This window comes from Alicyclobacillus tolerans, assembly GCF_048984885.1.
In the GTDB taxonomy this organism is placed as follows: Bacteria; Bacillota; Bacilli; order Alicyclobacillales; family Alicyclobacillaceae; genus Alicyclobacillus_I; species Alicyclobacillus_I tolerans.
The window spans coordinates 410,001-467,671 of the sequence record NZ_JBMGNK010000002.1 but is presented as its reverse complement, the minus strand read 5'-3'; the positions used below and the strand labels follow the sequence as shown (position 1 = coordinate 467,671).

62 protein-coding genes and 1 riboswitch (2 of these 63 cut by a window edge) are annotated in these 57,671 nt (G+C 44.4%); of the genes, 27 read left to right on the top strand and 35 right to left on the bottom strand.

Annotated elements, in window-relative coordinates; genetic code table 11:
- On the top strand, window positions 1–15 hold the final stretch of the coding sequence (locus tag ACOJUR_RS02460; protein WP_420949163.1) for a CBO0543 family protein. It extends 555 nt beyond the left edge of the window; only the last 15 of its 570 coding nucleotides appear in the window; its start codon lies off the left edge, out of view; the stop codon is at window positions 13–15.
- A gap of 200 nt (window positions 16–215) precedes the next feature.
- Window positions 216–1,319, top strand: coding sequence for a DUF3231 family protein (locus ACOJUR_RS02455; protein WP_420949162.1), 1,104 nt, complete (start codon window positions 216–218; stop codon window positions 1,317–1,319).
- A 191-nt stretch (window positions 1,320–1,510) separates the two neighbouring features.
- Here ACOJUR_RS02455 and tsaD read toward each other — a convergent pair whose 3' ends face one another.
- The 6 genes from tsaD to thiL are packed head-to-tail and all read right to left on the bottom strand — an operon-like array spanning window position 1,511 to window position 5,417.
- Window positions 1,511–2,527: a tRNA (adenosine(37)-N6)-threonylcarbamoyltransferase complex transferase subunit TsaD gene (gene tsaD, locus ACOJUR_RS02450; RefSeq protein WP_072874055.1), complete on the bottom strand. Its 1,017-nt coding sequence runs from the start codon at window positions 2,525–2,527 to the stop codon at window positions 1,511–1,513.
- An 11-nt stretch (window positions 2,528–2,538) separates the two neighbouring features.
- A complete protein-coding gene (gene rimI / locus ACOJUR_RS02445) occupies window positions 2,539–3,033 on the bottom strand; it encodes a ribosomal protein S18-alanine N-acetyltransferase (protein WP_255567395.1) in 495 nt (164 codons plus the stop codon).
- A complete protein-coding gene (gene tsaB, locus ACOJUR_RS02440) occupies window positions 3,011–3,757 on the bottom strand; it encodes a tRNA (adenosine(37)-N6)-threonylcarbamoyltransferase complex dimerization subunit type 1 TsaB (RefSeq protein WP_420949161.1) in 747 nt (248 codons plus the stop codon). The genes rimI and tsaB overlap by 23 nt, the downstream gene beginning before the upstream one ends.
- Window positions 3,742–4,326 (bottom strand): tRNA (adenosine(37)-N6)-threonylcarbamoyltransferase complex ATPase subunit type 1 TsaE, encoded by a 585-nt coding sequence (gene tsaE / locus ACOJUR_RS02435; RefSeq protein ID WP_420949160.1) that lies wholly within the window; start codon window positions 4,324–4,326, stop codon window positions 3,742–3,744. Before tsaE ends, tsaB begins: the two co-directional genes overlap by 16 nt.
- On the bottom strand, window positions 4,281–4,403 hold the full coding sequence (locus ACOJUR_RS02430; protein ID WP_278247852.1) for a hypothetical protein: 123 nt from the start codon (window positions 4,401–4,403) through the stop codon (window positions 4,281–4,283). The genes tsaE and ACOJUR_RS02430 overlap by 46 nt, the downstream gene beginning before the upstream one ends.
- 30 nt (window positions 4,404–4,433) lie before the next feature.
- Window positions 4,434–5,417 (bottom strand): thiamine-phosphate kinase, encoded by a 984-nt coding sequence (gene thiL / locus ACOJUR_RS02425; RefSeq protein ID WP_420949159.1) that lies wholly within the window; start codon window positions 5,415–5,417, stop codon window positions 4,434–4,436.
- A gap of 208 nt (window positions 5,418–5,625) precedes the next feature.
- On the opposite strand from thiL, the gene ACOJUR_RS02420 reads away from it, so the two are divergent.
- Together ACOJUR_RS02420 and ACOJUR_RS02415 are read left to right on the top strand one after the other, a co-directional pair.
- On the top strand, window positions 5,626–6,225 hold the full coding sequence (locus ACOJUR_RS02420) for a DedA family protein (protein ID WP_207549729.1): 600 nt from the start codon (window positions 5,626–5,628) through the stop codon (window positions 6,223–6,225).
- Window positions 6,226–6,227: 2 nt separating this feature from the next.
- Window positions 6,228–6,449 (top strand): DUF1450 domain-containing protein, encoded by a 222-nt coding sequence (locus ACOJUR_RS02415; protein ID WP_072873995.1) that lies wholly within the window; start codon window positions 6,228–6,230, stop codon window positions 6,447–6,449.
- Window positions 6,450–6,531: 82 nt separating this feature from the next.
- On the opposite strand, the gene ACOJUR_RS02410 is transcribed toward ACOJUR_RS02415, so the two are convergent.
- From ACOJUR_RS02410 to ACOJUR_RS02400, 3 genes are all read right to left on the bottom strand, one after another.
- Entirely contained in the window at window positions 6,532–6,750 is a 219-nt protein-coding gene (locus ACOJUR_RS02410) for a DUF2922 domain-containing protein (RefSeq protein ID WP_072873996.1), read from the bottom strand.
- Window positions 6,751–6,825: 75 nt separating this feature from the next.
- Window positions 6,826–7,131 (bottom strand): DUF1659 domain-containing protein, encoded by a 306-nt coding sequence (locus ACOJUR_RS02405; RefSeq protein WP_072873997.1) that lies wholly within the window; start codon window positions 7,129–7,131, stop codon window positions 6,826–6,828.
- 228 nt (window positions 7,132–7,359) lie between these two features.
- The gene (locus ACOJUR_RS02400) at window positions 7,360–7,968 is read right to left on the bottom strand and encodes an acetate uptake transporter (protein WP_420949158.1); all 609 of its coding nucleotides are present in this window, start codon (window positions 7,966–7,968) and stop codon (window positions 7,360–7,362) included.
- Window positions 7,969–8,550: 582 nt separating this feature from the next.
- Between ACOJUR_RS02400 and ACOJUR_RS02395 the strand changes: the two genes are divergently transcribed.
- Window positions 8,551–8,910 (top strand): ATP-binding cassette domain-containing protein, encoded by a 360-nt coding sequence (locus ACOJUR_RS02395; RefSeq protein WP_420949157.1) that lies wholly within the window; start codon window positions 8,551–8,553, stop codon window positions 8,908–8,910.
- On the top strand, window positions 8,892–9,419 hold the full coding sequence (locus tag ACOJUR_RS02390; RefSeq protein ID WP_420949156.1) for an ATP-binding cassette domain-containing protein: 528 nt from the start codon (window positions 8,892–8,894) through the stop codon (window positions 9,417–9,419). The genes ACOJUR_RS02395 and ACOJUR_RS02390 overlap by 19 nt, the downstream gene beginning before the upstream one ends.
- A 19-nt stretch (window positions 9,420–9,438) precedes the next feature.
- Here ACOJUR_RS02390 and ACOJUR_RS02385 read toward each other — a convergent pair whose 3' ends face one another.
- From ACOJUR_RS02385 to ACOJUR_RS02365, 5 genes are all read right to left on the bottom strand, one after another.
- Window positions 9,439–9,804, bottom strand: a complete 366-nt coding sequence (locus ACOJUR_RS02385) for a hypothetical protein (RefSeq protein ID WP_420949155.1) — start codon at window positions 9,802–9,804, stop codon at window positions 9,439–9,441.
- 173 nt (window positions 9,805–9,977) lie between these two features.
- A complete protein-coding gene (locus tag ACOJUR_RS02380) occupies window positions 9,978–10,454 on the bottom strand; it encodes a DinB family protein (protein WP_420949154.1) in 477 nt (158 codons plus the stop codon).
- Between the two features lie 133 nt (window positions 10,455–10,587).
- Entirely contained in the window at window positions 10,588–11,133 is a 546-nt protein-coding gene (locus ACOJUR_RS02375) for a GNAT family N-acetyltransferase (protein WP_420949153.1), read from the bottom strand.
- Between the two features lie 190 nt (window positions 11,134–11,323).
- Window positions 11,324–11,866 carry a GNAT family N-acetyltransferase gene (locus ACOJUR_RS02370; protein ID WP_420949152.1) on the bottom strand — a complete coding sequence of 181 codons (543 nt, stop codon included), beginning with the start codon at window positions 11,864–11,866 and terminating at the stop codon, window positions 11,324–11,326.
- Window positions 11,867–12,049: 183 nt separating this feature from the next.
- Window positions 12,050–12,418: a VOC family protein gene (locus ACOJUR_RS02365; RefSeq protein ID WP_420949151.1), complete on the bottom strand. Its 369-nt coding sequence runs from the start codon at window positions 12,416–12,418 to the stop codon at window positions 12,050–12,052.
- Between the two features lie 370 nt (window positions 12,419–12,788).
- Between ACOJUR_RS02365 and ACOJUR_RS02360 the strand changes: the two genes are divergently transcribed.
- Window positions 12,789–13,244 carry a hypothetical protein gene (locus ACOJUR_RS02360; protein ID WP_420949150.1) on the top strand — a complete coding sequence of 152 codons (456 nt, stop codon included), beginning with the start codon at window positions 12,789–12,791 and terminating at the stop codon, window positions 13,242–13,244.
- Window positions 13,245–13,512: 268 nt separating this feature from the next.
- Here the strand turns inward: ACOJUR_RS02360 and ACOJUR_RS02355 are convergent, their stop codons facing one another.
- Both ACOJUR_RS02355 and ACOJUR_RS02350 read right to left on the bottom strand, forming a co-directional pair.
- The gene (locus ACOJUR_RS02355; RefSeq protein ID WP_420949149.1) at window positions 13,513–13,977 is read right to left on the bottom strand and encodes a phage tail protein; all 465 of its coding nucleotides are present in this window, start codon (window positions 13,975–13,977) and stop codon (window positions 13,513–13,515) included.
- A gap of 226 nt (window positions 13,978–14,203) precedes the next feature.
- Window positions 14,204–14,986 (bottom strand): isocitrate lyase/phosphoenolpyruvate mutase family protein, encoded by a 783-nt coding sequence (locus ACOJUR_RS02350; protein WP_420949148.1) that lies wholly within the window; start codon window positions 14,984–14,986, stop codon window positions 14,204–14,206.
- A 241-nt stretch (window positions 14,987–15,227) separates the two neighbouring features.
- Window positions 15,228–15,329: riboswitch (purine riboswitch) on the top strand.
- 182 nt (window positions 15,330–15,511) lie between these two features.
- On the opposite strand from ACOJUR_RS02350, the gene ACOJUR_RS02345 reads away from it, so the two are divergent.
- The 4 genes from ACOJUR_RS02345 to ACOJUR_RS02330 all read left to right on the top strand — a co-directional run bounded on the left by ACOJUR_RS02345 (window position 15,512) and on the right by ACOJUR_RS02330 (window position 19,387).
- On the top strand, window positions 15,512–16,981 hold the full coding sequence (locus ACOJUR_RS02345; protein WP_072874023.1) for a purine-cytosine permease family protein: 1,470 nt from the start codon (window positions 15,512–15,514) through the stop codon (window positions 16,979–16,981).
- 170 nt (window positions 16,982–17,151) lie between these two features.
- Window positions 17,152–17,853: a M48 family metallopeptidase gene (locus tag ACOJUR_RS02340; RefSeq protein WP_420950489.1), complete on the top strand. Its 702-nt coding sequence runs from the start codon at window positions 17,152–17,154 to the stop codon at window positions 17,851–17,853.
- Between the two features lie 45 nt (window positions 17,854–17,898).
- Window positions 17,899–18,567, top strand: a complete 669-nt coding sequence (gene trmB, locus ACOJUR_RS02335; RefSeq protein WP_420949147.1) for a tRNA (guanosine(46)-N7)-methyltransferase TrmB — start codon at window positions 17,899–17,901, stop codon at window positions 18,565–18,567.
- A gap of 64 nt (window positions 18,568–18,631) precedes the next feature.
- A complete protein-coding gene (locus ACOJUR_RS02330; protein WP_203114937.1) occupies window positions 18,632–19,387 on the top strand; it encodes a Crp/Fnr family transcriptional regulator in 756 nt (251 codons plus the stop codon).
- A 3-nt stretch (window positions 19,388–19,390) separates the two neighbouring features.
- Here ACOJUR_RS02330 and ACOJUR_RS02325 read toward each other — a convergent pair whose 3' ends face one another.
- The 13 genes from ACOJUR_RS02325 to ACOJUR_RS02265 form a co-directional block, all read right to left on the bottom strand.
- Complete coding sequence (locus ACOJUR_RS02325; protein WP_420949146.1) at window positions 19,391–19,549, bottom strand: hypothetical protein; 159 nt, start codon at window positions 19,547–19,549, stop codon at window positions 19,391–19,393.
- A gap of 3 nt (window positions 19,550–19,552) precedes the next feature.
- Complete coding sequence (locus ACOJUR_RS02320) at window positions 19,553–19,978, bottom strand: hypothetical protein (RefSeq protein WP_072874027.1); 426 nt, start codon at window positions 19,976–19,978, stop codon at window positions 19,553–19,555.
- A gap of 237 nt (window positions 19,979–20,215) precedes the next feature.
- Window positions 20,216–22,246: a S53 family peptidase gene (locus ACOJUR_RS02315; RefSeq protein WP_420949145.1), complete on the bottom strand. Its 2,031-nt coding sequence runs from the start codon at window positions 22,244–22,246 to the stop codon at window positions 20,216–20,218.
- 122 nt (window positions 22,247–22,368) lie between these two features.
- Window positions 22,369–22,917 (bottom strand): chromate transporter, encoded by a 549-nt coding sequence (locus tag ACOJUR_RS02310; protein WP_420949144.1) that lies wholly within the window; start codon window positions 22,915–22,917, stop codon window positions 22,369–22,371.
- Window positions 22,914–23,519, bottom strand: a complete 606-nt coding sequence (locus ACOJUR_RS02305) for a chromate transporter (protein ID WP_420949143.1) — start codon at window positions 23,517–23,519, stop codon at window positions 22,914–22,916. The genes ACOJUR_RS02310 and ACOJUR_RS02305 overlap by 4 nt, the downstream gene beginning before the upstream one ends.
- Window positions 23,513–25,120: a gamma-glutamyltransferase family protein gene (locus ACOJUR_RS02300; protein ID WP_420949142.1), complete on the bottom strand. Its 1,608-nt coding sequence runs from the start codon at window positions 25,118–25,120 to the stop codon at window positions 23,513–23,515. Before ACOJUR_RS02300 ends, ACOJUR_RS02305 begins: the two co-directional genes overlap by 7 nt.
- Window positions 25,121–25,150: 30 nt before the next feature.
- Window positions 25,151–26,041 carry an ABC transporter permease gene (locus ACOJUR_RS02295; RefSeq protein ID WP_083574187.1) on the bottom strand — a complete coding sequence of 297 codons (891 nt, stop codon included), beginning with the start codon at window positions 26,039–26,041 and terminating at the stop codon, window positions 25,151–25,153.
- Window positions 26,042–26,043: 2 nt separating this feature from the next.
- On the bottom strand, window positions 26,044–26,997 hold the full coding sequence (locus tag ACOJUR_RS02290; RefSeq protein WP_072874032.1) for an ABC transporter permease: 954 nt from the start codon (window positions 26,995–26,997) through the stop codon (window positions 26,044–26,046).
- A 76-nt stretch (window positions 26,998–27,073) separates the two neighbouring features.
- Window positions 27,074–28,639: an ABC transporter substrate-binding protein gene (locus ACOJUR_RS02285; RefSeq protein WP_420949141.1), complete on the bottom strand. Its 1,566-nt coding sequence runs from the start codon at window positions 28,637–28,639 to the stop codon at window positions 27,074–27,076.
- A 36-nt stretch (window positions 28,640–28,675) separates the two neighbouring features.
- Window positions 28,676–29,335 carry a GntR family transcriptional regulator gene (locus ACOJUR_RS02280; RefSeq protein ID WP_255567420.1) on the bottom strand — a complete coding sequence of 220 codons (660 nt, stop codon included), beginning with the start codon at window positions 29,333–29,335 and terminating at the stop codon, window positions 28,676–28,678.
- 158 nt (window positions 29,336–29,493) lie between these two features.
- The gene (locus ACOJUR_RS02275) at window positions 29,494–30,882 is read right to left on the bottom strand and encodes an APC family permease (RefSeq protein WP_420949140.1); all 1,389 of its coding nucleotides are present in this window, start codon (window positions 30,880–30,882) and stop codon (window positions 29,494–29,496) included.
- 12 nt (window positions 30,883–30,894) lie between these two features.
- Window positions 30,895–31,809 carry an acetamidase/formamidase family protein gene (locus ACOJUR_RS02270; protein WP_072874036.1) on the bottom strand — a complete coding sequence of 305 codons (915 nt, stop codon included), beginning with the start codon at window positions 31,807–31,809 and terminating at the stop codon, window positions 30,895–30,897.
- A 198-nt stretch (window positions 31,810–32,007) separates the two neighbouring features.
- On the bottom strand, window positions 32,008–33,288 hold the full coding sequence (locus ACOJUR_RS02265; RefSeq protein WP_420949139.1) for an MFS transporter: 1,281 nt from the start codon (window positions 33,286–33,288) through the stop codon (window positions 32,008–32,010).
- A gap of 61 nt (window positions 33,289–33,349) precedes the next feature.
- Here ACOJUR_RS02265 and ACOJUR_RS02260 point away from each other — a divergent pair, with 61 nt between their 5' ends.
- The 4 genes from ACOJUR_RS02260 (at window position 33,350) to ACOJUR_RS02245 (ending at window position 37,474) form a co-directional block, all read left to right on the top strand.
- On the top strand, window positions 33,350–34,717 hold the full coding sequence (locus ACOJUR_RS02260) for an FAD-binding oxidoreductase (protein WP_420950488.1): 1,368 nt from the start codon (window positions 33,350–33,352) through the stop codon (window positions 34,715–34,717).
- Between the two features lie 183 nt (window positions 34,718–34,900).
- Entirely contained in the window at window positions 34,901–35,398 is a 498-nt protein-coding gene (locus ACOJUR_RS02255) for a MarR family winged helix-turn-helix transcriptional regulator (protein WP_420949138.1), read from the top strand.
- A 16-nt stretch (window positions 35,399–35,414) separates the two neighbouring features.
- The gene (locus ACOJUR_RS02250; RefSeq protein WP_420949137.1) at window positions 35,415–37,013 is read left to right on the top strand and encodes an MDR family MFS transporter; all 1,599 of its coding nucleotides are present in this window, start codon (window positions 35,415–35,417) and stop codon (window positions 37,011–37,013) included.
- A 218-nt stretch (window positions 37,014–37,231) separates the two neighbouring features.
- A complete protein-coding gene (locus tag ACOJUR_RS02245; protein WP_203114935.1) occupies window positions 37,232–37,474 on the top strand; it encodes a hypothetical protein in 243 nt (80 codons plus the stop codon).
- 32 nt (window positions 37,475–37,506) lie between these two features.
- Here the strand turns inward: ACOJUR_RS02245 and ACOJUR_RS02240 are convergent, their stop codons facing one another.
- The 4 genes from ACOJUR_RS02240 to ACOJUR_RS02225 all read right to left on the bottom strand — a co-directional run bounded on the left by ACOJUR_RS02240 (window position 37,507) and on the right by ACOJUR_RS02225 (window position 40,681).
- A complete protein-coding gene (locus ACOJUR_RS02240; RefSeq protein WP_072874061.1) occupies window positions 37,507–38,676 on the bottom strand; it encodes an acyl-CoA dehydrogenase family protein in 1,170 nt (389 codons plus the stop codon).
- Window positions 38,677–38,862: 186 nt separating this feature from the next.
- Entirely contained in the window at window positions 38,863–39,393 is a 531-nt protein-coding gene (locus ACOJUR_RS02235) for a DUF421 domain-containing protein (protein ID WP_165611976.1), read from the bottom strand.
- A gap of 78 nt (window positions 39,394–39,471) precedes the next feature.
- Window positions 39,472–40,101 (bottom strand): SpoIID/LytB domain-containing protein, encoded by a 630-nt coding sequence (locus ACOJUR_RS02230; protein WP_420949136.1) that lies wholly within the window; start codon window positions 40,099–40,101, stop codon window positions 39,472–39,474.
- A gap of 16 nt (window positions 40,102–40,117) precedes the next feature.
- Window positions 40,118–40,681: a hypothetical protein gene (locus ACOJUR_RS02225; RefSeq protein WP_072874042.1), complete on the bottom strand. Its 564-nt coding sequence runs from the start codon at window positions 40,679–40,681 to the stop codon at window positions 40,118–40,120.
- A 130-nt stretch (window positions 40,682–40,811) separates the two neighbouring features.
- On the opposite strand from ACOJUR_RS02225, the gene ACOJUR_RS02220 reads away from it, so the two are divergent.
- The 4 genes from ACOJUR_RS02220 (at window position 40,812) to ACOJUR_RS02205 (ending at window position 45,800) form a co-directional block, all read left to right on the top strand.
- Entirely contained in the window at window positions 40,812–42,128 is a 1,317-nt protein-coding gene (locus ACOJUR_RS02220) for an O-antigen ligase family protein (RefSeq protein WP_072874043.1), read from the top strand.
- 9 nt (window positions 42,129–42,137) lie between these two features.
- Window positions 42,138–43,385, top strand: coding sequence for a glycosyltransferase family 2 protein (locus tag ACOJUR_RS02215; protein WP_306955247.1), 1,248 nt, complete (start codon window positions 42,138–42,140; stop codon window positions 43,383–43,385).
- 141 nt (window positions 43,386–43,526) lie between these two features.
- Window positions 43,527–44,318: a PIG-L deacetylase family protein gene (locus ACOJUR_RS02210; RefSeq protein WP_306955246.1), complete on the top strand. Its 792-nt coding sequence runs from the start codon at window positions 43,527–43,529 to the stop codon at window positions 44,316–44,318.
- A 114-nt stretch (window positions 44,319–44,432) separates the two neighbouring features.
- The gene (locus ACOJUR_RS02205; RefSeq protein WP_420949135.1) at window positions 44,433–45,800 is read left to right on the top strand and encodes an MFS transporter; all 1,368 of its coding nucleotides are present in this window, start codon (window positions 44,433–44,435) and stop codon (window positions 45,798–45,800) included.
- A 78-nt stretch (window positions 45,801–45,878) separates the two neighbouring features.
- On the opposite strand, the gene ACOJUR_RS02200 is transcribed toward ACOJUR_RS02205, so the two are convergent.
- Window positions 45,879–47,918 (bottom strand): molybdopterin-containing oxidoreductase family protein, encoded by a 2,040-nt coding sequence (locus tag ACOJUR_RS02200; protein ID WP_420949134.1) that lies wholly within the window; start codon window positions 47,916–47,918, stop codon window positions 45,879–45,881.
- 333 nt (window positions 47,919–48,251) lie between these two features.
- Between ACOJUR_RS02200 and ACOJUR_RS02195 the strand changes: the two genes are divergently transcribed.
- The 6 genes from ACOJUR_RS02195 to ACOJUR_RS02170 all read left to right on the top strand — a co-directional run bounded on the left by ACOJUR_RS02195 (window position 48,252) and on the right by ACOJUR_RS02170 (window position 54,196).
- Window positions 48,252–48,575, top strand: coding sequence for a transposase (locus ACOJUR_RS02195; protein ID WP_420949133.1), 324 nt, complete (start codon window positions 48,252–48,254; stop codon window positions 48,573–48,575).
- Window positions 48,576–48,812: 237 nt separating this feature from the next.
- The gene (locus tag ACOJUR_RS02190) at window positions 48,813–49,766 is read left to right on the top strand and encodes an IS110 family RNA-guided transposase (RefSeq protein WP_420949053.1); all 954 of its coding nucleotides are present in this window, start codon (window positions 48,813–48,815) and stop codon (window positions 49,764–49,766) included.
- Window positions 49,767–49,852: 86 nt separating this feature from the next.
- On the top strand, window positions 49,853–50,050 hold the full coding sequence (locus ACOJUR_RS02185) for a hypothetical protein (protein ID WP_306955528.1): 198 nt from the start codon (window positions 49,853–49,855) through the stop codon (window positions 50,048–50,050).
- Window positions 50,051–50,191: 141 nt separating this feature from the next.
- On the top strand, window positions 50,192–51,115 hold the full coding sequence (locus ACOJUR_RS02180; protein ID WP_420950487.1) for an IS3 family transposase: 924 nt from the start codon (window positions 50,192–50,194) through the stop codon (window positions 51,113–51,115).
- Between the two features lie 218 nt (window positions 51,116–51,333).
- Window positions 51,334–52,437, top strand: a complete 1,104-nt coding sequence (locus ACOJUR_RS02175) for a glycosyltransferase family 4 protein (RefSeq protein WP_420949132.1) — start codon at window positions 51,334–51,336, stop codon at window positions 52,435–52,437.
- Window positions 52,438–52,468: 31 nt separating this feature from the next.
- Window positions 52,469–54,196, top strand: coding sequence for a glycosyltransferase (locus ACOJUR_RS02170; RefSeq protein ID WP_420949131.1), 1,728 nt, complete (start codon window positions 52,469–52,471; stop codon window positions 54,194–54,196).
- Between the two features lie 143 nt (window positions 54,197–54,339).
- Here ACOJUR_RS02170 and ACOJUR_RS02165 read toward each other — a convergent pair whose 3' ends face one another.
- Entirely contained in the window at window positions 54,340–55,515 is a 1,176-nt protein-coding gene (locus tag ACOJUR_RS02165; protein WP_420949130.1) for an IS110 family RNA-guided transposase, read from the bottom strand.
- Between the two features lie 249 nt (window positions 55,516–55,764).
- On the opposite strand from ACOJUR_RS02165, the gene ACOJUR_RS02160 reads away from it, so the two are divergent.
- Both ACOJUR_RS02160 and ACOJUR_RS02155 read left to right on the top strand, forming a co-directional pair.
- Window positions 55,765–56,070 carry a hypothetical protein gene (locus ACOJUR_RS02160; RefSeq protein ID WP_420949129.1) on the top strand — a complete coding sequence of 102 codons (306 nt, stop codon included), beginning with the start codon at window positions 55,765–55,767 and terminating at the stop codon, window positions 56,068–56,070.
- A 419-nt stretch (window positions 56,071–56,489) separates the two neighbouring features.
- On the top strand, window positions 56,490–57,671 hold the 5' portion of the coding sequence (locus ACOJUR_RS02155) for a hypothetical protein (protein WP_420949128.1). 273 nt of this gene lie beyond the right edge of the window; only the first 1,182 of its 1,455 coding nucleotides appear in the window; the start codon lies at window positions 56,490–56,492; the stop codon falls past the right edge of the window.

Genomic DNA, 57,671 nt, shown 5'->3' with positions numbered 1-57,671 from the left:
TCAAGAACAATCTAAAGGTGAAATTTCTTCATCATTAGCGTACATCACTTTTCCTCATCCCCATAAACCATACACACATAAAAAAAGATGAATTGGATATCTTGTGACAGAACAAGCGAAACTTAGAAATTTTCTCTCTATAGCGTTCTTCCTTAACCATGGGTTCTGTGGAAAGCAGAATTTCAGATTTGTGTCTATTCAGAGAGGTGAATGGTGTGGCAGAAACAAGTGGAGCAACAATAACTTCAGCAAGTACCAAACTAACCGATGGCACTCCTCAACCGACTACTTACCCAAATAAGAATAACCATTCAACTCCCCCTACACCTGGAGTTGCCAAAGCTGGGACCTTGGTTTCTTCGGAAGTGGCCAGCCTTTGGAGCACCTATATGAACGACAGCATGTCTCTCTGCATAATGGCTCATTTTGCGGCGTCTTCCTTACCACAGGATTTTCAGCCTATACTCCAAAAAGCGCAAAACTTTGCCAATCAACATCTGGAGTGGATCCGTCAATCTTTTCAAAATACGGGCTATCCTATACCCATTGGTTTTCCGGTCTCAGATATCAACCGTCTAGCCCAGCCACTCTTTCTCCATCCATTTCCTGCCCATTATTTGTACTCCATGGCTAGAATAGGTCTCGTTTCTTATGCAGGCAGTCTCTCCTCTTCCTACACGCAAGAAGTGCGGGATTTTTTCAGCATCTGTCTGCAAGAATCGAGTGAACTAACCAACCAATTATGCAATTATCTCGACCAGCTTGGCTTATTGGAGCGTGCACCCTACAGCCAGTCTTCCAATCACGTTTACCACGTCAACGACAGATCTTTTCTCGGTTCGCCTTTTCATCGAACACGTCCATTGACTGTCTTGGAAATTACTCATTTGCACATGAACTTGGTACGAAGCGCCTTTACAAAAGCGTTGCTGCTTGGCTTTGCTCAAACCGCCAACGACCCTGCAGTTCAGAAAATTTTAACGGACGGTGTACACTTGTTCCAAAAGCACTTTGATACCTTACACCACAAGTTAAGCGAAGATTTCCTCCCCGCTCCAGGACTTTTGGACGACTATGTATCTCCTAGCGACACGTTTACATTTGCGTTGCCACTGATGCTTTTCCACACTTCCGAACTACTCGCTGGAGCGATTGGCAACTACGGTTTGGCGCTTGGCGCATCGCCGCGCCAAGATATTGCTGTAATGTACGGAAAGCTTATGATATCAATGGGTAAATACGCCAAACACTGCATTAAATTCGTCATTGATAGAGGTTGGATGGAAGAACCTCCTATGGTTCCAAAAAGGTTGGAGTAAAACGGATCGACCAACTTATCCACAACTTATCCACTTTATGCACAACGTTATCCACAACCCTAAGAGGTCGTACAGATAGAAGTCTAATCGTTTTAGAGAGACTTATTCAACCTGTCCACATATTGTGGACAATCTTTTATCCACATCATCTCACAATATAGGAAACACTCAGCCAAAAGGCCAAAGCTCCTTTAACTCGTGAGGTTTTGCCACTCAGCGAAAGATAAATTGGCATACGCATTGACATCCAATGTCCCATGGCGTCCAGCCTTCATCATATGGCTGCCAGCAGCTGCAATCATAGCTCCATTGTCTGTACAATAGACAGGATTAGGAAAGAAAATTTCCAAATCGGCGCGGCAGGCTAATTGAGTCATAGCTTGTCGCAACCCACGATTGGCAGCCACACCTCCAGCTACCACAATTCGGCGTAACCCCGTTTTTTTCGCAGCCTGACTGGTTTTAGTAACCAACACATCAAGAACAGCCTGTTGAAAACTCGCGCATATGTCTTCTACAGGCAAATATTCGTGATTGCGCCGTGCTTTCTCCAATCGATTGGCAACCGCTGATTTCAATCCTGAAAAGGAAAAAGATAGCTCTTCACTATCCAGAAAAGATCGCGGCAAATCCAGAGCATCAGGGTTTCCTTGGGCTGCTAGTTTGTCAATTTCCGGCCCGCCAGGATAATTCAAGCCACAGAGCCGCGCCACTTTATCATAAGCTTCACCTGCAGCATCATCGACCGTACCTCCGAGTCTTTGAAAACGAAAATTTTCATCCACAACCAACAATTCTGTATGTCCACCTGACACTACCAAACAAAGCATAGGAGGACGCCACTGAGCTTCTAAACCAGCCGCCGCTACGTGACCCGCAATATGATGCACAGGAAAAAAGGGGAGTCCACTTACCAAGGCGTATCCTTTGGCAGCAGATAAACCGACCAACAACGCCCCGAGTAGCCCTGGTCCACATGTGACAGCGATTCCATCCAATTGGGAAAGCTGCACATTTGCCTCTGTCAAGGCCTGTTCAACCGTTCGCGTAATCACCGCTACATGTTGGCGCGAGGCCACTTCTGGTACCACACCACCAAAAGCTTGATGAATAGCAATTTGCGAGTAGGTAACCAATGAACGTACAGATTGACCGTCAGCCACTACTGCTGCCGATGTTTCGTCGCAACTGGTCTCAATTCCCAGCATCAAACGTTCTTTCACGCGTCCACCGCCTTGTTTTCTTCCAACGGCAGATCGGCCCACATGATGTATGCATCTTCTTGATTGTCTGTGTAATAACCTTTGCGAACGCCTACCGTCTCAAATCCAAGTTTTTTATAGAGCGTTTGTGCTACTAAATTGGAAACTCTGACTTCCAGCGTCATCTTGCGTGCACCTTGCGACATACAGAGTGACATGAGCGAACGCATCAATATCTCGCCCAGGTTTTTACCGCGAAAATCGGGATCAATCGCTATATTCGTGATGTGTCCTTCATCCAAAATCAACCAGACGCCTGCATAGCCGATGATACGTCCGTCATAATCAAACACGAGATAACGCGCAAACTGATTCTCGACCAATTCTGTTACAAACGCTTGCCGGGACCACGGCGCGCTGAACGAGCGGCGCTCCACCTGCATTACCGCATCAACATCAGCAAGTGTCATACGACGCAACTCCAGCTTTTCAGGATTCCAGTCCGTTTCCAAACCGCGCAGCTCCTCTCTCACGCAGGCGAACCTGCGCCTCCACTTCTAGCATGTAATTCGGCAATACTTCATGTATTTCCTCGCGCATCATCGGACGAACGGTTTGACTCGCCAGCCAAAGACCGCGCGGCAAGCGTTCCTGATTGCTTTTCAAGTGAATGGATGTTGCAAATTGAGGTATCTCATCTGCTTGAGCATCCGGAAAATCGTGAATCATCACAAGTTTCACCTGATTCTGCCTGTCTTGAACAGCACGAGTTGCTAAAGAAGACCATTCACTTATCGGTTGTACAGATTCAGGCGCAAGCACCTCCAACCCATCCCCGCCCCCCTGATAGAGCGCTCCAAAAGCACGTCCACGCCGCGCATACAAAAGCGGCAGCAAAAGAAATGGACCTTTATCAATCAGCGGTACTGCAGCATAGGCAAGCGCGGTTAAAGTACTCACAGGTAGAAGAGGAATTTCCAACGCCATGGCCATAGATTTTGCCATACTGACTGCCATACGGACACCCGTGTATGACCCCGGCCCCACACCCACTACAATTTTTTTTAACTGATGAGGCGTTGTCCGACCGCTTTGCAAGATACTCTGCAATAAAGGAGCTAAAGCCGTGGAATGCCCACGGGGCGTTGACGAAACAGCAGAGACAAGTATATTTTCTTCGACGATCAGACCTGTTGCCAAAACTTCTGTCGCTGTATCCATTACAAGGATTGCCACTGTTTCCTCCAGTTCGCCAGCAGCAACTGGCTCTTTGTGCCCACTGCGAAAATTTGCAATATGCGTTTCTCTACATCATCTGTCATACTGCTCTGCATCACCACCACGAGTGCGTCCGATAAATCATTCACAACTCCCTGAGGCCACTCAGCAACCACCACCGCATCGTCTTCCAAAGCCTCGTACCAACCCACACTGTCTAACAGCTCTGGCTCCAATTCTGTCCATGCATGTCTACTCGATGGCCAATTTGCTAAATTGGGTGTTACGTCTTCCGGCAACTCCTGATAGAGACGATAAAAGTCAAAATGCCACAATGGCAGCCGTCCCTTGTCATAAACAAAGGCATATACATAACTTGGGGATGGAACCGATTCGCCCGCCCCCAATCCATACGCTATTCCACTGGTCAATGTGGTCTTGCCCGCACCCAGTGAACCAAACAATAATAACAATGAATTTTTTTCTGCTACACGCCCAAAAGCTTCTCCCAATTGGTATGTTTCAGCAGCAGAAGTGATACTCACAATCCAAGAAAGTCCACTATCATCGATACCTTGATCTGCCATAAAAATCTCCCCATCTGCTGGATGGTTGCTTTGTCAATCAAGATGGCTTTGTCTGCAACACCAATTCCGCTCAGCATGCTATTTTCCGCCCAAACCTATAAAGATTGTCAAAAATGATGATACCCTGTAGCAAGAATCACATCGAGCTTGCCATCCGGCCACTCCCCAACCACACCATCTCCTGATTCCACCCGGCCAATGGCCGTGATCGGGAGTCGAACAGCTTCCAGTAAAGGGAGTAACCTGGCATAGACAACTGGCGGCGCAGTAGCCACCAATTCGTAATCTTCTCCACCTGACAGGGCATAATCCAGCGCAGATTCACCCAATTGACGGGCAACATTGCGAGTTGCATGATGAAGAGGAATTTTCTCAATTTCCACACGCAACCGAACCTGACTAGCCTTGGCAATTTCATTCAATTCCGAAGCCAGTCCATCCGAGATATCGTTGCAGGAGTTTACACCATAACGCAAGAAAGTCTGCCCTGCTAAAACCCTTGCAGTGGGCCGCCGATGGCGTGAAATGACATAGGCTGCATCAAGAGCATCCCTCATTCCATATGAAGTAAGCAATAACTTTAATCCGGCAGCACTGGCACCCAGATGTCCGGTGACAAAAAGAACATCACCCGGCTTCGCTCCACTGCGTAAGAGTGCTTGTTTTTTGTCAATTTTGCCAAGCACCGTGCTCGTCAACATACTCTGCGAGGATTGTACCAAATCTCCGCCAATCACAGATACGCCATATTCATGACAAGCATCCGCTACTCCTTGATAAATGTTCAACATCTCATCCATGGACAAAGAAGCTGGCAAAGCCAATGAAAGTAAAACACTGGTTGGCGTTGCCCCCATAGCAGCTATATCACTGACTGAGGCTGCCACACATTTATAGCCGACGTCTGCCCAACTGAGTGTGTCTTGGCGAAAATGCACACCTTCCACCATAGTGTCCGTTGAAACCACCACATCATTGTCTATCGGCAATTGGAGAATAGCCGCGTCGTCCCCAACGCCAACACGCACATCTTCCCCACATGGCGGCAATTGCTCCATGAGACGGCAAATTCGCTCAAACTCATCCGCCATACTTTCTCCTCACTTCCTAAGCCGCTGCTCATCTTTTGGCTACTGTAACCATCATAACAAAACCAATCGCCACATTCCTTTACGCATGAGAAAAAGCGTTGTCCCATACACATACAGTGTGTCCCCATCCAGGAACAACAATCTTTCAAGCAAAAGCAGCCCAAAACAAAGGCGGGAAAGCTCCATGCACATCTGTCTGACCTGCATGATGAACAATATCATTCAATTTCTGGTCGATCTCGGTTATCCAGGCATCTGGTTTGCTCTGTTTATTGAAGGTCTGGGTGTTCCTTTCCCCGGTGACGCTTTCTTGCTCTTTTATGGATTTTCTGCATCCATGGGTCGCATCCACTTAGGTGGTGTGTTGCTAGCTGCAACTCTTGGTTACTTATGTGGTACCTCTCTTGCTTTTTACGCAGCATCTTCTATGGAGTCACGATTCTTGCAAGCCATGATGCGCACAGGCATTGTCAAGAAGCCGCATCTCGATCGCGCTGCCCATCTCATTGACAGACACAGTATATGGCTCCTGATTCCGGGTCGCTTTGTCCCAGGAATCCGCGCGCTCTCTTCGTACGCGGCTGGCCTCTCACGCATGGCTTTCACACGTTTTGTGCTGTACACTAGCATCGGATCGGCATTATGGTGTTCAATCATCACTTTAGGTGGATATTTTTTTGGCGAAAGTGTACGCACGCTGCTGCAAACTGCGCGCGGACCCGCTCTTTCAATCGCCGTGGCCCTGCTTATGTCTGGACTCATCTTTTACGCTTGGCGACAATGGCTAAAGCAACGAAGGGGGGATTGAGGTTGTCAAAAGCGACATTCTGTCTGCGCAATTTAAAACGTGGTTCGAGAGAAATTATGCGCCGCTTAGCAGATGAAGCCCCTCAGGTAGAACGGCGCACTGTGATTTGTCTCGATCGTTGCGATATATGTATAGAACAACCTTTTCTGCTTTGGCAGAAAAAAGAGTGGCTGATGGCTGAGACGGTGGAACAACTGTGGGAAATGATAGAGAAACGGATATAACAAGAGGATTGTTAACATGATTTCCACCTCTCCCGGATCATGAACTCCGGGAGAAGCAGAATATAAAAGTTGCAAAGTGCGTTTATCCAACCGTTGAACTACTGGTAGTAATGGCTGCAGCTCCTACTTGTTTGACAATATTTCCTTGCGGCAATAAAAAGATGTTTTTTTCAACAATTAAGCTCATGGCTGCATCGACAGCCGTTTGATCTACAGGTTGTTTGGGATTCGCAATATTGATATGGACTTTTTTGTTGCTATCTGTAAGAAATTGCATTTGCAGAATCATTTTATCGGCCATTTTATACTCCTCCGTCCTCTTGGGTTTTGCCTGAGCAAGTGATGGATAGTCCGGCAGTGGATTGATTAGCGTGGTTCAGGCACCGCTAGCAGCATTGCTCTGCGCAGCTTGACCTGAACTGTTGGTTGAAGAACTGCTGGATGTGCTTACTGTCGAACTGCTATCTACGCTTAACGCGACCTGATCTGTACGGGCAACTTGATAGAGAGGCATACTAAAGAGATCAGCCAAAGCATTGCCGACGGCCAGCAAATCATCGTCTGCAACATTGGGATTAACATGAGGAAAATTATGATTTTTGACCTTGATTTCCCCCTTGCTTGTAGTGCCTACATTGAATTGGAGCTGCAATACTCTTCCTAACTCGGTTGTCTGCGCCATGCGCCTTCCTCCTTTTACATTCAGTCAAACTCTATGGGTTAGCAAACCAACTTACTGCTCTGCCGCCGGCTGACAAAGTCAAGTAAAATGGGCTTTGCAACACCCAATATGCAAATTCACCAGGAGGCAGGGGACATAAACAAAAATGCGAATCGCCTTTTGGAAGGCGACCCGCACTATGCAGATTTCTATAATTCCTCACTGTATACAGTAAAGTCTGTTTGAACTTTACTCTGCCACTATGGCTTGTGTTTCTTCCAAATTCACCACATTGCTTGGCAGTGCGTGATGAGCCGTAGCTGCCATCAACATTTGTGTCAGCAGATAGAGACCAATGGCGGCTGAAATCAAACCTGCATAACCGCCAATGGCTGAATTGAGACCTGTCAAGTTGGCAAAAGCGCCACCAAAGAAAGCTATAGCGACAAAGAAAAACAACCAGCCAAAAATCATATTTTCACGGAACGCAGCTACCACAAAAGGTATTGTCAGTATAGACCAAATTAAGAGAAAAGTGCCCAGGGCAATATTCGCATCCGCACCAAATTTCAAAAAGCCACTCAATTCCATAATCAAAAACACACCAAGTGAGCTAAAGAAACCACCGTAAAATCCATTTACTGTCATGCCAAAAGTATTTTTGCGAATAAATTCTAGAATGCAACAAAGAAAATAAAGTCCACCACCACAAATGAGAATGACAGGTAAAAAGAACGTGGTTGCTAAAGCAGGAACCAGATGTGCGTTAGGAAGATTCAATAAGGTTTGTGATATAACAAAGGCTGCTAAACCAAGTGGAGTTGCCTCTGCCCACCGTTCGGTAGAATGATTTTGCATATACCCACCTCGCTATCTCGCAAAATATTAGTATGAATATTACAAACCTTTAGAGGAAGCGCTTACATACCACCCGCCTCTCACCATAAAGAAGTCATACACTTTATATGAATGATTTATGACAGATAAGCGTGTATGATGCAATACATTTTGAAAAGAAAATTTAGATTTTTTGAATTTTGACTCAATATAGATTACCGCCATCATTGAAAACAGACATACTCCCATACATTGACTGGTACAGGTTAAGATGGCCCCATCTGTCAATACACGTTTTTTTAGTCATAGTGATGAGTTGTGTCAAGCGCAAAGGAATGTATCTACTAAGATAAAAACCGAAACCATGAAAATGTCCCAAGACCCCTGTCCATCATACATAAGGGAAGTGTTTGTCAAGGTCAGGTTATATTTTTCATAGATATATTCCTTGAAAAATCCCCACCTACTCCTTGAATTCACTATAAATAAAACATTTTTCTCCAAACAAATTACGAGTTTAACGACTAAACTAAATTTGACAAGTCCTTAGTATATAATAGTACATACTCATATCATTGATTTTAGCGTAGCTTAAGCTACGTAATGTCAATATCGAGGGGGATTGGTAATGATTCTCTTAAGGTGGAAGATGCATCTAAGACATGCAACGGTATTCCGATATTCTCCGATGTAAATTTGGAGATTGAGGAAGGTGAGCATGTCTATCTTATTGGCCCAAATGGTTCTGGTAAGACAACATTGTTGTCATGCCTTATCGGGCACGACCATTTTGACCACGGTAATATTTATTCAAAGTATTCGAGAGATGAATGGGGATACCTAGAACAAAATGATTACGTACATGGAGATGAATCATTAATAGGATATCTTATGAAATCAAACCAAGTAAATTATGAAATATGGAAAAAATACATTTTGGTAACGTGCAATCCAATGAGTTGAATAATTTATATATGGAGTACTCAGAAAATGGTGGTTTTGAATGGGAATCCGAGGTAGAACATACTCTGTTACGCTTTGAATTTATCAACCAAAGTTGGTACCAATCTCTCCAGGACCTTAGTGGTGGTGAAAGAACACGTGCAAGGCTTGCTAAAATTGCGATTTCAAAACCTAAAATGCTGATACTTGATGAACCGACCAACCACTTAGACATTGATTCAATTTCGTGGTTAGCAAATTGGATTCAGCGGTATCAAGGGCCGCTTCTACTAGTGTTCCATAATCGTGACTTCATAAATCAGGTTTCCCACACGACATATACCCTCTCCTCGAAGGGAACAAAGCGATATAAAGGCGGGTATGACAACTATCAGAAGCAAACGGGTGTTAATGCGGTGTTCATACGACAAGAGCGGCAGCTGATACACAGCATACGTTTTACCGTTTTTTTGAAAGAATCGATTGTCCTCGATATAAACCGTGTCGATGAAAAACGCCCGCTTCCCTAAAAGAAGGAGGCGAAGAGAGCTAGAGGTTCTGAGTATGTTTTTTTGCAGGTGCCAAAAGTTCCGCCCATTCCTTGGGATGCGTTTCCCGCAAACGAATCAGCCTGGAATCCGTATCAAAATCTTTCCACAACGCCGGCTGGTGCTGTAATACTTCTCGTATCCAGCGCATTGCAGCATGGTATTCCCGAACGCTTGCAAACAGTGCTGCCAGATCTGCCATCGACTGAACATTGTTCGGATAACAAGGAATCTCACGTGATGTATACCATCCATACAACAACGCAAAAGCTATCCTACCTAAAGCGCCTGTTGTCGCCAGAATCGTCAGCAGGAAATTTAGCTCTACCATTTCTTCGTGAAGAAACAAAGCGGTATCCAGAAACATGCTATGGCTAGTAAAACAATAAAAATGAGATTTTCGGAACATTGTGTTGAAATTCCACGTTAGATATTCGGACCTGCATTGAGACTGTCGTATAATTATACAACCTAAACAGGCTATCAAGGGGAATTCTTCTGTCGCATTCGCCCCCATTACTGCAGTAGCATCCCTACTTGTTACGGAAGTAGTGGATACAGCTTTCTACCGATGAGGTTCGCCGATACAGGTTGCACGCCCAGTTCTCTCGACCATATAGACAATTGACCGATGTGGTGAATCTCGTGTGCGATAACGTGGCGAGCGATTTCTCCGTAGGTGTAAATGTCGCCTGGATTCCAGTAGACGCTAATTGTTTTGTCGTCTAGTTCCGATGACCACTCTTCGAGAAACGGTTTGACTTCAGCACGAAATTCATGTGATAAATCACGAAGTCTTTCTACACTCATGTAATCCTCAAACTTAGGCTGCTGATCAGATTTTCCCGCCAATGCTCCAATCCAACTTCCTTCTGCATCTACAACGTGAAACAGCGTGTATAGTATGCTTCCAGCCCCACCAACACGAGTGCGTGTCAATTCTTCAAATGGGACGTGTGTACACCAATCAAACCATTCGTCCCGAACCTGCCAATTGTACTTGAACAAGGTTAACATCGTTCAACTCCCAAGTCTTCATATGACCGATAAACGCAAGAAGAGTGTGTGCTGACGATTTGAATGTTCATGCACACTTTCTTCTGTTATTGCAAAATAACGGTGCGTTCAAAAAAAACCAACACAACAATCCTTAACGAGCATTCCATTCTCTACTTAACAAACTGTACGTTACGAGGTCTACATAATGATCATAGAGCCACTGCCCATCCCGAGAAATGCCTTCTTCTTGAAACCCTAATCGAAGTGGAATAGCTTTGCTTCTTGTATTTTCAGATGCACACTGGATTATTACTTTGTTTAGATGTAATTGATTGAAAACATGATGGAGAATCGTCCGTACACAACTTGTAACGATGCCTTTCCCTTGATGCTCTTCAGCTACGAAGTACCCAATACTCGTTATCTTGTTCTTCCAGTCAATATAATGAAGACCAATCATCCCGACCAATTCGTCGTTATACCGAATACCTGCGTCGAAGCCGTTGTTATCAGCATAATTTCTGATCCAAAGAGGGATGATAGGCTCAAAATCCTCTGGAGAGTGTCTCTTGTCGACCCATAGAAGCCATCGGCGAAGATGGTCACGGTTAGCATCGATTAAAGCAAACAACTCTTCTTTATGATGTTGCTGAAGCAAATCAATAGTGGTCTGATCATCTACCCGAACTGAAAACACTATCATCCCTCCAATCTATTTCCAATATCATACTACAACACATTTGAAACGTCCCATTATTCCGTCACTTATCTGCCCATTACCTGAAAATCAGCGACTGCTCCCGCATTGTATATTGATGCACCAGGGGACGACCGTTTTTCTTCAGTTCTCGCCCCGATAACCCAATAGCCAATGAACCTATGTCAACCTAGCTTCCAGAATTCCATTCTTCCGCTAATAAGCCATAAACACTGGAATCAGCCAGTTCGTCGTTTAACTTAACATCTTGACGGAACGTTCCTTCATGCTTAAATCCCAGCCGCTCAGGTATGGCACGGCTCCTTACGTTTTCTTTGATTGCACGAATTTCGATTCGATTCAGCTTCAGTTCTCGAAATGCATAATTAATCATGGCTTTACAACACTTCGTCATAACGCCTTTGCCTTCGTATTCCTTTGAAATCCAATATTTAATTGAAGCAGATCGGTTTGCCTGTGAAATACGTAACCCTATAGAACCAATCAACTGATTGTCGTACCAAATGCATGTAGGAATTTCGGTTCCAGCGGCAAAATTACTTAACGAGGCTTGTACAAATGACTTCGTATCCTCCAGAGTTTGGATTCTTGCAAACATTAAGAATTGTCCAATGTGGTCACGGTTTTCGACAATGACACTGTGCAATGCCTCTGCATGCCGCATCTCCGTGATCGCTAGATAAATGTGTTCATCGACTTGATACTTGAACATTGAATCACCGCCAATCTGATATTCAAAAATACAGTACTCATAGACTTATTTTAAATTGACACACTATTGGATGATCCTGTCCGTTAGCGACACTACGGAGTGCCCAACACAAACGAATTTTCATGCAAGAACAGTGTCAGGAATTCTGTTCAGTCCTTCCCCAATATCGCAGAGCAGTTATAGTCATTCTGGACGTTCTGAACGTTGTACTAGCCCCCACACATTTTCAAACGGGTCTTTGACCTGACATACCCAAACCTGATCTACTCCAAAGGTTGGACCACGGAACTTACTACATCCATGAGATTCAAAATGAGCAATGGTCTTCAGTATATCTGATACACGCCAGTATGTAACTTGTCCAGCTACACCCGAAGAGTTTTTTTCATCGCTTGGATGTAAACCGACAGTTACATTCGCCAATCGAAAAGCACAATACCCTTCGTGGTCAAAATACGGCTCGACTCCAAGCAACTCACCATACCACCGTTTAGCTACTTGAACATCAGGAACAAAGAAGAGCACCTCGTCGACTCCTAAAATACCGTCCATACAAGCTCTCCTCGTTTCTGCACTTTACTGCTTGTTTGTCCCATGAGAAAAGCGGTGAACCGCATCAGTATACGGCTAAAGAATCAGATTCAGTTACGTAAAGCCCGCTCAGGCTCAACAGCCAACGAGAAGGCAATCCATACCGAGCACAGCCGAAAAATCTACCAGAGCTTGCACCCTCTCAAGTAGCTCTCTCCCTGTCTTGGACAAGGTATTTTTTAGCCGCGGCCAAGCTATGTTAAATTAATTAGCAGTGACGATTAGTTTTAACAAATATTCAACACGACTAACGACGTTCTTTGTCGTTATGATTTTAATAACTTTCATCGTACAACTTAAAGTGAGCGCCAAAAGGGTGGTGTGAATTGTTGTGAAAAAATTACCAGTGAAAAGTCCTGTATACATCATCATTATGACTGTATTTTTCATTGCTTTAGCATATATCAATATAATTCAATATAAAGAAATTAGATTCTGGAGAGGAAATACAATTAGTAATTTTTTTGAAGGTTATGGAGAAATAATGTTAGTTTACAAATCTAATTTTAATAACAAAAATTTTCGTTTATCTATTGGGAATCAAGGTGTAGGAATAATCACTCAAACAGTTCCTGGACTCCGATATATGGGGATTAAAGGTTCATCCACTTTATCAGAAGATTTATTAATTGCTATAAATAATCCGCCTTATACAAAGGGCGAAATGTTTCTCTCTTATTTCTATAGAAATTTCAAAAGTATAAGTTTAGAACCTCCAAATCACATTAGCATTTCTGAATTTCAAAAGGCAATTAATAACACAATTGATAAAGCACCAAAAAATTGAGAGTTCATTCGATGTGACATTTCCAATGCTAATCCATTTGTCATTCGGTGCAATCGCCATGGAGATATAGGTAATGTTGAGACCTGCTTTTTGAGCGGCATTGTAAGATTGCCTTTTCTCGCTAAACGGAATAATTCGTCAATACTAAATTCTTTGTATTTCTAGCTTCGATATACTTGGTGTTAGGGAAGTTCACTTCAATGGCAATCGCATTGTTTGAATTTACATTAGGAATTGAATGACATAAAATTTTGCATTCTAAATTGCTCTAATATTCCCCTTTAATAATAAAAAATGTTCCACGAATAGTCCCAGCCAATTTAGACTTCTGTCTGGCAAACTTAAACTTTCCTTCCAACTCCTTCGGTACTTCCATCCCGTCAGAAAGCTTAAGACCAACCGCTCGCTTCTTCGGATCATCCACCGTATACATAACATTAACCTCAAGACCATCTTCATAAAAGACATAAGACCATCTGATATTTTCTACTTGAAAATGCGATGTTTCTATAGGTTTGGCCGCAAACTCAAGATCGCGTTCTTCTTTCAAAATTCGATTTATATAATCAAGAGTATCCTGACTTTCATGAACTGGTACAACTGTAAATTTATAATTGTATTTATTCATAAAATAACGAGCTTCATGAGCACGTAACCCTGCAAGTGCTTCTGCGACAGGTGAAGACTCTAAACCAACTGTAGACACATTTTCAAAATCAACAACATAGGACATTTCCATGGCTCCTTTTATTTAACTTTACCACAGCTTGCATATGAAGATATCACTTAAGACTTCAATTGATGATATTGTTCTACCAATCTTTCATGTTTTCCACAAGGATTCGTCCATCCCCACTTTGCGCCCCGCGGTCCTTGTTCATTTCCAATACCAGTTGGTTCGAGATGAGGGTTAACTTTTGGACGATCCCGTTTTTTTACAGATTTTCGAGTTGGAGATATTACTCGTTGTCTGACAACATTGAAGGGTCTAAAATCGTTTTGGCGATTTGCTCATCGAGTTCCTCGTAATCAAAATAGCCAATGGTTTCGTACAGTTCCTCTCGCGATTGCATCGAGGAGAGGAACGACTTCTGCGTACCTTCCTGGAAAATGGCCTCAAATACCCGCTCAATAGCTTTCGCAGCCACGCGCACGCTCGTCAAGGCCTCGGGAAACACTGCATCCGCACCAGCCTCAATATACAGATTAACGCGATGAATCAAGGCATCTAGACCTTCCACACTTTTGGCGTCGGATCTCGCCACTACCACCAGACCCGGCGCTACCCTCTTCAACATTCGAATTTTTTCGACCATCTCTGAAGCTTCGACAAGCTTCTTGCCATTCAAATGTCCACATTTCTTTGGCATCAACTGATCTTCAATTTGGATCGCGGCCACACGAGCTTCTACCATTTCCTTGGCTGTTCGGGCGACATTCAGAACTCCGCCGTAGCCCGTATCGATATCCACCAGTACCGGAAGACCTGAAGCACGGACGAGATCAGCCGCGCGTTCGGCCACTTCATTGGAGTAGACCAGCCCCAGGTCCGGCAAGCTACGGCTAGCAGTGTAAGCTGCGCCAGACAAGTACAACGCTTCAAAACCTGCACGCTTGGCCAGGCGCGCTGTTAACCCATCGTGGGCTCCTGGTATTTTAAGAATGTTCGATTGTTGAATACGCATCAAAAACTGCTTCGCCAGTTCCGCCTGACTTGGTTGTTCTTCCACCAGCCATGCCACGCGCATGTCCCCCTCTCCGATGACAAAAATCCCTGCGTTCAGTTTCAACATCTCAAAGTTTTGGGCTTGGGATGGGTCGCTTCTGTTTTTTTCTCTTCAATGAGCTTTTTTTGTTAAGTGAACGCCACTAACCCAACAGAAAATTGCACAGATGTGAAAAAGCCATGAATATCTCGCAAAGTATGTCCTATGAAGTCGAATTAAGTCTACAAAACATGTTGACCGTCCGTCATTTTCCCTATAGAATTTGTTCTGCAAGCCTCGTATAACGCTAGTAATAAGGTCTGGCGGTTTCTACCAAGCAACCATAAATTGCTTGACTACGGGGAAAGTGGACGACATCTACTAAAAACAGTACAGACAGGTTTTTCATTCCTATTTCTATAGAAATCAGCCTGTCTGTTTGTTTTTCTTAGTTTTAGCCCGCTTTTTCTCCGCAGTCAGACAAGACTGGTTGGGAGAAAAGGCGGGCTATGCTTTTATGCCATCATTCCATCTTTGCATAAAATTCTGGGGGGAAGAACTGTGAGTCAGCAGACAACCACGCTCGTCCATAGACAAGCGGCGGAAGACACAGCGTTTCGAGTTGAAACGCTCGGTACTGAAATTGTTCCTGCGAGTCAACGGCATGGAAAGCCTCGCGAACTGTTCTTTGTCTGGTTTGCAGCCGTATTGACTTATACGGGCGTAACCATTGGTCAATTGTTTACCAGTCTTGGTTTAAATGTCTGGGAAAGTTTTCTGGCTGCCATCATTTGTTCTATATCATTTGCTTTACTAGGTTACGCTTCTTGCGCTGGCCCAAAAGGTGGTACAGTGACCTTAACGCTCTCCAAAGCATCGTTTGGTGTTCTTGGCAATAAAGTTCCTGCCCTTTTCAGCTGGCTTTCTGCTGTGGGCTGGGAAGCTGTAACCATGGTTTTGACGGTTTATGCAATGTTAAGTCTCGCTGGATACATTGGACTTCCCTCCAGCGGTATTGGTCCAACAATTGTTGCCCTGATACTAACCTTGATTCTCACTTACTCCGTGCCCGTGCTCGGTCATGCTACAGTGATTACCATGCAACGCATTCTTTCATATATCCTTGCCGCATGCACCATCATTCTTATTTTTGCCATTTTACCTAAAGTACACTGGGGATTCAGTGTTCCCGTTAAAGATATGGCTGCACATGGCTCATGGCCCACATTTCTGATGGCTCTCTCGATTGGTCTTATCAGTACTTTCTATGGATGGGTCAATTTCGCTGCCGACTATTCACGCTATCTTCCCGCCCAAACCTCGGCTGGTAAAATTGTTTCTGCCACGTTTTGGGGCGGCGGTATTGCTTCACTAATTATGATGGGGGTCGGCATTTTATTAGGTACTTTTGTCAATCCTCAAGCTTTTGCCAGCAACCCTGTAGGAGCGATTGCTCATGCTGTTCCCGCTTGGGCAGCTATTCCCTTTCTCATTGTTGTCGTGCTTGGCGATATTGCCGCTAATTACTTAAACGCCTACAGCTCTGGTATGAGTTTTCTTTCTCTCGGAGTTCCTATGAAAAGATACGGCGCAGTTTTGTTAGATGGCGCACTTTGTACATTGATTGCCATCTATCCACTGTTCATCTCGCCACAATTCATGAATTTCTTTTCCAATTTCTTGTCACTCAACATTATCGTCATTGGTCCCTGGGCAACCATCTTCCTGCTCCATCATTTCTTGATTCGCGGACGTTACTCCGAAAACGGACTCGCTTCCAATCAACCGCATTCCGACTATTGGTATCAGGGAGGAATTCACTGGGAGGCCATTGTCTCGTTTATCATTGGTATTGTTGCGACGATTCTCTGCGTCAACAGCCAACTTTATGTCAGCCCACTCAGCAATCAACTGTTTGGTGGAGCAGACTTGAGCGCTTACGCAGCTCCGATTGTGACAGGTATGGTTTACTATTTACTCGCTTCCCGTAAAATACGTAAGCAAGCAAATCTCTTGAAATCAGCCGCTTAAACGACTTTCTCATCAAAATATACCCATACAAGCAGGTTGAAACTTTGTTATACTGACAAGGATGTCCACACAACTGGGCATCCTTTCTCTATTATCGAGCAGAGAGCGTGATATTTATTCATCGTCAAATCAACATCAAATTACATGAATTGGAGATTTCTTGCTTGTGGATGATCAAATCCAATGCCAAACGTATCACCTTGCGATTCCATACAGATGGTCAATTACTCGCAATTTCTCACCCGTCTGTATCTCAATCGGTTGTGGAAGAAGTTATCCGTAAACAAGCCAATTGGATTCAGAAAACCCGCTCTCATCTGCTTTCTGAACGAGATCGGACTTATTATCGACTGCAAAGCGGTGAACAAATCCAAGTTTGTGGTAAAAATTATAAATTTATAGTACAACCGAGCCATCAGGACGATCCGCTCCGACTCAAGGTAGATAAAGATGACCATCTGACATTTTTCATCCCTGAACATACACAGCCTGAAGAATTAGCGGAAAGCGCCCGCCAATTGCTGATTCAATGGCTTCGCAAAAAAGGAAGTTCATGGTCAACAATGCGTGCTGAGATTTGGGAGTCTCGAATGAATGTTAAGTCTACGCAGATTCGGGTGAAAGAGCAGAAAACAAGATGGGGTAGCTGTTCTAGTCAAGGAAATATCAATCTCAATTGGAGAATCTTTCTTGCTCCTCTAGATGTCATTGATTATGTCCTGGTTCATGAACTGGCGCATTTATTGGAAATGAATCATTCGGACGCTTTTTGGAGAATTGTAAAATCCCATCTGCCTCACTATCAGGAATGTATCCAATGGTTAAATCATCATGGTCGTAGTCTTGATGTGCAATTGATAGTGAAATCATGACATTTTCTGATTATTGAACGATTGAGGAAAAGGAGCTTTGGCAACGTGCGTATACGCCGTCAATACCGCTTACCCCTATATCAGCAGAGGGCAGGAAATTATTTATGGAACTCGGCAGAGTCTTTGTTGAACGATACTGATTTTTGGTTACCTGAGAAGCAGGTTTGTATGGAAGTTGGATGCGGCCGTGGCGCTTTTCTTTGCCAACTCGCCAGTCAATTCCCAGATATTCATTTTTTAGGTGTTGACATTGAACCGTATCTCACCGCATTCACCGCAACCCGAGCCCGTGAAGCGGGACTTAAAAATATACGTACACTGTCAGCTGATATATCTACTTTAATGGAACATCTTCCAAGACACCGACTAACGCGAATTTATTTGAATTTCTCTGATCCCTGGCCACACCGCAGACATGAGAAACGCCGATTGACACATCCGCGTTTTATCCAACTTTATGAACGTTGGCTGAATAAGGATGGTGCTCTGGAACAGAAGACGGATAATGGTCCATTTTTTGCATGGTCGATTCAACAGTTTCAAAAGGTTGGCTGGACCGTTTGCGAGATAGAACACCATGTGGGTGAAAATGGATTGTCCACAGAAACATGCTCTTATAGTGGGAAATATATACAGACTGACTTTGAGACACGCTTTCGTCAGGAAGGTTTGACCATTCATTATTTATTGGCGCTCCCTCCCAAAACTTTATGAGTTTATGAATTATCTGGGATTTAAGGATTTTAAACAAAGAAAGGATATGTGTATGTTATCGTTTATGAAAACTGCTCTATTTCAAAATATACCTAATTTAGATGAGGGGTTTTTTGCAACTCATCTGTTTCCTATGCAAATCGACAAACAAGAAATCCTTTTTCTTCAAGGTGATGAAGGCCATCATCTCTACGTATTGGAAAGTGGATCACTCGAAATATACGTTGAACATGAGCAACGGCGTTTGGTTTTAGGCCACCAATTTGCAGGAGAAGTGGTTGGTGAATTGGAACTCGTACACCCTGACCACCATCGCACAGCATCTGTACGCGCACTGGAGCCTTGCTTTTTATGGCGAATCAGCCGCGAAAGTTTTTTAACGATTGTGCACGCTTATCCAGAGATACTTTTGCGAATTGCCCGAATGCTTGCCGAACGTTTACAACAGGCCGATCGTAAACTGAGTTACTTTGCCTTCTTGGATGCCCGTTTGCGAATTGCCAATCTTTTGCTGGACATGGAAAAGAATTTTGGCGTTAAAAATTCTGCGGACGGAAGTACGCATATTGCTTGGCGAACCTCACAACAACGAATGGCAGAAATGATTGGCTTAAACCGTGAATCTGTTTCTCGCACGCTGACAGAATTCGTTCGTCTAGGTTGGATTAAATTGGATGGCAGGACTGTGATCATCCAGAACCAAGAGGAGTTGGAACGTCTCGTGAGCCAATCTATGCTCATCGCTAAAGGACGGCTTTGGCACACGGATATGGCACAGTTAATGTTCACAGACGATAAAGAGAACGACAGACTAGAATGAATTCTACTTAGCGATAGTTGCTCTCTTTTCTGATGAATGGCCTTCATTTATTTCGTTATTGACGGGTTTTGTAAAAAAGAAGGTGAATCCTCCCACAAGTACGCCAATAGCAAATATTACACCTTTGCGGGGAAGAAATCCGTTACCGCCAGATGATTTCATATTTTAACGTCTCCCACCGTTTTGATTCAGATAATACTTCAGCAAAATATCCTGATAATCATGAAAAAATTCTTGAGTCTCAGGCAAATAAACACCCATGCGAATTCCTCCGAACAATGGACCACTGACAACCACTGAAAATCTCCCGGACGTTATATAAGTGCCGATGACCTGCAATTCATCTAAAATCAGTAAAAAAGCTGTAATGACATTCATGCCATACATCCATTGATTAGCTTCTTCTGTTACACCAAACATTTGATACCCTGTAACAGGTCCAGATAAAGACAGAGAAAAGGCGCCTGAAGACAAAAAGACCCCAGATATTTTCAATTGTTCTGTAAGCAAAAAAGCTGCTGTTAATAGTCCTAATCCACGATAAAGCGCTTCGATTGCGGCTGTCCCTTGCCCCCCACTCCCACTTTTCATACTCTCCACCATCCCAGCTATTCGCCTTACCTTATGTCATCAGCATAAGTTACGGCACAGCAGCAGCCAAGATGTTTACCATTAAAATGAAAGGAATTTTTTTATAGAAAATGAATGAAAAAAGCCCTTCTCGCAAAATCATTGGCGAAAAGGGCAAACTTGCTAACTTTTTGTCTTTCAGAAAATCCCTTGAGTAAGTCCCTTGAGTAAGTGATAGAACCCTTTTAGGACTTATGCTTATGGACCCGCTGGGCCATTTGGAGCACCAGGTCCCGGAGGAGGCGTTGGTGCTGCCGGTCCAGTTGCAGCTGGCCCTTCAGATTCCGCAGCAAACGACTGCGCCAAATCTGCTACATTCGGGTAACCAAGACCTGTTGCCGGATTCCATACAGTCCCCGCCGTCCCCGTGTAGTAAAGATTGTCATTGCTCGTACCTGTCGCATTCATGGGAGTGAATGGAGAATTTGGCTGTTGAGCAAATTGATAGACTTGCGGATTCCAAAATCCTACTCGTCCGCCCACTTTCGCATCAATGAGAGAAGCGATGCCGTTTAACTGTGGAGCCACAAAGCTGGTTCCACCCCAGCCACTTCCCCACTCCTGACCAGCGCCAAATGTGGTACTGTAAATGTTATAGCCTGTGAACGGATCGGCATTCATGGCAATATCCGGCATAGCCCGCCCACCATTAGAACGTCCAGAAATGACAGATGGATTCGGATTAAAGCTCCATGAAGTATCTTGATCAATAGGAGTTAAATAAGGTACTGCATGATACTGTGATACTCCTGGCACGCCGTTTTGATACCAAGGTTGGGAGAAGATAACGCTATATCCTCCACCGCCGCCAGCAATGAAGTTGGGCGCAAAGCTCGCTTCACTGCTAGCTCCAAAGATGCTGTAGTATGGCCAGAGATAATCCCAGCCCCAAGCCCGCTGTGTAGTGACCACCGAGTCAGGTATGCCTAGAGAACTGCCAAAGTTGTTAGGAATATCAGACCAAGGCAATGTAGTTCCACCAGCAGCCGTCACATATGGACTGTCTGCCGGATTATCCACTGCCAGATTGGTTGTCGTCCCATAACCTGTGTCGTTAATGGCATCATAGGCACCTTGATCTCCGGCTGCAATAAACGTGCTGATACCTTGTGCAGCCGCTTCCATAAACGCTTCATTGAAAGACTGAGCATAGCCTGGAGATTCTTCGCCTTGCTGAATCAAATAGTTAATAATGGTTTCGCTCTCACCCCAGCTAGCAGACAGAGAGTCGACTTGGTTGCTCGAAATCGCATTGAAAAATGCATCTACAAATCCATAATCCGTATTCGGCGCTTCATAGACATCAATATTGGCTTGTGGAGCAATAGCACCTGACTGTTCAATGTCTAATGCCGTTTCGCTCGATCCAGCAGCTTCTGAAGGAGCGCCTGAACCACCATCAACATTGATATAATTTATGCGATTAGGTTTGACGGAAATGCCATACCCCTGCCAGAACTTGTATGGATCATCCGGATAAACACTGGCCAAGGTGACAATACCTATGGTCTCGCCCTGACCCTCATCTCCTTGCGACTGCAACGGCGTAATATTGTATAGTTTCTCCATCTGTTGTGGTGTCACAACACCCGTAGGTGGTGTATTAGAAGAAGAACCACGGTTGGGAAGTTTACTTAAAACAGACTGTGGTACGCGTACAGCATTGGATACAAAAGGGCTATAGTTGGTCAACCCAAGTACGGCTAAAATAGGTGAACCCACATTGGCGGGTACTTTCGGAGGACCGGGAACACCGTGAAAGTTTTGCCCTTGGAGTCCCATATTCTCTAAATTGACGCTGAATGCTTGGTCAAACTCACCTGCTGTTCCGTTTAATGTAATATCAAGATTATTAGGATAAACATAGGCGGTAATGCCAAATGATTGAAAATAGTTTACTATAGCTTGAATAACGGACTGAGGTTGCCCAAATTGTTGAGCAAACTGAGCGGTACTCATAAACTGGTGGAACTGGGGATTACCCGGAGTTGTACTATTCTGAATAAACTGTTGCAACGCTGCGGTATTTTGGGTCTTTAAAATAATGGATACGGTGACTGGAGTATTCGCTGGAGTATTGCCGAACACGGTGGCATGCGGTACCACGGCTGGACCTATGCCCTGTTGTAAGGTTACCGTCTGTTGCGGTGGTGCAGACATACCCTGCAAGCCAATCATCGATGTGGCTAGCGTGGCCAGCAATGCACCAGCGTACTTTTTTTTCCCCATTCAATGTTCCCCCTACAGGCTGAAATCGAAATCTCGAAATCAAGTCTACTGAATATTTGATATAGACGCAATAGAATTTTTTGTCTAAATTTATCGACTTAATAATGAATTTTAATACATATTTAAGAAAGAACATGCGAGAAATGTGGCAATAAAAAACCTCCATATAAAAATGCTCCTACAATCACAAAAGCTGGATGTACCTTGAGAAAACGGATAAAGAACAACGACACAGCGGCAATCAGTAAATCTTGTACCCAGCCAAGAGTACGCGCACCGGTTTCTAATACCTTCCAGGTAAGAATACCCATAAGTACCGTGATCACCGGTAAAATCCAACGTGTCATTCCTTTCACCACAGCCGATTGACGAAACTTATCCACAAGCCTTAGCATAACGATTAAAGCTATCGCGGATGGCACAATGGTTGCCAAAAGTGCTGCCAATGCACCCACAGCTCCTCCTTTGCTGTAGCCCACAGCAGCAGCTATTTTAGTCGCTACCGGACCAGGAAGTGCATTGGCAACAGCGAGCACATTTGCAAAATCTCCAGCACTCATCCAATGATAGTGATTCACTATTTGCGCTTCCATCAGCGGAATAGATGAGGGCCCCCCGCCGTAGCCCAGCAAATTCGCGATGAAAAAACCTATCAATAACGCTCCTGTCAAACGTCTTTTCCCCCTTTGGCCGATCCGCTTTTATCCATCCATCGAGACAGTTTGCCCGTTTGTCCAATCAGAGCACCAAATGCGAGAAAAGCCAAGACAACCACCGCATCAGGTATGCGTAACCATAGCAGGCAACCTAAAGCAGCTAGAACACCTAAAAATGCAGCAGGCCAGCGCAGCGATTGTATCGATTTGCGAGTAAAATCGTAGGCAAGCATACCGAGCAAAACGGATATTACCGGATTGACCGCCGCAATCATCAGACGCACTGCATGGTAAGAGCGATAGTGATTAATCATTCCAAAGAAGAGCACAACCAACAATGTGGAAGGTAAAATATGTGCCAGAACGCCCAGTAAAGCTCCCAGCCACCCACCGATTCGAAATCCAAAATAGGCAGCCATCTTAGTAGCCATGGGTCCCGGCAACGTATTAGCCAAGGCCAGAATTTCTGCGAATTCAGAGTCATCCAACCACTGATAACGTGTTACCGCCTCGTAGCGAAAAAGCGTCATGGTGGCAGGACCGCCACCATAACCAACAATCCCCACTCGCAACATGGCTGTCATCAATTCACGTAAATTCCCCTTTTTTTCTACCATGCAGCCACACATCCGTCTGTACGTGGTTCAGTCGCACCAGCTAAGACTCCGTCTGCTCTTCTCCAAATGATTTGCCCTCGGCCAAAGCTGCCACCATCGTTCATAATTTGCAGTTCATGCCCACGCTGACTGAGCGCTTCTGCCACATGTGCAGGAATGTTGCGTTCAATTTGAACTCGATTTCCTTCTACCCATTGCCAGCGAGGCGCATCAAGCGCAGCCTGAGGATTTAATTGGAAGTCAAGTACATTCTGTAAGACCTGCAGGTGACCTTGCGGTTGCATAAAACCGCCCATCACACCAAACGGCCCCATTGCTTCGCCATCTTTGCTCAAAAAACCTGGTATAATCGTGTGATACGTGCGCTTACCAGGAGCCAGTGCGTTGATATGTTGTTCGTTGAGCGAAAAAGTATGGCCGCGATTTTGCAGAGAAATGCCTGTTCCAGGCACCACCACACCTGATCCAAAACCCATATAATTACTTTGGATAAAGGAAACCATGTTCCCTTCGCCATCTGCAGTGGCTAGATAAACGGTTCCACCAGCGTCTGGTTGTATTCCAGGCTGTTTGGCTTCTGTTCCAATTTGCTGCCGACAGGCGCGCAGTTTTTCACTAGACAACAGGTCTTCCTTAGTTGTTCGCATCCATCGGGCATCCGTCACTTCTTCTTTGGCAATTTGAAAAGCTTTCTTAATAGCTTCTATGGACAAATGGAGAACCCAATCATTTTCTCGACCGGCTAATTCATCTTCAGCCAGCATTCCTAAGGCCATAAGAGCCACAATGCCTTGCCCGTTGGGTGGAATTTCCCAGACATCATAACCACGATAGCGAATGGAAATCGGATCGACCCATTCCGGAGAATAGCTTCCCAAATCTTCAATACTCAAAAACCCTCCTGTCGCAGCAGCATGCTGTACAATTTGTTCAGCAATTCGACCGCGATAAAAGGATTCTGCTTGTGTTTCTGCAATCTCTATTAAAGTGCGTGCATGACCAGGAGACCTCCAGATTTCACCAGGTTGCGGTGGTCGTCCATGGGGCGCAAATGTATGAAACCATTCTTCAAACAAGTTTCCCTGCAGTTTTTTTTGATAAGCTTGATAAGCTCTATTCCAATACTTACCTGCTATTGGAGCAACGGGATGCCCTTGTTCAGCCAGTTCAATGGCCGGTGCAAGTACTTTGGAGAAAGGCAGACGACCAAATTTTTTAGAAACAGCTGCCCAGGCCGCTGGTGCACCAGGGACGGTAACGGGTAACCAGCCATAGACGGGCATTTCTTGATATCCCATGGAGTTAACTTTTTTGATGTTCAATGCGTTGGCAGAAGGACCAGAGGAATTTAATCCATGAAGTTTTCCCTGATGCCAGATAAGGGCAAAGGCATCACTGCCAATTCCGTTAGAGGTGGGTTCTACAACAGTCAGTGCTGCTGCAGTAGCTACCGCCGCATCCATAGCGTTCCCTCCTGCCTGAAGTACGGCTAATCCAGCCTGGGCAGCAAGCGGGTGGGAAGTTGCCACCATACCGCGTCTTCCATAAACGGTCATACGACGTGAGGGATAGGGATGATAGAGCGGGTCAAAATTGAGCATAATGGCAATCTCCCTTCATAATAGCAACCTTCAACTTCTACGCTTTCGCGGATCAAGCCAGATTTGCAATCCGTCTCCGAGCAGATTAAAACCGAGGACTGCTACAGCAATAGCAATACCTGGTACAATTGCTAACCAAGGCGCTTCCGTCAGATAGCCTTGCGCTGTGTGTAACATGGAGCCCCAACTTGGAGTAGGTGGCTGTGCTCCCAGGCCAAGATAGGAAAGGCTCGCTTCTGCCACGATTCCCGAGGCAACCGCCAATGTAGCTTGAATAATCAACGGCGTTGTAATATTGGGGAAAACATGACGCAACATAATTCGCCAATCTCTCGCCCCCAGTGCGCGCGCCGATTGGATATATTCTTTCTCCATCTCGAGCAAAACCTGACCACGCACTGTTCGAACAAAAACAGGAATATATCCAACTGCAATAGCGAATGTCGCATTACGAATACCCGGTCCTAACATGGCTGCCAAAACCAAAGAAAGAATTAAAAATGGAAAAGCTTGAATAGCATCCACCACACGCATGACCAACCATTCATCAACAATACCTCGATAAAATCCACTCAAAAGGCCTACCGGAATTCCTATTACAAGTGAAATGACCACAGAACCAATAGAAACTTCCATAGAAGTTCGAGCCCCAAAAAATACCCGGGTTAAAACATCTCTTCCGAGTTCATCTGTGCCAAACCAGTGGGTAGCATTCGGTGCTTGAAGAATCGCTGAATAATTCAATTGTATAGGCGAGAAAGGAGTAAGCCAGGGAGCAAAAATTGCGATGATGATCACCATGGCCACTAATATAGCACCCGTCCACAATGAAACATTCTTGCGCAAATGTCGCCAACGATTTTTTCGCAGCAGGCGTGTCTCACTATGAAGCTCTGAGTGGGTGATTTCAACTTGAGCCATCTCTACGCTGACCTCCCTCCCAGTTGAATGCGTGGATCAACCACGCTGTAAAGCACATCTACAACCAAGTTCACCAACACCACAGCAACTGCTGCTATCAAGGCGGTTCCTTGCACAGTTGTGTAGTCGCGACTAAAGACACTTTGCACAAGCAAACTTCCAAAACCAGGGAGAGAGAAAATGGTCTCCGTAATAACCAACCCGCCAAGTAAACCAGCAATTTGTAAACCGCCTGTAGTAATGACAGGAATAAGAGCGTTCTTTAAAGCATGATGAATGATGACACCATAACCTGACATTCCTTTAGCCCGTGCTGTTCGAATAAAATCCATGTCCAAGACATCCAGGAGCGCACCGCGTAACATGCGCATGAGCACAGCCGCTTCACGAATGCCTGTGGCAACTGCAGGTAAAACCATACTCTGTAAATTTTGCAATGGATTCTGCCAAATTGGTACATATCCTGAAGATGGAAACCAGTGCACACGCACCGTAAATAACAGCAAAAACAAGATACCAATCCAAAAAGGAGGCACAGCAATACCTACCGTAGCACTGAACAGTGCGGTTACATCTAACCACTTGCCACGAAAAACAGCAGCCAAAATCCCCATCGGAAAAGCAATCAACAGTGCCACCAGAATGGTGCATACCGCCAGTTCAACAGTCACAGGTAAACGTTGCATGATGAGATGATTGACAGATTCCCCATCTAGCAAAGACTTTCCCAGATTGCCTTGCAGTACTTGCCCAAGCCATTGAATATATTGAATGGGTAACGGTTTATTGAGACCTAACTGTGCTGTCAGAGCAGCAATGGCAGTAGGAGTGGCATCCTGCCCAAGAATAACTTGAGCAGGATTGCCAGGAATAAGATGAATGAGTAAAAACACGATTATAGAGACAATCCAAAGTACAGGTATTGCAGTCAATACGCGCCTGACTATATAAGCCATACGAACTCACCTCTCGCTGCCGTTGGCACAAATGTAATAACCCTATAGAAATCTGCCCCCGCGCGCATGGCTCTTTTTAGGACAGGTAAACATTTTGTAAGCGCAAAACTCCATCCGCATACGCTTTAAATCCATGCAACTTGTTGGTATAGGCAAAAATATTGTTTTGATGGTAGAGGTACACATAAGGAGCATCCTGATGAACAATATTCATGACTTGTTTATAGAGCGCCTTACGTTCAGACATGCTGGAAACCTGTCGCGCTTCATTCAGCAACGCGTCAACCTGTGGATTGGAGTACCCAGAATTATTGAGCGATCCGTTGGTGATAAGGAAACTATAAATGTCTTGATCCGGATCTAGTCGGCCTGACCAGCCTAGCATTGAACCTTGGAAATTATGATTGTCAGCATTGCCTAGTAAGGTACCAAACTCTAATTGTTCAATGTTCATCTTGATACCATACTGACCAAGCATACTTTGGATAATGGTCGCAATTTGCTGATCAACCGGATCGTTAGCTGTCTGCATAGTAAAGCTAAATCCATTCGGTTTGCCGCCTTTGACAAGCAGTGCATGAATTTCTGTGGCATTAGGCGTCGGCGGTGTATCCTCACTTACGGAGTAAACTGGAGAGGCAGGTGAGAATGGGCTGTATCCAGGAACAGCCGACCCTTTCAACATAGCGTTGACCAGCGTCTGACGATTGATGGCCAAATTAACAGCCTCTCGAAGATCAACATTGTTAAAAGGAGGCGTCAAACAATTTAAATAGAAACCTTGATACCCAAGTCCTGGTGTATTCGATACTACATAGGCAGGATTACTGGATAGGGAACTTAACTGTTGAGGTGGAACCGTATCAATGATTTGCACCGCGCCACTTTCCAAATTGGCTAACTCCACATTGGGATCGGTAAAAATTTTAAAGACAATTTTCTTCAGTTTGGGTTCACCATTCCAGTAGTGCGGATTTCGGATTAACGTGATATGGTCGCCTTTGATACGATCTTTAAACATAAATGGTCCCGTGCCGACCGGATCGTTCACAAAATTGGCGCCCTCTTTTTGAACAGCAGTGGGTGACACCATCATCCCTGCGCGACCGGCGAGTATGGCCAAGAGCGGACTAAAAGGTTTCTTTAAGTGGAGTACTACCGTATCGTTGCTGGGTGTATCAATACTTGCTATATCCAAAAGCGAACTGCGCCGCGGAGAGAGCTTGCTCATATCGCGCTCCAAATTGAATTTGACAGCCGCAGCGTTGAACGGTGTACCATCTTGAAACGTGACATGCTGGTGAAGGTAAAAAGTATACGTCAATCCGTTGTTGCTGACAGTATAATTTTTTACCAAATCCGGGACAATCGATTTTGTGGAAGTTAATCTAAACAACGTGTCATAAATATTCATCATGACTTGACGATCAACCAGTGCGCTGGAAAGAGCAGGATCAAGTTTAGGTGGGTCTGCCGAGAGTCCAACATAGAGTGTACTTGTAGAAGCAGATGTGTTAGCCGCAGGAGTGGTACTTGAATTGCTAGAAGCATTGCTTCCTGAACTCTGACTGCCACAGGCGGTCAATAATCCCGCTGTTGCAATAATTCCGAAAATTTTAGCTGCATGTTTGACTTTTCTCATTACGGGAATCCCCCTCATCTACATCCCTATTTACGCTTATCTTTGCATACGCCCTTCTTGGCGAGCTACATCGAGAATGCGCAGATCTTTTTCTACATGGTCCTGCATGCGCTGATACGCCAACTCTCCGTCACCACTAGCAATAGCCTGCCAAATAGCTGTGTGTTCCGCAAATAGATTCGTTTGTAATTGATTGATGCGCAGCACCAGCAAACAGTAGTACTGAATCAATGTCGAGACATTTTCCAGCATGCGCTGAATTCTAGTATTACGACACGCTTCCCAAATACACTGGTGAAATTCAGAGTTTAATTGAATAATGTCGATCCGTCTCTGACCTTCCAATACCGCTGAGGTTTGCTGCAAATTGTCTGTGATACGCAAAGCAATATCTTCATCCCAACGAGCAGCAGCTAATTTAGCAGCATACGGTTCCATAGACAGGCGCAGTTCATAGATTTCATAGAAATCTGCGTACGAGGGTTCAAAAACGCGTAAACTTCCCTCTCCTTCTTTGACCAATTGTTCGACCACCAGCATGCGTAACGCCTCGCGAATCGGTGTTCGGCTCGTACTAAATTCTTTGGCCAAACGCGATTCAACCAATTTTTCGCCTGGCGCCAGTCTCCCACTGAGAATCTCTTGTTTTAAATAGCGGTAGACTTGTGCAGAAAGTACATCAGCACGCTGTACGATTGGATCGGACAGAATACATCACCCTTTTCTACGTTCAGAGTCCGTTGTATAGTCGACGGTCGACCGTCGACTATACAACATCTAAATGGAGTATAGTTTTGAATATTCTGTCCTGTCAATCAATTATTCTAAAAGATTTAAGAATTCCGTAAAAAGTTTTAGAGAGAAATGTCACTTTCTTCCGCCAAACGACGTGCGATGGTTTTGACCATTTGCGGGCTTACCCAAATCACAATGACGCCTAACAAAAGCCAAGCGAGAACAATATAAGGGAACCAATTGTAGGGATCTGCTGGAACCGGGTACAGGTTGGAATAGAGCGTGTAAGCGAGTGCCAACACAGCAAGAGCAGGAACCACCAAGATACCGGATCGCCAAATCCGCTTTCGCGTGAAGTAAAATATAGCACCTATATTGGTAGCCAAATAAGCAAGCAAAAGTGACAAAACACCAAGTGTTCCATAGTAACCAAAGACGTTTGTTCCTGTTTGCTTGGCAAGAGCCAGCATCTCCAAAAGAGCTATCACCATGACTACGGCCAACGCTACATAAGGGGAACGAAACCGTTTATGCACGTCTCCTAACTTACTGTTTAAAAAACCATCCCGCCCCATAGAATAGAGCAATCGCGAGCCGGTTGTAGCAGTTCCCAATCCACTTGAGAAGGCTGACATGGCCGCGCCAAACATGATTGCTGCCGCAAAACCACTGCTCATGTAATGTTGAGCCAGATAACCAAGCGGAGCTGAAGAATTAGCAAATGTTTTGACACCAGCCGCAGTTAATCCGAATCCTAGAGATTGCGCGTAGCTGACTAATACATAAAAGATACCTGTAACAAAGACTGCGGAAGCAATGGCCATAGGAATGGCCCGCTTGGCATTGGCTGTCTCCTCGCCCAAACTTGATGCTCCCTCAAAGCCTGCAAAAGAAAGAAAGGCGAAAACAGATGCTAAACCAATGGCTGAAAAGCGATTCCCACCAAGTGTGAAAGGTAAGGCGCTGAGATGCCCTGCAGCACCACCCCGTCCAAGAATCACAACCGTTAAAATGAGAATCAGCAGCATCGAAATTCCTTCAAACACCAGCATGACACGCGCCGAAATACGCACTTCAAGAAATGCCAACAGCCAAATGAGCAAAGTAGCTACAACGGCTAGTGGCACCCAACTGATATGCATGTTAAGAATCCCCAGGAAACTCTGGAGGAAAGCTCCTACCTCTGCACCCGATGCTCCTGTAAAAGCAAGATACGTAAGAAGCAGAGCCCATCCAGATAAAAAACCTGCCCGCGGGCCTAACGACGCGGTTGTAAAAGCATAAACTGAACCACTACTTGAGAAATGTCGATTAAACTGTACAAAAGCAAAAGCGACAAGTCCAATGGTCACCATAGCCAGAAGAAAGGTCAGCGGTACACTAACCCCGGCAATACTGGCTGCAAGAGAACCGTTTAGAGCCATGGCTGCTGTAGGAGCCATAATGGCGACTGATATGGCCATGGTTTCTAATAAGGATAGGCCATTTTTATGCAAGGGTTGCGACATCTTGAACATTTCCTATGCTGAAAACTTCGGTATGAATGGAGAATAAGCTGCCAAGTGTTTTTTGGGCAGTTCAACTCGTACGGTTTTCAACGGATCGACAATCTGACATATTCTTACGTCCGATCCGGCGGAAAGCAGGAAAATAGATTCACTCCTTGATAAACCACATTCCTGTTGTAACCAGTCAACCATTTGCTTGGTTGCCATAATTGCCGCTTCATCTAATGTAAGTGCCGAAGCAATCGTCATCACACTGTCCTCATGAAAAAGCATGGGCGCTGGCCAGGAACGATTTTTCAGGATATGCAGACTGACCGTTACTTCCCCAGCAATTTCCACACCACAAACTGCTACCTCTCCATCACCCATACATGCATGCAAGTCTCCCATGGCAAGCAACGCTCCTGGTACATTGACCGGCAATACAAGTGTGGCCCCTCTCGTTATGCGTTTGCAATCCATATTGCCACCGTGAAAACCAGGCGTACCACATGCAATCGATTGATCTTCGGGAGGAGCTGTGCCAATCACGCCAATCATAGGAGAAACAGATATGGAAATATCTTCAGAAAATATCACCCGCTGGTTTTCAATTGGTACGACACGGATGACATTTTCCTGCAATTCATCCCCTAAAACACCTAGTCCAGGACCTGTCGTCATCACACCCTGACGAGCAAGATGAATATGTTCAATATTCACCAACAACAAATCTCCCGGTTCTGCTCCTTCTACATAAACTGGACCGCTTGCTGGGTTGATGCGTTCCCAGTCCAATGTCCCAAAGTCCATATCTTCGCTTTGAATTTGATCTTCAAAACAATCACAGGTTTCAAAGACAACACGACTTCCATCAGGTACGCGAAGGACTGGGGGATGTTTGGCTGACATTTGATAAATGACATGTTCTTTTGAAACTCTGTACACCGAATGTAGCCTCCTTTGTCTCTCGAAAAATACTCTCAAGCCTCTACAGATATGCACTTCCCCTGATATTCTCTTAAAATATTTAGAGGATTCAGGCTAAATGAATTGTACTACGAGGTTTCAACGTTTTGAATGGTGCCGAAAGAAAAAACCTGCACTTCTCCTTGTGAAGAGCAGGTTTGCAATCAGAACCCTCTTCTATTCGAGTGTTTCCCCTTTTGATTCACGCCATAGGAAGGCAAAAATCAATACCAAGATAGAGGCAATCGCCACTGAATAGGTCATAGATGACGCCAGTCCGCCAACGGATGGCGCGACAGCCGAGACAATCAGAGGTACAACGGCTCCGCCAAGCGCCGCTCCAAAATGGTAGGTGGTTCCTTGCCCTGTTGAACGTACACTCGTTGGAAAATGTTCGGCCAGATAAGTAGGAATCACTGACCAAACTCCACCAATAGAGAAAAATCCTATTAAGAAAGTAAAAATATCACGATCGGCCTGGTTGGAGATGTGCAAAAAGACAAATGAACTGGCAATCGTTCCAAGAGCAGAGACCACGAGTGTCCAACGCCGGCCTACTTTGTCAGATACCCATCCACCAATCAAATTGCCAAGAATACCCGCCACGTTCAGAATAATAATAGTATTTGCAATTACAGCAGGTGAAAAATGACCTTTTTCTTTGAGTAAAGTGGCATAAAACACGTTAATTGGATATGTCACACTAAAAGCGATAATGGCAATGATGGCGGCATGCAAAGTGTTCCATGTACGCCCCTTGCCAAAGAGAGCTGATACTGGAACACGTTTGCCAGTTTTTTTCTGCGTTTCTTGCCAACGGGCTGATTCAGGCAAAGCCCGCCATATGTAAAGAGCTACGAGCAAAGCCGGAATACAGGCAATAAAGAATAACTTGTGCCAACCAAGACTGCTATACCAGACTCGATATAGAATGGCGGCAAAAATATAGCCAAATGAGAAGCCAGATTGCATCAATCCAGATGCTAATCCTCTCCACTTGGCAGGCATCAATTCCATGAGCATCGGGGTACCGCTAGCATACATGGAACCCATGCCAAGGCCGTAAAGAATACGCACAATAAAGAGCAGCGTAAAGCCAATTGAAAAACCCGTAAGAAACTCAAAAACACTAAACCAGACAATGGAGATGAGCAGGCTTACTTTGCGACCTCTGGCGTCGCCTAAAAGCCCACCTAAAAATCCCCCGCCAAGCCTAGCAAATGTTGTTGCGGAAGAAACCGCTGCAGCAAGTGTCAGCGGAACATGATAGTCTTTCATAATATCAATTAAAACGAAAGTAAGAATAGAAAAGTCCATAGCGTCAAACGCCCAGACCAGCGCAATGGAAATAAGCGCTTTCATGGCAAGCCCCTGCTTTTCCGCTGGCGCTGTTGCTTGCGAAGCAGTCGACATCATCATCACCTCTCGATAAAATACAAATAATATTCTGACTCCCACTGCAATTATATCGTCAATTCAAAAAAGAATGTTCTTTCGATAGAAAGGCGTGAGTGAAACCATGAATATAGATTGGGTATGGCTGCAAAATCAATTAGGTCGTAACAAAGTCAGCTTCAACGAAAGTGTGCGCAGTACGCATGCGCAAGATGAATCTTATCATTCACCCCATCTGCCAGACGCAGTAGTGTTTGCTGAATCACTTTCAGACATCTGCCACACGATGGAATTTGCGCGTCAATACTCCATCCCCATCGTGGCATTTGGCGCTGGTTCCAGTTTGGAAGGACATGTCATACCTATAAAAGGCGGGATTTCACTGGACTTGACACGTATGAATCGCATCTTAGAAGTCCGGCCAGACGATTTTTTGGTTTGCGTAGAGCCTGGTGTCACCCGCCAAGCCCTCAATGATTACCTGCGTCCGTTTGGCCTCTTTTTTCCGGTCGATCCCGGTGCAGACGCAACAATAGGTGGTATGGCTGCCACAAACGCCAGTGGTACTACCACTGTCCGTTACGGCGGCATGAAAAACAACGTACAAGCACTTGAAGTGGTACTAGCAAATGGGCAAATCATTCATACCAACTCACTGGCAGCCAAATCGAGTTCGGGTTATCACCTGACCGAACTTTTTGTAGGTTCTGAAGGTACACTTGGGATATTCAGCAAAATTTGGCTCAGAATTTACGGAATTCCTGAGCAAAACATGGCAGCAGCAGCGGAATTTTCTAGTGTTCAGTCGGCTGTCAAAACAGTCTGTAGCCTCATAGGTACGGGTGTCTTATTGGCGCGTTGTGAACTGGTAAGTCAACAGTATCTTGAAATTATCAATCGACAACTTGGCACTGCGTACACTGAAACACCTACCCTATTTTTGGAGTTTTCTGGAACATCCTCCAGTATCCTAGCGGATGTTAAGCTCGCTGAAACGATAGCCCTTGAAGAAGGTTGCCTGAAATTTACAGCTGTGCGGACAGAGGAAGAACGGCGAAAACTTTGGACGGCCCGTCACAACGCCGCTTACGCCTTAATGCGTAGCTATCCTGGCTTGTCACACATGAGCACAGATGTCTGTGTTCCCATTTCTAAACTGCCTGAAGCCATATCGCTTGCGGAAGAGTGGATACGGCGATTACAGATACGCGGCGGTATATTAGGTCATGTCGGAGATGGTAATTTCCATGTCAGCCTCATGGTTAATCCTAACGATCAAGAAGATTTACAACACGCCCAAGAACTTTCCCATCATTTGGTAGATTTTGCATTGTCTGTAGGCGGTACTTGTACAGGAGAACATGGCGTCGGTTTAGGCAAACGCGCTTATCAAAAAGCAGAGCACGGAACTGCATTAGAAGTGATGCGAGAAATAAAACGTTTACTGGATCCTCTGGACATCCTCAATCCCGGTAAATTAGTCGACGATTGACACTCCCATTAACTTAAGAATCCTCAACATTTAGATGGAGCTAAGAGTTCCATTTTTTTTTTTCGTGATCGCGCTAAAAGAAAAATGAGAAAGTCCGTTCTTGACTGGATAAAATTTAGTTATATAATTAAAATATATGATATAGAAAATTTTATACTATATAATTTATTGTCCTAAGGAATTGTGAGGGGATTTATTCTGGAAACGGATTGGAAAGCACTTGTGCAAACCATGGATCGATCACTGTTTATGATTCTGCAAAATCTAGGTGAACATATGGTCCAACGAGCCAACTTAGGGCTTACGCGTACGCAGGCGTTCGTCTTGTACTACATTCATCAGCAAAAAGTCTGCACGGTTTCTCAGTTAGCCGAAAAGATGGAAGTGAATCCGAGTGCCGTCACAGTCATGCTTGATCGACTCGAAAAACACCGTTGGGTGGAACGAACCCGTGATACTTCCGATCGACGCGTAGTTCATATTGCATTGACAGCGGACGGGGAAGAAATTTTGAAGAAAATAGTGCACCTGAGAGAACAGGTGTTTGCACACTGTCTGCGTCAAGTTACAGTCATCGATCCGGTTGTTTTTGTTCAAGCCTTAGAGGAACTGGCTGAAATTTCTACAAAAATGGAAATTCCTCAGCTATCTTCTCAGGATTCATTTTCGACGAAACCCTAATTTTGAGGTGATACTGTTGTCAACCTATTCATCCGCAGTGCAAACGACCAACCGCATTACTGGTTCTCGTAAATGGTGGGCATTGGCGACTGTGCTTCTGACCATGTTTTTTTCTTCCATGGATCAAACGGTCGTCTCCACTGCTATGCCTACCATCATTGGAGATTTAAAAGGCTTTTCACTCTACGCTTGGGTTTTCAGTGCTTATATGATGGCTTCTTCCATCACTGTTCCTATTTATGGAAAGCTATCGGACGTATTTGGCCGCAAACCGTTTTATTTATTCGGACTCACTGTATTCGGAATCGGATCTGCCATATCTGGGCAGTCCCATACCATGATGGAACTCATCTTGGCACGCGCATTCCAGGGCATTGGCGCTGGCGCTATGATGAGTATGCCACGCGCAACGGTTGGAGATATTTTTGATCCTAAAGAACGTGGTCGTTGGATGGGTGTCATGGGGGCTGTATTCGGGGTATCCAGCATTATTGGGCCATCCTTGGGTGGATGGATTACGGATACCTTCTCTTGGCGCTGGGTCTTTTACATCAACCTACCATTTGCGTTGCTTGCCATTCTGGGCGTTCTGTTCACACTACCCAAAGTACGAGCAGAACACCGAGTTAAAGTGGACTGGCTCGGATCTGTCTTACTCGTCATTGGCCTTTTGCCAATTTTACTTGGATTTACCTGGGCAGGTAGCAAGTACGCTTGGACATCACCTGTTGAAATTATCCTCTTTGCTGGCGGCGCTCTTTTTCTGGTTATTTTTCTTATTTGGGAACGTCGAGCAGAAGATGCGCTTCTTTCTCCAACCTTGTTTAAAAATCGCATCTTCAGTATGTCTTTGATTCTTGGTGTTTTAGTGGGAATGGCGATGTTTGGTAGTCTTATGTTTTTGCCCGTTTACGTCCAAGGCGTTGTTGGTCTAAACGCTCAGGACAGCGGTTGGGTAATGGCACCTATGATGCTCAGTTTCATTGTCGGTAGTATCGTTTCTGGTCAAGTGATGACACGCACTGGACGTTATCGTGTACTTGCCTGGGTGAGTGGAGCTATCATTGTAGTAGGTTCAATTTTGCTCAATCAAATGAACCTGTATACACATTGGTCAACCGTCGTCATCAATATGATTGTGCTTGGACTGGGTATTGGTTCTTTAATGCCTCTGCTCAATGTAGCGGTGCAAAACGCTTTTCCATACAGCATGATGGGAACTGTCAACTCAACTCAACAATTTGTCAGCTCACTCAGTGGAGTGATCGCTTCTCCCATTTTCGGTTCCATCCTCGACAAGTCATTCTCTGCCAAATTTAAGCAGTCCCTGCCAACAGACTTACATTCTTTATCGAGCCAATTGTCTAACATTAACCCGCAGTCCTTGCTGACTGTGCAAGCTCAAAAAGCCATTGCCGTAAAATTTGCCCCTTATGGTTCAGTCGGTCAAGCGCTTTATCGCCAATTACTGCATACCATCAAATTATCTCTGACTTTTGGCATTCAACACCTCTTTGCTGTTGGATTGATTTTTGCCATTCTCTGTTTTATTGGGACCTTCTTCTTGCCGGAAACGAAATTGAAATCAAAAGAATACTTCGAAGAGAAAAACTAAACATCCGTAGCATATAAATGCCTCCTTCCACGCTATTCCGTGGATTTAGGAGGCATTTCAATATTTTCAATATAGATAGGAGAAGCATGGGATTTACAACTTTGAAGCGACACACTGATGACATAGCTTCACCCAGTTGAATCAATGCCTATTTCATTTTCGGCTGACTCTCATAAGATAAAGCAATACCAGAATCTCTTGACAAGGATGTGATTTGCTTGCATAGCCAGTCTCCGTCTTTGACAGCGTTCGCACAAGCTGAATCCAACTCACGACATGGAGCGTTTATATTTCTGCTCTTATATACGCTCATTGGCATAGACATCATGGCTAAGAAAACTCCACAAGAACAAATGCAAGCACTCAAAGTATGGTTGCCCTGGGGAATCACTTTCCTTCTACTGGCATTCTTTATCATCGCTCCAGAGCAGGAAGCTACGCAAGCAGCGGCTGCCAAGTGATAAACTCCAGCATGATTCTTAATGATCTTGGTTTATCTTCGGCCAGCAATCTGTCGGGAAATGACAAGGCGCTGAATTTCGGCTGTGCCTTCCCAAATTTTAAATATTTTGGCATCCCTCATCCATTTTTCTACGGGGTACTCACGAATGTAGCCATTACCACCTAGAATTTGCACAGCTTCCTCCGTCACGCGCATAGCGAGATCGCCCGCAAACAATTTAGCCATGCTAGCTTCCAAACTCGCTGATTTGCCTTGGCTTTGTAACCAACCTGCGCGCCAAATCAATAGGCGGGCAGCATCGATACCTGTAGCCATATCTGCTAATTTAAAAGAGATTCCTTGGTTCTCGATGATTTTTTTGCCAAACGCCTGACGAGTTTTGGCGTACTCCAACGCGTATTCATAAGCTGCTCTTGCCACACCGAGCGCAGCCGCCCCTACAGCTGGACGGGTTCTATCCAACATCATCAGGCAACCTAACCCGCCAGAGATACCTTTAGCGTTACCATCCAAGCCCGAAAGACGATTTTCTAGCGGAATACGACAATCTTCCAACACTACCTGCGCAGTGTGGGATGCCCTAACCCCCAATTTTTTCTCCTTGCGCCCCATCGAGAGACCTGGCGTACCTTTTTCCACCACGAAACATTCTATACCTTTCCACCCACTACCTGGTTGAGTTTGAGCAAAGATGACATGAATATCCGCAATACCACCATGTGTAATAAACTGCTTGGTACCATTTAATACCCAACTATCGCCATCACGCACTGCTGTTGTGCGCATGGATGATACGTCCGATCCGGCATCTGGCTCAGTCAGACCCATGGCTCCTAAACGCAATTCTTTAGGATCGCAAAGCATCCCAATATATTTTCTTTTTTGCTCTTCGGTACCGGTTGCAAGAATACCTGTTCCTGCCAAACCACTGCCTGTAATACAAGTCTGAATTCCAGCACAGCCCCAAGCCAATTCTTCGGCAATCAGCAAATGGGTAATGGCGTCTGTAATGCCTCCGCCGCCATACTCTTCCGGATATTGATAAGTCGTTAAACCTATTTTATGGGCGGCTCTTACAACATCCCAGGGGAATTCTTCCGTTTCATCATAATGTGCTGCAACAGGACGAATCTGTTCTTGAGCAAAATCTCGTGCTACTTTCTGCATTTCTTTTTGTTCAGCAGTCAATTCAAAATTCAGCACAGGCAAACCTCCTAATTTAAGTAATCAAGACTATCCATGGCTCTAATCAGCAGAGAACAAACGACCGTTTGTTTGAGAACAAATTCAGCATACCTATCTTTTCTTTGACTCGCAAGCAAATTTTTTCAAAACCGCTGACAAGAACAGAGCCCCAAAGGACGGGGCTCTCGGGGCTCTGAACATCTATTTGATATGTTGGTTTGTCCGCCGTTCTTGGCTGGACGGATTCTGACCTTTTTCCGAAGTGATATGCCCCTCCTCTTTGGGAAGAACGCTGAGCGTGCCTGTAGGTTCCAAAATAGCCCATTTGATGTCGCGATAATTGAAATATCCCTGTTCACGCAACAGTTGAATGAGTAAGTCATGATTGATTTTGCATTGTTTTAAATGTGCATCAATCATTTCACCGTCTTTTAACAGAACAACCGGTACGCCACTCGCCACATCGCGAAACTTCTTGCTTTTCAAGGAAAGCCAAGCGGCAATAACTGTAGCGAAAGAGAAGAAAAAAAGAATAGTAGCATATTTAATGACATCTAGAATGGACTGAGATGTGAGCATATTAGCTCCAACATTCCCCATACAGGCGCCTGCTACCCAATTAAAATAGGTTACTTGGCTGATTTGCGTTTCGCCAATCCAACGCACAAGAATCAATAAAAAGCCAAATGTAATGCCAGCATCAGCAGCCCAAAAAATGACATGTGACAGCATTTTTTCCCTTCCAAACGCCTTCGCCATACTTCAGAGGAAAATACTCGACCTATTTTGTTGACTCCCAAAAGGAAAATTTTAAATAAATTTCAATGTATAGACTGGATAATAGAGATTGAGGATCTGTGGATAAGTCAGATTGGCTACAGAACCCCAGTATTCTGAGCCCCATTGCGACATCACATTAGAACCCACAAAGGTCCAGTTAGCACTTCCTGGCCATCCTGAACGGTATTCTAGAGGTAAAATTTCACCATTGTTGGGCGTGTACACTACATTCCATGTATTGCGAACTGCAGCATCTGTAGCTGGCGTACCACTGAGATACACAAATTTTTGATAATTGACAGTATTGTCAACATCGTAAGTCCATCCATTTTCTGTGGTTGGATGGAGGGTATAATACCAAGCAAACATCTTGATTGCTACAGCACCCGCTTCAAGCGCCTGTTGATTCCAGGAAGGAACCCATTCATTCGGCAACACATCTTCACAATATTCTTCAAAACCAATAGTTTGAACGTATAAGATAGGTGCAAACGGATTGTTGAAAGGGCGGATTGCCACACGTATCACAGAGGGCAACGCTGTATTGTAAATCGATTGAACTTGCGCCTGCACATGCTGGACAGGTGCCAAAAGTCCCATGGAAAATACACTTAAAGCAGCTAGACCGCACTTTGCGATTTGAGTCCCATGACGATTCATAGCTCATCCCCCCTGCTCAAGATTTTTGATTGGGACTCCAGGGTGGCACATCAAATTCAGTCGGTATGGTTTGGCGTTTCAGACCTAATTGAGTTGCATATCGAGAAACGAGCTTGGCTAATGCGTTACGATGTAAATTGCCAAGTACAGCTACCGGTTCATTGCGCCGTCCTCCCCGAATTGGGTTTAAAATGATAGGCTGAACCATATCCTGTTTAACTGGCACTTCAAATACGACTTCTTCATTAAAACCATTTGCAACCGCAATAGCCGTGACGATTCCCAGCTTTTCAACACCTGCAAAACGTGGATCTTGCTGCAGTGGAACATCGGCCCTCCAGACTCCGGAAGTATTGGTTTGACCACTGGTCAACACAGAACCATTGGACTGCACCAATATAATACGAGCACCAGCAATTCGCTTAAAATCTTTGCCTGACGCTACACGAAATTCCATTTGCACCCGATTGGCCACAGAAACCGTATTGGCAAGTGCCAAATGCTTGCCAGACCACCCAAACACGAGACCATAGACGAATAGAAAAGTGGCCATTACGACACAAAGTTGTTTTCCAAACATGATGCCACCTCAACTCTCCATTTCTGACATAAAGAATTTTTCGTGACTTATCCTTCCCTTTTTGCTTTTTGTCATGTGTCGTATTCGCATGTCTCTGGGATAAATGGTTTACTTATAGGAGAATTTCTTTGTGAATGCAGGAGTGAACCCATTGTCGTCACAAGCAAACTCTGCACAGCCGTTGTTTTTGAAATTAGATCGCTCTGCAGCACTGCTTGGCAAGTGGAGCGTTTACGCATACGCAGCTTTTCCGATTGTCAATCGTGCCATCAGTATTTCATTTCTTAGGGCTTATGCGAATAGTTGGTCAACCATTTTACTTTGCCTCATGGCTTTAGTTGGTTTATATCAATATAAGCGGTCTCCTAAACTCTCGGCTTTTGCCTGGTCAAAATTTGGAGGCTTGTTTATCCTTTACTGCGTGGCTCTCTTTTTCTCACAACTGGGTCTGCCACACGTCGCTTTTGATGGTCTGAGCATGAATATTGAATATTTACTTTTTGCTCTGCTTCTGCCCTTCGTCATACAAGAGAAAGATATTCCTAAAATGATATTTACAAGCGTTGTAGTTTCCATTCTGCTAGGTTTCGATGGGGTCTTTCAATATATCACCAAGGTTCCTATTCCCAGCGGTTGGGTAGATGTGGGTGAACATGTGCGGACACGTGTCTTCTCTGTCTACGGTTCGCCAGCAGAATTAGCTGCCAACATGGAACTTATGATACCTGTGATTGCAGGGCTGTTTTGCCTTGATAAAAATCGTCGCAGACGCATCCTCTATATGATTGGTGAATTCTGTTGTCTGGCCACACTGCTTTTTACGTACGATCGCGGTGCATGGCTAGGTTTAGCACTAGGTCTTTTGTTGATTAGTCTCTTTTACGACAGACGGCTGCTTGTCCTCCTTATCATCCTATGCGCAATCCTATTTTTCCTGCCTCCGATTCATCATCGTTTGGCTGATTTATTGAGTCCAACCTACTGGATTCAGTCTGCCAAGGGAGGACGAATTATGCGCTGGGAAACTGCGTTTAATCGCATGTCAAGAAATCCCCTTTTTGGCGTAGGACTTGGACAATATGGAGGCGCTATTGCATCGGCATACGGTTATTCCATTTATTCCGATAACTATTATGCTAAAATTTTAGGAGAAACAGGTCTCGTTGGTTTATTACTTTTTAGCGCGATGCATATTGCGATTATCCGTGAAGTCATTCAAACTGTGGTTAGGAAAGCGCAAGGCAGGCAAAAATACCTTGCACTTGGAGGTTTAGCTGGATTAGTAGCTCTGCTTGTGCATGCTTTTTTTGAAAATCTATTTGAATACGCCCCTACGGAGACTGTCTACTTTCTTATCTCCGGATTGCTGATATTATGGGGAAGAACGCTTGATTCACAAAAAACAGATCTTCGTAATCAGGAAGATAAGATACCAAAAGAAAGTTGAGGTTTCCTCATGTCCGTGCTCTACGCCCTGCTGGGTATTCTTTATATCTTTTTGCAAGTTATCACTGGAGTGATTGCTCTTTACCAATTAGCAATCTCCCTATTCGGTTTTCGACACCGTCGGGTGACAGAACTCCTTCCTCCGCAAAAAAAATTCGCTGTAATTATTCCAGCGCATAACGAGGAACGAGTTGTAGGTCCACTCATAGAGAGCATCAAAAGACAAAATTATCCAGATCATCTTTATTCCATACACCTGATTGCCGACAATTGTACTGATCATACGGCTGATGTCGGTAAACGTCATGGTGCGATTGTTCATCAAAGAACAGACAACACTCATCAGGGAAAAGGCTACGCGATTGAATGGATGCTGGAGCAATTAGAATTATCAGGCCAGCCTTATGATGCTGTGGTCATGTTTGACGCTGATAATTTAGTAGACAAGAATTTTCTAAACATCATGAATGACAAACTTTGCCGTGGGCATAAAGCCATTCAAGGTTATCTCGGCGTCAAAAACCCGTTTGATACGTGGGTTTCAGTTTCTCTTGCCGTCTCATATTGGTACGATAACCGTATGTGGCAAAATGCCAGACAAAATCTTGGTTTGGCCTGTGCTTTAGGTGGAACTGGGCTATGTATTGATTACTCTTTGTTACAAAGTATCGGCTGGAATGCTACTGGTCTTACAGAAGATTTGGAATTTGGAGTACGTTGCGTAGAGCATGGTGTCTTACCCATATGGGCACATGATGCTATTGTCTACGATGAAAAACCTACAGATTTTATTGCTTCATTTAGGCAACGTTTGCGATGGCAGCAAGGTCATTTTCAGTGTGCGAAACAGTACATGATGAAGATGCTTAAAGAAGGAATTCGTGAAAGAAACTTGATTAAATTTGATACAGGGCTATATTTATTTCAACCCATGCGAGCGCTCATCATTTTTGCTACATCTCTTTTCATGTTTGTTCTTAAATTTCTTGTTCCTACGAGAGTGGTTGATCAAATTTCCAACAACACAGTTTCAGATATCTTGATTGTGGTGAGTGCCATTCTTTTCTTGCAAATACCTCTCACTTTATTTATGGAAAGGAAAAATTGGCGCTCTTATTTTGCGTTAGCCATTGTGCCTCTGTTTCTCTGGACCTGGGGACCCGTAACGCTGCATGCCTATCTGACACGCAACAACCGAAAATGGTATCATACCATCCACAAACGCTCTATTCGCCTAGATGAGATTAACACACAGTAAAACCCAGCCTAACAACTGGGTTTTTTAATCTGCAGAAAATTCCATCCATCATCGCAATAAAACCAAGCAACAACCCACAAGGAAAAGTGCCTGCCATGACGAATAGAACATTCACCTTATCGAAATAGGGAGCGTGAATGAGTGAATATACGTTCTATAATGAATTTACCTGACTTATTGGAAATTCGTAGCCTTGTTTGTGTAGAACCACATCCTGACGATAATGAAGTAGGAGCTGCGGGAACGCTATTTCAACTTGCTCAAAACGGTTGCCAAATTCACTTTGTCACCGTAACAGACGGCGCAGCTGGAACCTCAAATCCTGATGTAGCGGGAACAAAACTTGCTCATATTCGTCGTGAAGAACGCTTACAGGCTGCCAAATTATTAGGTGTGACTGAATCGATTTTTCTCAACTTCCCTGATGCTGGAACTTACCAAGTGGATGATTTAACCGCTCAACTGGTTGACATATTCCGTAAACTACAACCTCAGATGGTAATGACGGTAGATCCGTGGATGGCTTACGAGGCACATCCTGACCATATCAAAACAGGAAAAGCGGTTGCTGAAGCCGTACTTTTTTCCAGCAACCCTTGTTATAAACCAGAAGCAGGAGAGCCATTTGCTGTTCAGCAAATCGCGTTCTACGCAACTAACTATCCCAATACATATGTTGATATCACTCATGTTTGGGAAAACAAATTGGCGGCCCTCTTGACTCACAAGAGTCAGTTTGACAATGAAGAATGGCCGTTGCTTTCTGAATATTTGCGTCTGGAGGCAAATGAAATTTACGCTTTAAAGTTGAAGCATGACCAACAACTCGTCACAAATTCAACCCACGGCTCGCCCAAAAATGGCCTAGCTGAAGCTTTTAAAGTACTCTCCAGCCGTCAACTGCACTTCTTTCCGAGTGCGTTATTCAGTTAATCTCTATAAAGTTTCGCTCTTCAAGAAAGCGCTATCATTTTAAATGACAAAAGTCTTAGTCATTTTCTGAACTTTTTTCATAACATCAACACGCACAGAAAGCAGGGCTTGCCCATGGCTAACGCGAATCTCACTCATTCCCATCAAATACCTCTAGGCAAACAAGTAGCCTATAGTTCTTATCAACTTGGTATCAATATGCTATGGTACGCTTTTAGCACGATTGCCGTGTTTTTTTACGTTACAGTGTTAAAAGTTTCTGCTACTGAAATTTCTTACGGAATGATTGTCTATGGCATCTTAAATGCATTTATGAACGTGTTAGCTGGGCATTGGAGTGACCGCACGCATACTCGACTGGGTAGAAGAATTCCCTATATACTTGCATCAGGTTTACCGTTTTGTCTAACTTTCTACTTTCTTTTTTCCCCACCAGCTGTCAGCAATGATGGACTATTACTTTACTTTTTTCTGCTAACATTTCTATTTGATTTTTGTTTTACATTAGCTGCTCTTAACGCTGGTAGTCTCTTTCCGGAAATGTATCAAGAAGAAAAAAGTCGCGCCTTTGTTTCCGCCTTACAGCAAGTTTTCGCGATTATCGGACTGATTTTGGGAGTCGCACTATCGAAATCTCTTGGGGAAAGCTTGGGATGGAGTAAAGTAGCTGCCTTATTTGCTGGAATTGCTTTTGTATCCATTTATGTATCCTTGTATGGAAGCTTTGAACGTTCGGGACAGACGGAATCCGCTTTTCATCTGAAAGAAGCTGTCGCATCCACTTTTCGAAACCGTCGATTCTTGTTCTTTGTATCGGCGAGTTTCCTGATTCAATTTTCCACAACGTTGTGCACATCCGTATCTTCTTTTTACACAAAATATGTGGTAAGCATGACAGGTCTACAAAGCTCTTTATTCCTAGGTGGTATTTTTATTGTCGCCATACCTCTATCTTTTCTCTGGGCTCGACTGGCTGTCAAAATGACAACCGCTAAAGCTGCATTTTTAGCCTGTATTCTCTATATTTTCACTTCTATGGCTCTAGTGTTCGATCACGCTGTCTGGAGCGTCATTCTTACTGGTTTTATGATGGGTATTCCTGTTTCTGGTTTTCTTGTTTTGCTAAATATACTTCTCGCAGAAGTTATTGATCACGATGCCAAACTAACCGGACGCAGAAGAGAAGGCATGTATCTTGGCATGAATGGTTTCCTTGTTCGTCTTGGTCTCTCGTTACAATACGCTGTCATGGCAATTTTCTTCTCCATCAGTGGATACAACGCACATTTAAGCGTACAAAGCGTACGCACAATTTGGGGATTTCGCCTACTGATTGGCGGATTGCCTGTGGTTGCATTGCTCGTTTCACTCATCCTCCTACTTGCTTATCAACGTTTGCACAATCTGGCCAAATTGTCAGATGAAGCAACAACATTACAATCTGGTCATTCTAACCCACTTTTTTATCTTCACAAGCAATGATTGTCATCTGCTTTTCATAATCTCGGTTTTGATAGAAGAGCGCTAATAAAGATATCTCATCTTTGGGCGGTCTATTGTTTAGGTACCTTGAAGTCCTATGACTTCAACCCGTGTAGAGAAGAAGGTTGCTCCCCCTCCCATATCAGCGATACTTTGCGATGTAAGTACATTGACAGACTGGTATCCAAGAACTTCATCATCCCACCACAGTCCTTGCGAAACAACCAGACCAGGCTGTACATCTGAAGTAATTTCAGCTTGAAGCACAATTGAACCACGATCATTAAAAATTTGAACGAATTGCCCTTGTTCTATTCCTCGAATCTCAGCATCTAAGGGGTGAATTTGTAGCAATGGTCGCCGCTCTGCCTTCTTTAACGATAAAACGTTCGCCCCCGTAGAATTTAAAAAGTGATGGTTTGGAGGAGTAACAAAATATAGCGGATAAGAGATGTCTGCCTGCAATTCCACATGCGTAGGAAGAGAAGGAAGCCCTGCCAGCTTCATCGCCTCTGAATAAAGAGCAATTTTATTTTTCGTCGGCGTCGGTAAATCCTTGTGTTTCATTTCATCATTTATGGGGATTTCTAGTTTTAACCACCCTTTTTCTCGTAAAGATGGGAGTGAGACGTTTCGTAAATATGGATTATTGTCATTTCTCAGAGCCGTTTCAATCATGTCTTCTTCCGTATCATAAAAACAAGACTCCGTAAAACCCATTACTTCAGCCAGTTCCTTAAAGAATGTAAAGTTGGATTTGCATTCACCAAGAGGAGGAATCACTGGTTCATGTAACTGAAGATACAAGTGCCAATAAGATTTATATAAATCTAAGTTCTCAAAATGACTCGTCGCCGGTAAAACGAGATCGGCATATTTACACGAATCTGTCAGAAAAAGATCGTGGACTACAGTGAAAAGATCTTCCCTCGCCAACCCTTTCCTCACCTTGTTTTGGTCAGGTGCAACCTGAGCTGGATTGGAATTGTATACAAACAGAACTTTGATCGGCTTGTATGGATGGAGTAAAACATCTCCTAATTGATTCATGTTGATAGAACGTGGCTGAGGTTGAGGAAGCAAATCCGGTCTCTGTAATCCGTATGTATTTAATTTAGCGTAGTAGCTATTTCCTTTTATAGCACCGCCTCCACGAATCCCCCATTGACCCGTTAGAGCAGGCAGGCAAGCGATAGTTCTTACAATCATTCCGCCATTCTCATGATGTTGAAGGCCATTACCAATTCGAATGAATGATGGACTAGTTGTGCCGTACAGATGTGCCAGTAAACCAAGATCTTCCACTGACACTCCGGTGATTTCCGAAACCTTCTCGGGAGTGTAATCTGTCACGTGTTCTTTCAACTCAGCGTAGCCTTCCGTATACTTGTTTAAAAATTCCTCATGAACAAGGTTTTCACGGATCAGTAAATGCATAATACCCAGAGCTAAAGCGGCATCCGTACCAGGGCGTATCTGGATGAACCAGTCAGCCCACTTGGCTGAACGGTTATTATGAATATCAATGACAACAATTTTGGCCCCTCGTTTACGAGCTTCATTCGCGAGCAACATTTGATGCATATTGGTGCTGATCACGTTACAACCCCAGATGACAATCAGTTTCGAGTAGATGGTATCTTCAGGATCTATTCCGGCGTTTGCACCCATGGTATAAGCATATCCCGCAGCTCCAGCGGCATTGCAAATGGTTTGCTCGAGCAAGCTTGCACCAAGTCGATGAAAAAACCTCCTATCCATTCCTTCTGCATTCAAGACACCCATATTACCGTAAAAACTATAAGGAAGAATCGATTCAGCGCCATAAGTTTCAATAGCATCTTGTAATTTGCGCTTTATTTCTTTATACGCTTCATCCCAACTGATACGTTCAAAATGTAAAGTACCTTTGGGTCCTGTACGTTTCATTGGATAGAGCAAACGATCTTGATGATAGATGCGTTCTGGGAATTTTCGAACTTTCTGGCATATGGCACCCTTGGTTACAGGGTGATGGGGATGTCCATCGACTTTTATAATTTTGCCATTCTCCACACTAACCAACAGGCTGCATGTATCCGGACAATCAAGGGGACAAACAGATCTTACGAGTTTCATGATCATTGCCTCTCTTTTCAATTGACAACTCTTATCATATTTTCTACTAAGTTGACGATGAAAGTCTATAAAAAAACTTCCGAGCGAACTCGGAAGCCTTATCTTTTCTGGAGCGGGTGACCGGAATCGAACCGGAATCAGTAAAAATCCTATTTAGAGTACTTGTCAAATAAAGCTCAACCAATCCTTAACTAGAGACTATAGAAATGCTGTACAAAGTTGAAGAGATCAACTTCTTCAATAGACCGCTTGGCAATGAATCTCTTAAGCCCCGAAATCAGGTTGGACAAACTCCCTGCTGCGTAGGATACTAAACCAGCAGGAGGATGAATAATGGAACGTCGGAAATTTACAATACAGTTTAAGCAGCAGGTTGTACGTGAATGTATTGAGACTGGGAATATTGCTTTGGTCTCCAGAAAGCACGACATCAACACAAATGTGGTTCGTCGTTGGGTGAAGCAGGCTGAGCAAAATAGTGGCAAGATTCCTGGCACTCTAAAGGGAGTTCCTACGCATGTCACCCCTGAAGAGATTAAGCAATTAAACGCAGAGCGTTCTGAGCTGTCTACGGAAGTTGAGCAATTGAGAAAGGCTCTTGCTGACCAGGCGCTTGAAAATAGTATTTTGCGTGACCTGTTAAAAAAACGCTCATGACCCTTCGGGACACAGGCTATGATGAAAATGGTCATGGCTTTTTTGTTTGCTAAGAATCTCGCATAATGGAGACGAATCCGACCAGTTCGGTTCTGCTTTGTGGTGGTTTGACCCCGATAAAAAAACTGAATGGACAACCCTCGAAGCACAGGATATTGGACCGAGAGTCCGAGTAAAAAATCTTCAATGTCGGGTTGTCTTCGGATTCATCATTCTGTGGGATGGAGGTTGTCATTCATGATGGAAGCCATTCTTGAGCGGTGTGCTGGGCTGGACGTACACCAGGAATCTGTAGTCGCCTGTGTGTTAACAGGCCCACTGGATCGCTCGCCCAAGTCTGAAATCCGGACGTTTGGCACGATGGTTGAGGATCTACTAGCGCTTGCAGATTGGCTCAACGAGAGTGGCTGTACGCATGTCGTTATGGAGAGCACGGGGGTCTACTGGAAGCCCGTCTGGAACGTGCTTGAAGCCTTTGATTTTGAATTGCTCCTCGCCAATGCGCACCACATCAAAAACCTCCCTGGACGTAAGACCGACATGAAAGATGCAGAGTGGATAGCCAAACTCCTTCGCTCTGGTCTCATTGAAGGTAGTTTCGTCCCTTCTCAAGAAACACGGGACCTGCGCGATCTGACTCGGTACCGGAAGAAGCTCGTACAGGATGCTACTTCCGAGAAAAACCGAATTCATCGACTCCTGCAGGATGCAAACATTAAACTGACTACGCATATGTCGGATATCTTCGGGGTATCCGGACGAATTCTGCTACAAAAGATTATGGACGGCGAAGTCATTACATTGGAGTTCCTAGAGTCGGAGATGAAGGGTGCACTACGGCATAAATCAGCCAAATTGCTGCAGTCACTGAACGGTCGCTTACGAAGACATCACCGAGATATGCTGCGATTTTCCTATGAACACCTGCAATTCATTGAGAAGGCCATTCTGGAAGTAGAGCAAGAGATACGCGCTCACATGGCGGATAAGCAGGAAGCTTTTGAACTCATTACGACCGTACCCGGAATTAATGCAAATGCGGCAGCAATCATCTTGGCTGAGATGGGTACCGACATGGAGCAGTTCGGCGGTGACAAACAATTGGCGGCATGGGCCGGACTCAGCCCAGGAAATCATGAGAGTGCAGGTAAAAAAAACGGGTTCGGTCCCGAAGCGGGAACAGTGCTCTAAAAGCAGTGCTTTGCGAATGTGCCTGGGCAGCAGCACGAACAAGAAATACCCGCCTGTCCGCCCGTTATTGGTTATGGGTCCGTAAGATGGGCGTCAAGAAGGCGCTTGTCGCTCTCGCTCATACTCTGCTTCGGATTGTGTACCACATCCTGCATCGTAAAGAACGGTATACAGAGCTTGGTCCAGATTATCTAGATAGTTTCAGGCAACGTAGTGAAGAACGTCGGGAAGCGGACATGATTCGTAGGTTGCAAGAGAAGGGATTCCAGGTATCTAAACCTTGATACCGATGCGAATATCCAGTCATTCCGCGAGACTGTAGTGACAGCCTCTATTTCCGTTCGTCCATATTCGATCGAGACTCTTCAGCTGATACGGACTCATTTTCGTAAAAAAGCAAACCCTCATTTGCGGATAAAGTAGCCATTGCGCACAAGTGGATCACAGCCGGACATTCAGTCACCTTCGTGCTGCGCATCGTGGGGGTCTCTCGGTCCACTTATTATTATCAACTGACACACGAGCCGAAGCCGAGAACGACTTCTGGAGGGCGTCCTGCGACCCAATATACGTATACGCAGGATGGAAGCAAAGTTAGTGACGAACAGGTCAAGGAATGGATAATGAACGCCGTAGCGGGAGATGGGTTTGCCTACGGATATCTCAAGCTGACCTACGTGTTAATACGAGAGTATCAGTTGGTTATCAACAAGAAGAAGGTATATCGACTGTGTAAAGAGCTGGGGATTCTCAAACAGCAGCGGCAAATCAAGTCCAAGTATCCACGGAGATTGGCCAGAAATCGGGACATTATGGCACCGAATCAGCTCTGGGAAGTTGACATCAAATACGGCTACGTTCATGGTGAGGACAGATTCTTTTTCGTACGGTCATACATTGATGTATTTGACCGACAGACAGCGGATTATCATATTGGGCTTCATTGTGAGGCAACAGACGCTGTGGATACGTTAAAACGAGCACTGTGGAAACGTCGACTACTCGACCAATCTGTCTTACCCGTCATCCGTTCAGATAATGGACCGCAGTTTGTCAGCCTGGCCTTTGAGTCGACATGTGAACAACTCGGTATTGAGCACGAGAGAATACCGCCACGAACACCGAATATGAACGCACACATCGAGTCTTTCCACAGGCTTCTGGAAGACGACTGTTTGTCACGGTACGAGTTCGAAAGTTATGAACAGGCATATAAAGCAGTCGTAGATTTTATGGATTATTACAACAATCGGCGGCTGCATTCAAGCCTGCATTACCTGCCACCAGCCGAGTTCAACAAGCAACACTACGAGACTGGGCTAACGCCGAAGACAAATGTGAAAGTCTGAGATTACGCTAGAAAACGGGAGCTATGTCCAAACAACGGGTGTCAATCCGGAATATGCAACATAAGTCGGTATATGCAGGATTTCTTATCTATTCACAGTATTATTACTTCTAAGATAGTATAAGTTTTTAAAATTTGTCTTCAATTATTTTTACCCAAATTTTACTCGATGAAATTTTTTGATTGGAATTTTCATCATAAAGAAAGAAGTGAGTCTCATTGAAAGTATTACTGGATGGCCTTTTTTTTAATAGTTCCGGTTTTGCTGAAGACAATCGAATGCTTTTTGAAACATTACTAACCTTGGGATTAGACATCCAAATAATCGCCAGAGACTATTCGGAAACAATGCACTCTCAATTAGATGAAAAACGAAAATCGCTTGTATTGCCACCAACGCATAATTTTCAATCACTTCCTGTAGATTTGTACATCTGTAACATCATGGCTGGATCCATTAAATTTTTTCCATTTGGTAAAAAAAATATTGCTAGAACAATGTTCGAGACGGATCGACTGCCATCCCATTGGGTTAATGAATTAAATAAATTTGACCAAGTTTGGGTTGCCTCTAAATTTAATCAGTCTACATTCACCAATTCAGGTGTCATTAAGCCTATCTTTATAGTTCCTTCTTTTCTGGATTTAAGTAAGTACGACATTAATGGTTATGTATACCCTCTATCTCTTAACACTCAATTTAATTTTCTATCCGTGTTTGATTGGCAGCCTCGAAAGGGTTATGACATACTCATCAATGCTTTTTTAGAAGAATTCCATGATGATTTAGATGTGGGACTTATTATAAAAACATATACGCTAAGCACAAATTTAGACCCTTTAAACGAGATCAACAATATTATGGCTCGATATGAACCGAAACATAGAAATTGTGAAATTTACGTAATTAATGGAACATTAAATGAATATGAGTTAATTGGGCTATACAGATATTCCAATGCATTTGTTTTACCCACCCGTGGTGAGGGGTGGGGGCGTCCATTATTCGAAGCAATGTCATTAGGACTCCCTACGATTGCTACAAATTGGGGAGGACAAACTGAATTTATGAATGCGGATAATTCATTTTTAATAGATCTCGACTGTATTGAAACGATAGACTCCACACATTATCCTATTTTCCAAGGACATATGTGGGCAAAACCATCTACTGAAGATTTAAGAAAAAAAATGAGGTATATAGTTCAAAACACGCAGGAAGCTGTAACCGTTGGTATGAAAGCGATGAACGAAATCAAGTCTAATTATAGTTTGGAAAAAAACGTCGTTTTATTACGTGATATTTTTAATCAAATACCATAATAGGTACTCGGCTGAAGGAGAATTTTATTATATGAATAAAATAAACGTGTTATGGGAAGGCCCACAATTTGTAAACTCGAGTTTAGCTCTGGTAAATCGAAATTTGTGTGAACAGATTTTAAAACATCAACATTTCAATCTCCGTATAAAACCTACTACGACTGATGTACTTCCAGATTCTTGGGTTACAGATGCCGCCAGACTAAAAGATGCCTATAAGACAATTCTTGAAAAAACTGACGTACATATTCGTCAACAATGGCCACCGTTGTTCGACAACATGGAAGGTTCCCATTTTGTGATGTTCCAGCCCTGGGAGTTCGGTACGATTCCAGTCCAGTGGGTAAAGCCAATCAATGATTATGTCGATGAGGTCTGGGTAAATAGCGAATATACCAAGACAGGTTACGTTCGCTCCGGTATCCCCTCAGATAATGTATTTGTGTTTCCTTTAGGACACGATCCAAATATATATCGAACTTTTGGGCCTAAAATAGGCTTAAAGACGAAAAAAAAATTTAAATTTTTGTTTGTCGGAGGCACCATATTTCGCAAAGGAATCGATATTCTGCTTACGTCCTACACGAAGACATTTTCTGCTGAAGATGATGTTTGTTTGGTAATTAAAGATCACGGGGGAAATTCTCACTATCAGGGGCAGACCAATGGCAAGCTTATTGAGTCCATTCAACAACAACCGGGTTCTCCCGAAATATTGTATCTTGACCATGATATGACACCGTATGAAATGGCTTCACTCTACCGATCCTGCAATTGCCTTGTGCATCCGTATAGGGGAGAAGGTTTTGGGCTCCCCATATTAGAAGCGATGGCTTGTGGATTGGCACCGATTATTCCAAGTATTGGACCAGCAGTGGAGTTCACTACTCCTGAAGTCAGTTACAGAGTAGATGCTGTTACTCTTCAAGAAACTGCCTTAGCGCTTCATACTGTTTCTGATCCGGAAATGATTTCTGTTGATATCTCAATTTTAGCCAAAACAATGAAAAATGTTTTTCTGAATCCAGATGAGGCTCGACAGAAAGGATTGGCTGCTTCGAGATACGCTTTTGAAAACTACACCTGGGATAAAACAGCAGAGAGAATGCTTCAAAGAATCACTGAAATTAGTGCGAAAAAGTCTAAACCCAAACCTACTGCTTCTATTGAGCAGATATGTAAACGGGTTGCTCATACATTTGAAGGTGAACCTACTATACGCGAGCAACTGTATTACCCATTGGTAAAATTTTTTAATAAGGGAGATTTTGTGGTAGATTTAGGTGCTGGTGACGGAACATGGCTCACTTTGCTAAAACAATCAGGGATTTCAGGTGTTGGTGTGGACACAGATATAATGAAAGTGGAAGTAATGAGAGCCAAGGGAATCGAAGCTGTCTGCGCTGATGCTTTTGATTATATCTCAACATTAAAATCACAGATAGATGGTCTTTCAATGCTCCATATCATCGAACATATGCAACCAGACCAAGCAATTCGTATTCTTTATGAAGTAACCAAATGTTTTACTTATAAAGGGCGTGTACTCATTGTTACTCCGAATTTCCAGAATGATACTGTTATAAAGAAAAACTTCTGGTTGGATATTACGCATGTTCGGCCTTACCCATACGAACTTCTCTCAGCAATATTAAATTCTTTAGGTTTTAAGACGATTTTACAAGCGACTATGAACAACGAATTGGACACCGTTGTTTTTGGGTCAATGCTAAGTGGTGACAATCCATTCGTGTCTTAATTCCAGAATTCTTAATAGACCAGCTATCTAATGTCAAGCACTCTTTCGAGTTCTAAGAACCATGAAGGGAAGTGATTTTTAGGCGCATCTATATAAGCCTGTCAAAGACAGACGTGATTTGAATGTTCAGTCGATTTTCTGCCTTACGCCATAGGTTCATATGGCTTCTTATCTCGCAGAACGGCATGAATGATGTACGTCATTTTGCGGGCGACAGCGCCCGTTGCAGCCAGGTGGTGTTTCCCCTGGGCACGCTTCTGATCGTAAAAATCCTTAAGGATTGGGTTGTGCATTTTGGCGACATTTGCAGCCAGCCAAATCGCCCGTCGTAAGTACGGAGAGCCTCGTTTGGACATTCGGTTGTGGGTTCCGGTAAATTCGCCCGAACTGCGCACCGTAGGGTCGATCCCAGCGAACGCAACGAGCTTGACGCCAGTTGGGAATCTGGAAATATCTCCAATTTCACCGAGTATCGCAGCAGCAAGAACCGGACCAATTCCCGGAATCGTCACGAGATGGGTGTCCATACTCTTGAGGCGTTTTTCTATCTCGGCATCCAGGGATTCTAACTGTTCCTCTGTAAAGCGAATTTGCTGAAGAAGCAGGCGCAATTGTAGCCGATACGCATCCAGCGCTATGTCAATGCCAAACGACGAGGCAGCGGCAGACTTGAGCTCCTCCGCCTTGTCCAGTCCGAGACGATTCCGACTGTGTTTGGCCATGAAAGCCGCCAATTCTTCTGTATCTACGGCAAGGATTTCTTCCGGTGTTGTGTATTCCATCAACAGTTCGGAGGATGTCTTGCCAAATAGGTCGGAGAACAGTCGCTCGTATTCGGGAAACAACATATCGAGCACGCTGATGACTTGCCGCTTTAGGTCTGAGATGGAATCGACCAGACTGAACCGAAACCGGCTCAATTGCCGTAAAGCAACGATTTCGTCACTGCCGAGTTCTGTCGTGGTGTACCGTCCAAAGCGCAACACCTCAGCAATGATGAATGCGTCTTTCGTGTCATTTTTGGTCTGTCGAAGGTACATGTTGCGAAATGCATCCGACTGAATGGGGTTGATGACACGCACCCGTATGCCATGTTTACGGAGAAACGAGTGTAACGCCAACCAGTAATGGCCTGTAGCTTCCAGAGCGACTTCTGTGGATGACAAATCGGGATCGACATGCTGCATCCACTGGATCAGCTTCTGGCCACCAGCCTGCGTGTTTGGAAAACGTAGTGTCTTGCCTTGACTCTGCCCAGTTGAGTCGATGATACAGGCTTCATGATGGCGTTTGGCAATGTCAATACCAACAAAATACACAGCACGTACCTCCAAATGGGTCGGATCCGCACAACCTTGCGATCTACAACCTAGTTTGAGATTCGAAGACAGGGGTCAACCCCTCCAACAACCAGCTCATTCGTAAACGCTCGCAAGGCGGGGACTACACTCTCTCTGTCGAGAACCAATGGTCCCAAGGAGGTGATCGTAGTACCCCGACCGCTACGAGAATTTTATCTCAGAACTCTTTGGAATACGTAACATCAATATACTAGGAGGGGAGTGCAGATGAATATCATCCTTCACCATCCGGCTATGCTGACAATGCTCTGGGTTTTTCTTGTACCCATTGGTTTAACGGTTATTTTTCGCATTGTCAACGAGCTCAGAGGCAAATTTGATCTGGAGAAAGTGGCAACATTGCTCACACGTCCTATTCTCATGGATATTTTTCCTCTTTTGCTTTTGGGTTTGCTGATGTTGGCAGATCCAACACATGTAGTCATACTGATTTGGTATTTTGTGGCGGCTATTGCGATTGCTCTTCGGGCACTGGTTGAACTGGTGCGTCAATTGCGGCAACTTCTCTCCTAAGCGGGGGTGTCCCAAAAGTGCTTCAGCACTGAGGGACACTCCTGTTTTCATTTCAGTCTGTATCCATTTACGATAGATATGTTATATGCTCAAAGAAATCGTCTATCGAAAAAAGTATACATAGTTTTTCAAGGGGAATGAGTTAGTTATCATGTATATTTTATGTTGTAATTAAGGAAGAGTACGCTAGTCATCTGCTTCAAACATCAATATTGGTAAAGCTAAAATAATATTTTATTTACTGAAGGCATGATGAGAAGATCACGATTGATTTAAATTTGTCAATTTTAGATCAATACTACGTAATATAATGAATATTGGTTATTCGAGAAATAAATACTATTATTTATATTATCTAAAATCGGCGCACATGATATAATGTTTGTAAAATATAACCTTACCTGTTGGGGGCGATTACAATGCCGAAGATCGGCAATAAATTAGCTTACATCTGCGCTGCTGCCCTAGCCTCTGCCACCCTGATGCCCATGACCTCGGCCAGCGCGGCGACCTACCCCATGTCGAAGAAATACATCAATATTAATGGCACATTGTTCACTTCAGCCGAAGGGTTTTCGGCGGTGGATCCAGATTCTGGGCAGTATACGACCTACATGCCTATTTGGTACATTATGCAGTTGCTTGACAAGCTTGGTGTTGCAAATTCTTGGAATGGCGAGGAGTGGATGTTGACTATTCCCGGTGCAACGCCCACACCACTGAATGTGGGTTCAATCGCCAGTGATCGGCGTTTAGTTTCTGTTAACAACACTTCATTCGAGGACCCGGTGGCTATTGTTGCTAACGACCCATATTCGGGCAACCCGACCACCTATTTCCCGATTTGGTACATTATGCAGGTTTTGAATATGGCTGGCATTACCAGCTCTTGGAATGGCACAAACTGGAACCTCACCACCACCAATTCAGTGGCCTCACAGTCAGTCACCAAGGCGCAGATAGTTGCTCAAATGATGCAGGCGCTAGGCATGCAACCCAATGCGAAGTATACTCCGCAGTACGACGCGACACTGCCTGTGGTGGATATGCAGCGCCTATCTCCAACTAGTTCGCCGTGGACGGACGTACCCACTTCAAGCCCATACTTTGGCTATGATTACACGGCATATGAGAGCGGCTGGGTAAGTCCAGATTCATCCACCTCTTTTGGGGCGGGGGATACCATGACCGTCGAGCAGGTGGACGCGATTTATCAGGCGTGGACCGGACTACCGCTATCAGAGATGTATACTCAGAACGCATTTGGCAACCCATATAATTTTGCCAACGTGGAGTACATCAATCATGGCCTGCCGGGCGGACCCGACACCACAGTGACGGCAAGCATGTGGTCGCAGATGCTGAACAACATACAAGTTAACCTACGTGGTTATATACCATTGGCAAACGGCAAGTACCAAATGATCTTCAACTCAAGTACCCTGCCTTTTGACAGCGCTACGAACGGCATTTATTCTGCCAAGTTTGTGGCGGCGGAGTCGGCCTTTACCACGTGGTTTGACAGCGATGTGCAATTCTGGACGAGCGGTGGGTATATCTACATGAGTTTGCCTGTACAAGATCCGCTTCTGAGCATATCG

Bases quoted from the DNA above. Each gene is read 5' to 3' on its own strand.
- ACOJUR_RS02365 (WP_420949151.1), bottom strand. From the start codon at position 12,418: ATGGACGGTATTTTAGGAGTCGACGAGGTGCTCTTCTTTGTTCCTGAT.
- ACOJUR_RS02230 (WP_420949136.1), bottom strand. From the start codon at position 40,101: ATGAATCGTCATGGGACTCAAATCGCAAAGTGCGGTCTAGCTGCTTTA.
- ACOJUR_RS02290 (WP_072874032.1), bottom strand. From the start codon at position 26,997: ATGGCTTATATAGTCAGGCGCGTATTGACTGCAATACCTGTACTTTGG.
- ACOJUR_RS02305 (WP_420949143.1), bottom strand. From the start codon at position 23,519: ATGGTAGAAAAAAAGGGGAATTTACGTGAATTGATGACAGCCATGTTG.
- ACOJUR_RS02430 (WP_278247852.1), bottom strand. From the start codon at position 4,403: ATGCTGAGCGGAATTGGTGTTGCAGACAAAGCCATCTTGATTGACAAA.
- tsaD (WP_072874055.1), bottom strand. From the start codon at position 2,527: ATGCTGGGAATTGAGACCAGTTGCGACGAAACATCGGCAGCAGTAGTG.
- ACOJUR_RS02320 (WP_072874027.1), bottom strand. From the start codon at position 19,978: ATGAAAAGTGGGAGTGGGGGGCAAGGGACAGCCGCAATCGAAGCGCTT.
- ACOJUR_RS02315 (WP_420949145.1), bottom strand. From the start codon at position 22,246: ATGGGGAAAAAAAAGTACGCTGGTGCATTGCTGGCCACGCTAGCCACA.
- ACOJUR_RS02405 (WP_072873997.1), bottom strand. From the start codon at position 7,131: ATGGCGCAGACAACCGAGTTAGGAAGAGTATTGCAGCTCCAATTCAAT.
- ACOJUR_RS02400 (WP_420949158.1), bottom strand. From the start codon at position 7,968: ATGCAAAATCATTCTACCGAACGGTGGGCAGAGGCAACTCCACTTGGT.
- ACOJUR_RS02225 (WP_072874042.1), bottom strand. From the start codon at position 40,681: ATGTTTGGAAAACAACTTTGTGTCGTAATGGCCACTTTTCTATTCGTC.
- ACOJUR_RS02190 (WP_420949053.1), top strand. From the start codon at position 48,813: ATGATGGAAGCCATTCTTGAGCGGTGTGCTGGGCTGGACGTACACCAG.
- ACOJUR_RS02385 (WP_420949155.1), bottom strand. From the start codon at position 9,804: ATGTTTCTGGATACCGCTTTGTTTCTTCACGAAGAAATGGTAGAGCTA.
- ACOJUR_RS02330 (WP_203114937.1), top strand. From the start codon at position 18,632: ATGAAAACTGCTCTATTTCAAAATATACCTAATTTAGATGAGGGGTTT.
- ACOJUR_RS02325 (WP_420949146.1), bottom strand. From the start codon at position 19,549: ATGAAATCATCTGGCGGTAACGGATTTCTTCCCCGCAAAGGTGTAATA.
- ACOJUR_RS02300 (WP_420949142.1), bottom strand. From the start codon at position 25,120: ATGCTCAATTTTGACCCGCTCTATCATCCCTATCCCTCACGTCGTATG.
- ACOJUR_RS02395 (WP_420949157.1), top strand. From the start codon at position 8,551: ATGTCAATATCGAGGGGGATTGGTAATGATTCTCTTAAGGTGGAAGAT.
- ACOJUR_RS02200 (WP_420949134.1), bottom strand. From the start codon at position 47,918: ATGAAACTCGTAAGATCTGTTTGTCCCCTTGATTGTCCGGATACATGC.
- ACOJUR_RS02370 (WP_420949152.1), bottom strand. From the start codon at position 11,866: ATGTTCAAGTATCAAGTCGATGAACACATTTATCTAGCGATCACGGAG.
- ACOJUR_RS02275 (WP_420949140.1), bottom strand. From the start codon at position 30,882: ATGTCGCAACCCTTGCATAAAAATGGCCTATCCTTATTAGAAACCATG.
- ACOJUR_RS02340 (WP_420950489.1), top strand. From the start codon at position 17,152: ATGATCAAATCCAATGCCAAACGTATCACCTTGCGATTCCATACAGAT.
- ACOJUR_RS02355 (WP_420949149.1), bottom strand. From the start codon at position 13,977: ATGTCCTATGTTGTTGATTTTGAAAATGTGTCTACAGTTGGTTTAGAG.
- ACOJUR_RS02215 (WP_306955247.1), top strand. From the start codon at position 42,138: ATGTCCGTGCTCTACGCCCTGCTGGGTATTCTTTATATCTTTTTGCAA.
- ACOJUR_RS02170 (WP_420949131.1), top strand. From the start codon at position 52,469: ATGAATAAAATAAACGTGTTATGGGAAGGCCCACAATTTGTAAACTCG.
- tsaE (WP_420949160.1), bottom strand. From the start codon at position 4,326: ATGGCAGATCAAGGTATCGATGATAGTGGACTTTCTTGGATTGTGAGT.
- thiL (WP_420949159.1), bottom strand. From the start codon at position 5,417: ATGGCGGATGAGTTTGAGCGAATTTGCCGTCTCATGGAGCAATTGCCG.
- ACOJUR_RS02235 (WP_165611976.1), bottom strand. From the start codon at position 39,393: ATGCTGTCACATGTCATTTTTTGGGCTGCTGATGCTGGCATTACATTT.
- ACOJUR_RS02260 (WP_420950488.1), top strand. From the start codon at position 33,350: ATGAATATAGATTGGGTATGGCTGCAAAATCAATTAGGTCGTAACAAA.
- ACOJUR_RS02195 (WP_420949133.1), top strand. From the start codon at position 48,252: ATGGAACGTCGGAAATTTACAATACAGTTTAAGCAGCAGGTTGTACGT.
- ACOJUR_RS02285 (WP_420949141.1), bottom strand. From the start codon at position 28,639: ATGAGAAAAGTCAAACATGCAGCTAAAATTTTCGGAATTATTGCAACA.
- ACOJUR_RS02185 (WP_306955528.1), top strand. From the start codon at position 49,853: ATGGGCGTCAAGAAGGCGCTTGTCGCTCTCGCTCATACTCTGCTTCGG.
- ACOJUR_RS02410 (WP_072873996.1), bottom strand. From the start codon at position 6,750: ATGGCCGATAAAATGATTCTGCAAATGCAATTTCTTACAGATAGCAAC.
- ACOJUR_RS02420 (WP_207549729.1), top strand. From the start codon at position 5,626: ATGAACAATATCATTCAATTTCTGGTCGATCTCGGTTATCCAGGCATC.
- ACOJUR_RS02295 (WP_083574187.1), bottom strand. From the start codon at position 26,041: ATGGCTCAAGTTGAAATCACCCACTCAGAGCTTCATAGTGAGACACGC.
- ACOJUR_RS02380 (WP_420949154.1), bottom strand. From the start codon at position 10,454: ATGTTAACCTTGTTCAAGTACAATTGGCAGGTTCGGGACGAATGGTTT.
- ACOJUR_RS02205 (WP_420949135.1), top strand. From the start codon at position 44,433: ATGGCTAACGCGAATCTCACTCATTCCCATCAAATACCTCTAGGCAAA.
- ACOJUR_RS02160 (WP_420949129.1), top strand. From the start codon at position 55,765: ATGAATATCATCCTTCACCATCCGGCTATGCTGACAATGCTCTGGGTT.